Origin of the sequence: Ensifer sp. YR511, assembly GCF_900103045.1 — a bacterium.
GTDB lineage: Bacteria > Pseudomonadota > Alphaproteobacteria > Rhizobiales > Rhizobiaceae > Ensifer > Ensifer adhaerens.
Genome location: NZ_FNGR01000039.1, coordinates 1 through 54,741, shown reverse-complemented (window position 1 = coordinate 54,741; position 54,741 = coordinate 1). Strand labels below are relative to the sequence as shown.

Sequence of the window (54,741 nt, the reverse complement as noted above, 5' to 3'; positions counted from 1 at the left end):
TGATGCGGGCATCGTCCCAAATCTGCCGGATTTCGGCCGTCGCCGTATCGAGCACGTCTGCCAGTTGCTGGTGGACCTTTGCCGGATCATGCCCTTCGACGAAATAGGGTTTGTAGCCCATGCCCTCGAAGAACTTCTTCAGCTCGTCGTGCGGAATGCGGGCGAGGAAGCAGGGATTGGCGATCTTGTAGCCGTTCAGGTGCAGGATCGGCAGAACACAGCCGTCGCGGGCAGGGTTGAGGAACTTGTTGCTCTGCCAGCCGGTCGCAAGCGGCCCGGTCTCGGCCTCGCCATCGCCGACGATGCAGGCAACGACCAGATTGGGATTGTCGAAGGCGGCGCCATAGGCGTGGCTGAGTGCATAGCCGAGTTCGCCGCCTTCATGGATGCTGCCGGGCGTTTCCGGCGCCACATGGCTCGGGATGCCGCCGGGAAAGCTGAACTGCTTGAACAGCCGCTGCATGCCTTCGGCGTCTTCGGCGATGTTCGGATAGAACTCCGTATAGGTCCCTTCCAAATAGGCATGCGCCACCAGAGACGGCCCGCCATGGCCGGGACCGATGATGTAGATCATGTCGAGGTCGTCGCGTTTGATGACGCGATTGAGATGCACGTAGAGCATGTTGAGGCCCGGCGACGTGCCCCAATGGCCGAGCAGGCGCGGCTTGATGTGCTCGCGCTTCAGCGGTTCGCGCAGAAGCGGATTGTCGAGCAGATAGATCTGCCCGACCGACAGATAGTTCGAAGCGCGCCAATAGGCGTCCATCAGGCGGAGTTCGTCGGCCGACAACGGTGCTGCTGATTTTCCGGATGCCGTCTCTTTCATCGATGCTGTTTCAGGCGAAACCATCTGAGCCTCCCGGTCAAAAGGACCTATGCTGAAATTCCCTCCAGCTTGCCGTCGCGCAAGCCATCCCAGTCTCTCGAATTCGCTACGGTCGTTGCTGTTTTTTCTGCGGCGGGCAGGATGGTGGAACGCTTGAAGTACGAACGACAGCAGCAGGAATACGCTTGCAGCGCCGCGGGCACAGGCCGCGGCGGTCTCGACGCATATCTTATTGCGGATAAGGCTCGGCGTAATGCTCGACCACGCCGCGAACGCCGCGCACGTTCTCAGCGAGGATGCGGGCCGCCTTACGGCAATCGGCGGTATCCACGTTGCCCCAGAGGTGCACGATGCCGTCGGTCACGGCGACCTTTATGTCCAGGCCTTCAAGACCGGTATTTTCGCCGATGCGCACCAGGATACTGCGCCGGATGGCTTCGTCGCCGGCCGCCGTCTCGTCCTGCTTTGCAGACAAGATCGCCTGCAGCAGATCGGCGCGACTGACGATACCGACAACAAGGCCGTTTCTAAGCACCGGTACACGCTTGATGTCGCGCTCCCGCATCAGAGACGCGACGCGCGCGACCGAGGCATCCTCATCGATGGTCACGGGATTGGCCGTCATGGCATCACCGACCCTCCAGGAGGATCGGCGCACATAGGCGCTCGCCCGCTCGTCCGCGGCCCCGGTCGGGTCGGCGACCGGAATGCCGCCGCCAAGCTCGCTCCGGCGAATGAGGTCGCCTTCGCTGATGACGCCCACCAGGGTTCCATCACCGTCGACCACGGGAAGGCCACTTACATGATTATCGAGCATGATCCGGGCTGCCTGCCTGACGCTATTGTCAGGGGACAGCTTGACGACCGACGTCGTCATTACATCTTTAACGAGCATGTCGATCCCGCTCCCCAAAGGACTTGGCACCGTCATTTCGCTTCGTAAGGTAGTCCCATCTCGTCGGTTCGACAACTAATGGGTGGAGAAAAGGGAAATGGCGGACAGGGTGTCCGCTGCTCCGCCGTTTTCTTGGAATATTTGGTCCGTATCTCACTGAGGTTTATCATAAATTCCGTATGTTCCGTCTGTTCGTTATGATAACCGTCTTAGAAATCGCGGCTCGACGGAGGCTTTCTTGGCGCGCAACAAGCTGTCTGAAACAAAGATCAAAACGCTATCCACGCCTGGCATCTATGGCGACGGCGACGGCCTCTATCTGCGAGTGCAAAAAGGTGGGAGCAAAAACTGGGTCTTCATCTACCGTCGCGGAGACAGGCGAAACGAGCTTGGACTCGGCGGCTATGGGCAGGGCACCGCACCTGTACCGCTAGCATTGGCGCGAGAGAAAGCCGATGTGATCCGCCAGCAACTGGCGCGAGGTGAGGATCCACGTGGCGATCGCGTCTCCATCAAGCCGAAGACCTTCAAGGACTGCATGGACGATCTACTGAAGGCGAAGGAATCTGAATGGACAAATGACAAGCACGCCGATCAGTGGGTAATGACTTTGCGCGACTATGCGAAGCCTCTTCACGATCTACCAATCGGCGACATTGTGATAGGCGACATCAAAGATTGTCTCATGCCGCATTGGACTGAGCGGCCAGAAACTGCGGAACGGTTGCGCGCCCGGATTCAAGCCGTCATCGATTACGGGATTGCGCATGAATGGCGCACTGCTGGAAATCCCGCGCGATGGAAGGGCTTGCTGGAAAAGGTGATGCCCAAGCGACAGAAGTTGACCCGCGGGCATCATGCGGCCATGGCAGTCAAAGATGCGCCCGAGGCCGTCGCGAAGCTTCGCAAGTCCAAGGGTAAGGCGGCTCGGGCGGTTGAGTTCTTGATCTTGAATGCCAATCGCACCGCCGAGGTGCGCGGCGCGCTTTGGTCAGAGTTCGATTTTGAGGAGAAGCTCTGGGTCATCCCGGCCGCCCGAATGAAGAAGAAGCGGATTCATCGGATACCGCTTTGCCCACGGTCCCTCGGTATCCTCGAAGAAATGAAGCAGAAGGCTACCAGTGATCTGGTGTTCGAGGGCGCCAAAAGCGGATCACCGATCAGTGATTCTATGATGACGAAGGCGCTACGAGCCGCTTCCAAAGATAAGGCTGTCACACTTCACGGGATGCGATCGACGTTCCGTGACTGGGCCGGGGACAGCACCGACCACGCGCGCGAGGTCATCGAAGGCGCGCTCGCACACATCGAAGGGGACGCGACAGAACAGGCTTACCGTCGCTCTGACGCAATCGAGAAGCGGCGAGCGTTGTTGAGTGACTGGGAACTATATCTCACGAAATCCTAGTTGTTTTACAAATGCGTCAAGCAGTTTATTTCTCCGCTAAGCAAATAAATCCGTTGGGAAAAATGTAAAGCGGTACTATATGGTTCATACAGGCGCATTTGTGGTGGATGTGCTTTGCCGCGGGGTGGTGCCCGCGAGACCGGAGTAATCCGGAGTAAATTGCAGCTGAAGCTGCCGGCATTGGGTCCTCCGTGTGGACCGGCGCCTTAGGCGTCAAGAAACGTCAACCCGGCCATGGCGCGCCGGTCACCAAACTTCTCGACAAAACCCTATTAGAAACGACGCAACGATTCCGTCCGCGCGCCGCAGAGGAGCACCATGTCCCCAAGCAATGACAACTTTGCATTGATTTCACTGAAAGACACCTGCGCTCTCACGAGCATGTCCAAGACGATGATCCACCGTCTTAGGTCAGAAGGCAGGTTTCCAGCCGCGGCTGAGCTTGGAGAGAAACGCATAGCGTTCTCTCGCAAAGAAGTTCATGACTGGATTGCACAGAAACTCGCCGCTCGCGCCGCGTAGTCCTTGACGATACTTTAGCGTCAACGGTTAATACTTGGCATCACCGGAGACCGAAGAACGCCAAGACTGCCATGACGATCACAACAAGTCCGACAATGTAAATAATCTGGTTCACGATCGCTCCTCCGTTTTGTTCGGAGAATGAACGGATTCGATCGCAGTAAAGTTCCATTTCACAACCATTAGCCGACCGGCGTCATCGCCGGCGAAGGAGGAATCTGTTTGCGAAAAATAGAGGAGACAAGCGCGGCGTTGCGCGCTTTCGAAGATGAAACACGGAGAGCCCTGGGTGTTCCCGAGGGGGCGGATTGGACTCTGTATCTCCCTGAGAACGGCCGCGGCGATCGAATATTCGCTCGTTGGCAGCAACTAGCGCGCGCTGCTCGCCAAGCGGAGCGGAGAATCGCATGAAGGTTCTCTCTATCAGGCTGCTGCATGCAGGCAACGCGATCGCTCGTTTCGACATCGAGGTCCCTGGCGGGATACGCCTCTTCAATCTGAAGCTCTCTCAAACCCCGCGCGGCCTTCGCGTTCATTCTGCCAGCGCTTTTGGCAATTCAACCGCGACGTTCACGCCGGAAACGGCTGAAGCGATTACGCAAGCAGCTCGTGAAGCTATCGGAGATGTAGACCTTGACCGCCTCAGCGCAGCCTAAACTCCCCGCACAGGACCTAGCCGACCTTCGCCGCGGTCTGCTCGCCAACGGCTATATCCCCGTCCCGGTTGACGGCAAGCGCCCGAAGATCAAAGGATGGTCGAACTTCCGGCCAAAGCCCGAGCAGATCGATGGTCAGATACGACGCTATTCCGACCATACCAACACCGGCATCCTCTGCGGCGACGTGGTGGCCGTCGATATCGACGTCCCGGATATCTACGCAGCGGAACACCTGCGCACAATGGCACTGGCTCTTCCAGGGGCCGATAGCGCTCTACAGCGTATTGGCCGCGCTCCAAAGGTGACCTTCATCTTCCGCGCATCGGACGCTCGACGGAAGAAAATCACCGGCAAGTACATCGTCAACGGCCACGAATGCCAGATTGAAATCTTGGGCCAAGGCCAGCAGTTTGTCGCCTTTGGCATCCATCCGGATACCGACAAGGCTTACGAGTGGACAGGCGCATCTCCGCTCGACGTGCCGTTCGCCGACCTGCCCGAGATCCATGCCGAGGCTATCGACGCATTCGTGGCCGAGGCCGACGCCTACCTCGCGTCCATAGGTACGGCTATCAGCAAGAGAGCCGAGCCGCGTGCTGTTCAGACGACCGGCGGCAGCTTCTGGAAACAGGTGAATTCTGCGGCACTGGCCGACCCTGACCGTTGGGTACGGGACCTTTTCTCCACCGCAACGAAAGAGGCGGGGACCGGCGCATGGCGCATTACCTCAGAGGATCTCGGGCGTTCGCTGGAGGAAGACATTTCCATCCATCAGGATGGCATCCGCGATTTTGGTACTGAAAAGGCGTGCACCGCCATTGAGCTTGTCATCGATTATGCTGGCGCCGCCAATCCCAAAATGGCCGCTTTCTGGCTGTGCGAGCGCCTCGGGCGAGCCCCCATGGACCTTGGCTGGGAGGACCGCGATATCGGCGCTCGTATGACGCTCGGCAGCCTCACCAAGGCTCCTGCGGCTGCGAACGACAATGTGGAAGAAGAAGATGAAGCAGACGAGGCGCCAGTAGTCCTGCCGCAGGCCACTGGTTTGCCCGAGCATCTTTGCTTCCCGCCAGGAGCCGTGGGCGATTTCACGCGCTTCATTGTCGGCTGCGCTCGCTTCCCTTCGCCGCACCTCTCGCTAGTCGCGTCGCTTGCCTTCGTGGCCGGCCTGATCGGTCGGCGGTATCGAGGTCCAACAGGGCTGCGCTCCAATCTGTACATCGTTGGCTTGGCGGAATCAGGCTTCGGCAAGGACGTTACGATTCGCGCCACCTCTGCGCTTGCCGATTCCACCTCGTGGGGCAGCAAGGTCAGCGAGGCACTTTTTGCCGATCAAATTCGAAGCCTTCCCGGCTTGGCAGGCAAACTCAGGAAGTCGCCCTCTGCCATAGCTGTTCAAGACGAGTTCGGACGGTGGCTTGCCGAGCATACTGGGAGAAACACCGCTTCACATCGAGCCGAAATAACTGCCTCCCTCATGGAGCTGACTGGGGCTCCCACTGGTTTCTGGGGAGGCCAGGAAAAGGCAGGCGGCAATATTCCTCGCATCGTTGCGCCATGCCTGAGCGTCCATGGGGTTTCGACTCCCTCAACATTCTGGAATGCGCTCTCGAGCGGAAACATCTCAGAAGGCCTGCTCGGCCGCCTTGTCCTCATTGATGTCGGAAATGGAGAGCCGGTGAAAGTGCGCCGCCCCCCCAATAGTATTGAAGACATTCCGACCGCGTTATCTAAGCAGGTAGCTGAGCTTCTCGGGCTGTCCGCGGGAAAGTTCACGGGGTCGTTTTGCGCACTTTCAGCGAGATCTGACGAAAAGCCGCATCCTATCATGACAGCACAGTGGGGGGACGGCGTCGACGACTTGTTCGAAGACTTCGATGATCGCATCCGCGCGATGAAACGGACGATCGACCCGCAGTATCGCCCGATCCTCAACCGCGTGGGCGAAAATGCCGCCAGGCTGGCGCTGATCGTTGCAGTCGGATGTGACCCGAAGGAACCGATCATAACACGAGAAATTCAAACGTGGGCCAATGCGGTTGCCGAACACAGCCTCAACGTGATCCTGCGAGGCGCAAACGACAATATCGCCGACAACGATCGGGCGGCTGAGTATCTGCGCGTTCGACAGCAGATCACGCGCCGAGGGTCGGACGGAATTACGGCGCGCGCGATCGTAAAAAACCTCCGAGGCGCGATCGACCGCCGGCGACTTGAAGACATCATGGCCATGCTGCGGCAGGCGAGGGAGATACATCTGGCGAAACTCACAATGGAGAGCGGTCAATCACAGGTGCGCTTTTGGGCGGCTGAATCGTTGCCAGACGGTGCAGTCATCGTCCCGATTGAGGCTGGGTGAAAGGTAGGGGATTTGCCTGGGGGATAGGCCGGGGAAAGGGTGGGTGCAAAATCCGTGAACGCCATAACCCGCTGTCTGATTTCCCCCAGTCTTCCGGCAGTCTTTCCCCCACCCTTGCACCCACCCTTCCCCCCAGTCTTTTGCATAAAAAATTCAATAAAAACAATAATATATACAGGAGAGGGTACGTCTAGAATGGGGAGATACCCTCAATGCGGTTTTTGAGGGCTCAAGTCGTTAGCCACACGTACGCGCGAAGGAGGACACACCATGGAAGTTATCGAAACGAAACGCGGTCGGAAAACTATCCACCGCCTGGACACGAGTCAGGTCGATCAACTCGACGAGATATCTGGCGACGAGCAACTCGCGCTGGTCTGGTGCGAAACGCACCGAAAATGGGAATGGCACTGGATCGACCGTGCCGAGCTTAACGACAACTGAGGAGAACAGGATGACCAAGGCAGACGAATTCGCCACTAAACACGATATCGCGGCCACGTCCGCGGATGTCGCGCGCATCAAGACCGCGCTGCAGCGTTTCTACGGCGCCGTGGAAACAATTGATCCTGTTCGCCGAGGTTGGATCCAATTGCATGATGGACCGGCCATCAGGGCAGCGTTTGAAAAGCACAACCCCAGCACTCCGGCCCACGGAGCCGCGATGGCTATGGCAGAGATGCCAGAACATTGGCCGACAACGTATCGTGCCTCGGTTGCCTATCACCTTTGCCCGCTTCTGGAAGAGGTCGTCAATTCGTGACCCGGATCAAAAACTTTGACCGCTCCGCACGTCGCGAAGCAGCACGCGCGCAGGAAGCGCTTCGCACGATCGTGGCCGACAGCACAGCACCAAGAGACCCTCGCACACGAGGCGAGCACTATAGGCGCCACCTCGCGGATGCAAACCGCGTCATCGACACGCTGCAGGTCCGCATCGCCGAGTTGGAGGCTGAGTTGCGGAAAGCCAAGCGTGATGCCGAGTACGACTTATCACTCTGCGTCACGAGGACTGCAGCCGAAGAGGCTAGGCAAGGTGCTTATCGCCTTGCGATAGCCAAGGCGGTGGACATCATTGAAGGCCCCGAGCACGTGCCGTGCGACCTGTCGGAAGAAATCCACAAGTTGCCGAATCCAAAGCCGAAGTGGACCAAATAGCAATGAGCAAACCTCAGAAGAATCGCGATCTCTCGCAACTCTCCGCTCTCCTTGCGGAACACATTAGCGCGCCTTCGCTAAGTCCGGTTCCCAAGCCCAAGAAAGCTCGCGCCCTAGCTCCCGCCAACGATAACAGACCAGCGCGCGAGCAACTGGCCTGGCCGGCACTTGAACGACTTGCCTACCGTGGCGATTACAGGCGGCTTTTCGCCCTGCGTCACTGGAAAAATATGGTGTTTCCAGGGTCTGAAATTGATCCTCCGGAAGAAAACAATCTGGATCCGGAAGTTATCATCGAAGTCCGCCCCTCAGAGGCGGAGCTCCTCGCCGGCGTCGGCTGGAGGATCGTTGGCAGGGAGCGGTGGCACTACACGAACGAAAAGGTGAATGTTTACGAGCCCCGTGAAGCTAACGAAACTCGGCGGCAGAACAAGAACGGCGGCATTGATACTCAGCTCGGCGATTTGCTTTTCCGAGATGGCGCATTGATCGAGTGGGGCAGGACCGGCAAAGGTAGGTCTCTACGCCCTGTCGAGCGCCCTCGTGGCGCCAAGGGGAGCGGCAATCCGGCGAGGTCGAACAGCGCGATCTGGAGCTACCTTAAGCTTCCCGGTGCCGTGGCCTCGCCTTTAACGGCAAAACCGTATTCGAAGCCACTTTCAGGCGAACCAGCGATCGGCGACTACTATTCGCCGCTGCCGCGAGAGGAGCCGAGCGCAAAGGACAAGAACGGACGGTTCGGCGTAGTCGAGGGAAGGGAGCTCCTTCAGGGTCTTGGCGTCGACGGTTCGGTGCCATTCGAGCGCCTGCCGGTTCCAGCAAAGCGCTGCCCAGACGGTCTTGTGTCCGGCCCACAGTGGATAGGCGGCGTCAAGAAGCCGAAGCCGATAGGCGAGATATCAGCCGCTGCTGGTCGCGAACCGGAGTTTGTGAGACCGGTCGAGACGATCAATTATGTCGAACATCTCCGCCGTCACCTCGGCCACCATGCTCTCGTGCTCGACATGGCGATCACTGATGCGACGGCGAAGGAGATCGGCATTGCTGCTGGGCGGGCACCCGCTTATGCGGAGAAGGTCGGTCCATCTCTTATCGATGCCGCGATTGACGCACTGATCGATTTGGACGAGACGGCACGCGGCGATTTTGTGCAGGTGGAAGAGAAAATCGCGGCATGATGTCCGGTCGGGCGCATCTTCGAACCGTATTTAATTGAATGGGTGATTTACCCAAAAGGCCGCCATTGTGCGGCCTTTTCACTTTGAGGCGCTGCCGAGCTGCGGACGTTCGAAACTCGCGATGCTCGCCGGGACTGCCTCTTTCCTACCGACGACACTTAGGCGGACGCTTCGCGTTGTGCAGAAGTTCACGGGCTGTCGCGAAATGACCGAATAACTGCCGCAGCCGCTTCTCTTCATCATCTTTGAGACGATGCCGCCTGCAGAATTCCGCAACGGACCAAACCTTGGTAGCTGCATTGGGGTCGAGTTTCTTGCTTTCCAGACGCTCCATCGTGTACCTCCCTGCGATTCGGAAGATAAACAAAGGCCCGCCATTTTCGTTCCCCTGCGGCGCAGCCACCAACAAGACGAGACACGCTTCCACAAAGCGCACCCGTCTGGTTGCTCATTGCCCATCTACGGCTAGATGCTAGCGGCTTGGACGCGGCATTCCGTCGGCATCTCTATCCCCTGGCGCTCTCCTCCTCTGGCGACGGGTGATCGTGCGGCCCGCTCTCCTGTTCTGCAGGATTGAGCGGGCCGCCTTTGTTTTTTTCGGCTCAGCCTCGGGGGTTAGTCGCTAACGCGAGAAAGCTCTGCAGTGAAGTTGATGCCCGGTGCTTGCGGGGACGTCCCCTTGGCCGAAATGTTATCTCCGGAAACGCGGCCATCGAGGTTGATGGTAGCTTTGTCGACGCCGAAGACCGAAGTGACGCCATTGTGCGCTGTGTGGCGGTCTGTGGTTACGACGGCTGTCAGTCGGTCTCCTACGGTTGTGTATGAGCCGACATAGTATAGGCCAGCGTCACCGCCCCACATCTTACCGTCTATGGCATGAACGACGCCAGCGCCCGAACCCAGAGGTGTTTGGAAATGCACACGATAGAGGCCGTTTCTCATTGTTTGCGATGCTCCAAGAAAGTTGAGACTGCCAATGAATAGCATACAGCCTTGCCGTGTTGTAGAGCCATCCAACCACCTTAAAATAGATCGAGCGACTTACCACCGTTGGTACGGCCTGAAAGCCTGGCAGGACGCACGTCAGGTGCAGCTTGCCCGCCAGCCGCTATGTGAGCGGTGCCTTCAATCCGAGATCGTGACTGAAGCAACGGTCGTAAACCACCGCACTCCTCATCGCGGGGATTGGAAGTTGTTCGTCGATCCGGACAATCATGAGAGCGTGTGCCAGCCGCACCACGACGGCTTGATCCAGCGCGAGGAGAAGCGCGGTCATGTCATCGGGTGCGACATCGAAGGCCGCCCTTTGGACCCCCTGCACCCCTGGAACCGGGCCGGAGGGGGTGGGTGACGAGGTCCGACCGTTCGGACGCCTCACCCGCGCCCCAGGTCCGTTCGCACCGAGAGCAAATCTGAAGAGGGGGGATGATCGCCATCCCCGTAGGGGATGACGTTGACAGAAGCGACTTTGAGCGAGCCGGACTGGTTTGAACTCTATCCAGAGCAGAGTGACGCGTTAGAAGCCGGCCGTCAGTGGGCCGCTGTTATGGCGGATCTTCAAACAGCTGGAACGATCGCCGACGCCAACGGCCATACCGTTCGGCGCCTCATTGAGTTCAGGGTTCAATATTGGAAGGCGGCAAAGCATGTCGCCGAACACGGAACCATCCTCGCGGGCAACAAGCGCGCCAAAATCGGGCAGTGGAACCCTTATTGGTCTGCGATGCAGCACGCCGACGCTCGAATCGTCGTTCTTGAGTCAAAACTAGGCCTCGACCCACTCAGCCGAGGAAAAGCAACGAAGGTGCAGCGTGGAAAGAAAAAGGCCCGCGCGGCAGACACCTACCTCAAGCCTCGGGCCGACTGACCCGACGACGCAGTACGCCCTGGATGTCGTCGCTGGCAAGATCATTGCGGGCGAGCACCAACTGGCCGCCGCCGAACGGCATCTCAAGGATCTTCGCGACGGACAGAAGCGTGGCCTCTATTGGAGCCCAAAGGATGCCGCGCTAGCCGTCGGTTTTGCACCAGCAGTCCTTTCGATCACGGCCGGTGCCGCCGAAGGCAGGCCGTTCAATCTTCTTCCGTGGCAGGTCTTCTGCACAGGCAGCCTCTTTGGCTGGCGTCGCGAAAGCGGTCGGATGCGCTTCCGCTCTGCTTGGGTGGAAACTGGCAAAGGTCAGGCTAAGTCGCCTTGGATGGCCGCAACGGGCCTCTATATGGGCGGCTGGTATGGTGTGAAGCGCGCCGAGGTCTACTCGATCGGTCAGGACCGCGCCACCGCCAACGTTCTCTTCAAGGATGCCGTGGCCATGTGTCGGGCTCCCATCCCCGGGGGCGAAGAGGACGATGAGGATTCACTCGTTTCCCGAGGCGACGTGATCATCCGTGGCGAGGGCGACAACGCTTGGAAGATCGAATTCCCGGAGATCGGGGGCAAGTTTCAGTCCCTCGCAAACGGTCAAGCAATCAGCGGCCCCCGCCCGATCATGGTGGCGGCCGACGAAATTCACGAATTCCGGACCAACGACTCGATCGAGACGTGGAAGCGAGCCATTGCGAAAATGCCCGGTGACGGGCTCATGTTGCTGGGCACGAACACGCCGGCATCAACCCAGATCGTGGGCACCGAATACAGCGAGTTCTACCAGAAGGTCGCCACCGGCGAGATTAACGACGATGAGGCGTTTGCCTTCATCTGTCGTGTCGACAAAGCAGATCGCGATAGCGTCTTCGACAACGAAGCTGTTTGGAAAAAGTCGCTGCCGGCGCTCGGCGTGACCTTCCCGATCGAGAATATCCGCGGCGAGGTCAACACGGCGCGTGTGCTGCTGTCGACGTCATTCTCGGTCAAGCGCCTCTATTTCGGGATTCCGATTGGTGCTGCTGACTTCTGGATCGCGGAAGATGCATGGTCGGCAGTTCAAGGTCGGGTCGATCCGAAGGAGCAGCGCGGCCGCAAGTGCTGGTTGTCTCTGGACCTCAGCGACAAGAATGACCTCACTGCGTTGTCGGCCGTGTGGGCCGACCACAGCGGTCATTTACATGCGAAAACCTGGTACTGGACCACGAAAGAAGGTCTGGAAGCGCGAGCGCTTTCAGACAACGCGAAGTACGTAGAGTGGTCGCAGGACCCGCTGGTCGACCTGACAGCTGTATCCGGCGCCGTCATCGATAAGACCTTCGTGGCGGCCGAGGTCAAGAAGCTCTGTGCTGAGCACGACGTCGAGTTTCTGGCATTTGACCCTGCTGGCATGGCGGACTTCATCGGAGCGTGCGAGCAGATCGGCTTTCCAGTTTGGAAGTACGAAGGACCGGACAAACCTGAAGGGCAGGGGCTCAAGCTGATCGCTCATGGTCAAGGCAAGCGCGTGGTGTTTGAAGACCGGGCACTTTGCATGCCGCGAGCGATTGAACGTCTCGAGGATCGCATCCTCGAACGGTCGATCACCATCGACGCCTCGCCGGTCACGTACATGTGTGCCGGCAACGCGCTCGTCGATGCCGACGGCCAAGGTAATCGTGCATTCGACAAGAAACGCTCTCGCGGCCGGATCGACGGCCTTGTGACGATTGCTATGGCCACGTGTGCGGCTGCCGATGGTCTTCCGGGTGCAGTACCGGTCCCGACCTCGGCCTGGGACGATCCCTCATTTTCACTAGCGGATTTAGGAGCATTTTGATGCGATGGCCGTTTACCCGAAGAAATGCGCCAGAATCGCGCTCAAGTCCTGAAAACGTCACCGTTCCTGTCAGTGAGGAAAGCTTCCTCGCCTATTTTGGCGTGCAATCGGGAAACCTGCCCAACGTCACGATCGATAGTGCCCTGAGCGTGCCGGCCGTTTGGGCTGCTGTCGCATTCCTCTCGCGCACGCTAGCGGCACTGCCGCGGCACGCTTATCGCGACACTAAGGAAGGTGCAAAGCGTGTCGGCGGCAAGCTGGAGACGGTGGTGAATGTCGCTCCAAACGACGAACTCGGCTCCTTTGCGTTCTGGCAATGGTTTTGGCAGCAAGTTTTCACAGGCGGCCGCGGCCTAGCGTATATCGAGCGAACGCCTCAGGGCGTCGACTCGCTTTGGCCGATGGACCCGGCGAAAACCACAATCAAGCGCGTCGGGCTGAAGGTAACGTATGAGCTTGGTGGTAAGACCTACGCTGCAGCTGACGTCATTGATGTGCCGTTCATGCGGCGCAGCGACGGGCTAAGGCACTATGGGCCGATCAGTCAGGCGTCGAAGGCTATCCAGCTTGCGCTGGCGATGAATGAGTACGGTTCGAATTTCTTTGCCGGTGGCGGCGTTCCGCCACTCGCGTTGGTCGGTCCGCTGCCGCAAGGCGCTGATGCCCTGAAGCGAGCGCATGAGGATATCAAGCGGGCGATTGGCGCGGCTAAATCGAGCAGCAGCCAGATTTTCCCCATCCCACCTGGCAACGAGCTAAAGCCAGTCGGAATGGACCCGGCCAAGGGTCAGATGGTCGAGGCCCGACGATTCCAGGTGGAGGAAATTGCAAGGACATACCAGCTGCCGCCTGTGTTTCTCCAGGATCTGACGCATGGCACGATGGCGAACACTGAACAGCAAAATCTCATGCTCGTTCAGCACCTCGTCGGCCAATGGGCGAAGGCACTTGAGGATGAGATGAACCTCAAGTTTTTCGGCCGTGGCGGTGGAAGCCGATACATATCGCATATCCTCGACGGCTTGATGCGAGGCGATTTCCTATCCCGGATGGATGGCTTGGCGAAGGCTGTTCAGAACGCGCTGCTGACGCCGAATGAGGCGAGGGCGCTGGAGAATAGGGAGGCAAAGCCTCACGGTGACGATCTATTCCTACAGGGCGCCACGGCGCCGCTTGGGACGGCCACCTACGGTCAGCAAAACACACCCGGCGCGGATCAGCAGCCTGCCAACGACAATAACCAGAACGAGGCGGAAGCCGCATGAGTGAATTCGAGAAACGCATAGCGCAGCAGGTTGAACTGCGCGCCGATGAGAGCGGAACGAAGACGCTCACCGGCTACGCTGCTGTGTTCAACTCGTCGACGGACATCGGCGGTTATTTCACAGAGCAAATCGCCCCAGGCGCGTTCGCCGAGACTATCAAGGGCGATGTTCGCTGCCTGTTCAACCATCAGAGCGGTAACGTTCTGGGGCGAACTAAGAGCGGCACGCTCAGGCTGTCGGAGGATAGCCACGGTCTTCGTTTTGAAGTCGACCTGCCAGACACCGTTCTCGGCAAGGACGTCGGAACGCTAGTTGCTCGCGGCGATATCAGCGGGTGTTCGTTTGACTTCCGCGCGATGAAGCAGTCGTGGGACGACACGGTAGACCCTCCGAGGCGCACGCTGGAGAAGGTCGAAATCAGCGAAGTCTCGATCGTGACCTTTCCCGCATACGCGGACACCACTGTCGGCGTGCGTTCGCTTGATGAGTGGCGGTCAGGGGCACGCAGCCAGCAGAATGCCGTGGCAGCCGCCCGCCGGGTCGCCGGCAAGAAGGCTGCAATGGAGCAGAAGTTTAGGGGCATCCTCGGCAGGACAGATCCCTAGTCACCCGGCCCAGCCGGAGGGCAGGAACCTCCTGCCATTCCTCACCACCAAACCCACCACATCGGCTCGCTCGCGCGGGCCTTTTTCTTGAGGTAGACACATGTCCCTTACGCAAATGCAGGAACAGCGCGGCCGCCTGATGACGCAGGCTCGCGAAGCGCTGAACGAAATCACCAAAAACACCGACGAGGCACGCTCCGCCGAGCTCGAAGCTCGCCACGACGCGATCATGGCCGAGTTCGACAAGCTCGAGAAGAATATCGAGCGCGAAGAGCGCCAGGAAGCCATAGAGGCTCGTTTTGCCGAGCGTCAGCGCGATCGTCGCCCCAACAACGGTGATTCCGAGACTCGCGGTCAGGAGGACGGCGAGAAGCTCGAATACCGCCAGGTGTTCTACAAGTTCATCGCTGGGGGCGCCGATATCAGCGAACTGTCCTCGGAAGAGCGCTCGGTCCTCAAGGCTGGCGTTCAGTCTGCCAAGGAATTCCGCACGCAGGTGACGACCTCCGGCGGCCCCGGCGGCTATACGGTGCCCGTAGAACTCGCCAACATCATCGTCCGCTCCATGAAAGACTGGGGTCCGATGTACGATGAGGACATCGCGACGGTAATCTCCACCGCGAGCGGCAACCAAATCAACCTTCCCACTGTCGACGACACGGCGAAGTCTGGCGCGAAGCACACCGAAGGCACTGCACTGACCGACGATGGCTCGGAAGATGTTGTCTTTGGCCAGAAGCGGCTCGATGCCTACGTGTACGACACCGAATTCGTGAAGTTCTCGATGGAACTGGCACAGGACTCCATCTTCAATATGGAATCCCTGCTCGGTTCGCTACTCGGCGAACGGCTCGGCCGCATCGCGAACCGCGAACTTACGATCGGCGACGGCACTGGCGACCCGAATGGCGTAGTCACGGCATCTTCGCTCGGCAAGACCGGGGCCGCCGCTGCAGCTATCGCTGCCGACGAGATCATCGACCTTCTGCATTCGGTCAACGCGGCCTACCGCCGTTCGCCGAAGACGCGTTTCATGTTCGCGGACACTACGCTCGCGGCCATCAGAAAATTGAAAGACGGGCAGGGGAATTTTCTGTGGCAAATGGGTGACGTCACGACCGCCCAGCCCGGAACGCTGCTCGGCTACCGCTACAGCATCAACGATGACATGGATGCGCTTGCTGCGGCCAAGAAGGTCATGCTCTTCGGCGACTTCTCGAAGTACTTCGTCCGCAAGGTAGGATCGCCGGTCATCGGCGTTCTGCGCGAGCGCTTCTGGCCTGATCTTGGCATCGCCGGCCTGATCCGCTTTGACGGTGAGCTCGGCGACGCTGCAGCCGTGAAGCACCTGATCACCGCTGCTTCCTAATGCTTGGATGGCGGGCTTCGGCCCGCCTCCTTCCCAGGAGAGATCATGAAAATTCAGATGTTAGTCGGTCTCGCCGGCAACGAATATTCGTTGGCTCCAGGCGACGAGCGAGAATTCCCTCATGCGGAAGCGGTCAGGCTGATTGATGCTGGTTTCGCGGCGCCGGTCGATGTTCAGCCGACCGAGAAGCGCAGCAAGCGAGGCAAGAATGTGGTATCCGACGAAAGTGGCAACGGCGGCGACGACTGAGCCAGTCAGCCTCGAAGAGGTTAAGCGCCGGCTCCACGTCACCTTTGATGACGACGACGAAGACATCAATCTGATGATCTCGTCGATGCGAGATCATGCCGAAAAGTACTGTAATACGCGCTTTGCCAGCCAGACGGTCGAGATGAAGTGCGACGGCTTTTGCGACTTCGCAAGGCTACCAGAGGCGCCCGTCACCTCTGTGACGTCGATCGCTTATGTAGATACCGGCGGCGGCAACCAGACACTTGCTGAGACGGTATACGAGCTCCGGAATGACGGCCTAGAGGTGGCAATTGTCGCCAAATACGGCCAGCAATGGCCGGCCATACAGCCTGGATCGCGGATTGTGGTCACAGCGGTGGTTGGATACGCGGCCGCACCTGCGGCTGTAAAGCACGCCATCCTCCTGAACATCGCCGATGCCTACGAGAACCGCGAAAACGCGGAGCTCGACGATTGGACCGCGTTTGACGCGCTTCTTTGCAACTACAGACGCGGCGCGTAGGCCGCAGGGAGAATTCTATGGCGGACATTTCCGTAACGCCCAGCGCGGTCGTTGCCGCGAACGGCGTGCCGACGAAAACTGGCACTGCCGGCGCAGCGATTGCTGCCGGCGAAGTCGTATTTTTGGATACGGCTACGACCGGCAAGTGGCAACTGGCCGACAGCGACGCAGCCTCGGCTGAAGCGCGTGGCCAGACCGCTAATGTGGGCATTGCGCTGAACAGCGCGGCCGCGAACCAGCCGATTGTCGTCCAGACTGGCGGCCACGTCACGCTGGGCTCGGTGCTGACGGCCGGAACCGCTTATTTTTTGAGCGATACCCCCGGCAAAATCTGCCCTGTCGCTGATATCACCGGCGGCGACTACTACGTGCTGCTCGGCCTCGCCACTTCGGCGACGGTTCTTGCCCTCGATGTCCAGTATTCTGGCGTAGCGAGCGTCTAACGTGGCGAAGGGCGGCGCGGGTAGGCTTTCCGAGCGCGTCTCCTTCTTCCAAAGGGGCGAGTTTCAGGACCAATACGGCAACACGGTATCCGATTGGGTGCTTCAGTTCCAGACCGCGGCCAGCTATCAGCACCTGCGCGGCGGCGAGGCCGTCATGGCGGCACGGCTGACCAACAAGCACCCGCTTGTCGTTCGGATACGGACCAGCACAGCGGCACGCTCAGTGACCGCTGAATGGAAACTCACCGACACGCGAACCGGCGTTGAATACGCGATCAATGACGTCACGCATGACGTCGATCGCACTTGGATCGACCTGCTTTGTGAACGCGGCGTGGTTCCCTGATGGCTAAGGGCGTCAAGGAACTCGAGAAGAAGCTTCTGGCAATGCCGAAGCGGGTGGAAATCGCCGCTCGCAAGGCCATGGAGAAGGGCGCCGACGAACTCGTCGCCATGATGAAGCGACTGGTGCCGGTCGACCAGGGTGACTTGCGCGACAGCATCGGCTGGACTTGGGGCGAGGCGCCAAAGGGCTCAGTTGTTCTCGCCGAGAGCGAGCCAGACGCACGTGGCCTCAAGATTACGGTCTATGCGACCGACTACAAGGCGCGATGGATCGAATTCGGCACGGCCGACAGAAACACATCAGGCACCGGGAGGCCGAATAAGTTCGTGGCCCAGCCGTTCTTCTTCCCCTCATATCGCACGCTCCGGAAGCGCATTCAGTCCCGCATCAAGCGGGAAGTGAAAAAGGCCATCCGCTTCGTCGGACCAGTTACGCAGAGCGAGGCATAGCGATGGGGGTTGATACATGAGCGCATCAGCCGAACTGCAGAAGCTGATCTTCGACACGCTTAAGGCTGACTTGGCCGTGATGGCGATCGCCAACGGCGTCTACGACAACGTGCCGGCATCGCCATACGGCACGAAAAACGCCTATGTCAGCTTCGGCCCGACCGACGTTGTCGATGACAGCGCTGATTGTATCGCGTCTGGCGAGTACACATTCCAGGTCGATTGCTGGTCGAAGGCTGTCGGCCAGGTCGAATGCAAACGGCTGGTCGACGCCGTCAAGGACGCGCTGCACGAGCGCAATCTATCGCTCACCGAAAATGCGCTTGCCGAGATCCGTGTCGATTTTCGCCGCGTGTTCAAGGATCCAGACGGCTTGACGACTCATGGGGTCGTGACCGTCACGGCGTTGATTGAGGAGTTGTGATGGCCTGGATGATCGTTCGCCAGGAGGTGAACTGGAGCAGGCCAAACAGCCGATACTCGTTCAACGCAAAGGCGAAGACCGAGCCGCAGCAGTTCCCGCAAGACTTCGTCGAGTACGCGATTTCGATAGGGCGAGCCGTGAAGGCTAGGCCACCGAAGCGGCCAGCGAAAACGGGCCAGTAGCCCAAACCATCACAGAAAAAGAGAGCTTGGAGACCGCCGCAGTATTGCCGGCGGTTTTTCTTTGCACGAAAGGAAAACCCGAATGGCATACGCGACCACAGCCAACTTCCACCAGATGGTGCTTGAAGTTGAGACTACCGCAGGCAGCGGCGTCTACGCCCGCATTTGCGGCCTGACCTCTCGAGGCATCAACCGTCAGCACAATATGGCCACCTCCGAAGTGCCCTCGTGTGATGATGAGTCGCTTCCTGCCCAGGTAGAGCGCGCAGTCCAGTCTTCTGAGGCGACGATTTCCGCATCCGGCGTCTGGAGTTCGCAGTCACATGAGATGCTCCTTGACTGGTGGGAATCTGGCGCGACGCGCAGCATCCGCATCCAGCATGTCAGGGCCGCCGTCGGCGATACCGAATACGAGACCGGCAACGCCTATCTCGTCTCGATCAACAACCAGGCAGAACGTGGGACGAAGGTCACCGCGGAATTGTCGATCGAATTCGACGGCATCCCCGTCCGTACGCCGAAGGCCTGATAAATGCGCGGCTCAGAGGAGATTGTCTGGGCGGGAGGCGAACACCATTTCCGCCTGGGGATCGGCGAGCTCCGCGCGATCGAAGGCAAGTGTGAGGCGGGCTGCGCCGTGATCCTCATGAGGCTGCTGTCGTCGGCTTGGAAGATCGATGACGTGATCCAGCCGCTGCGGCTCGGTCTGATCGGCGGCGGCATGCACGAGCGCGAAGCCCAGAAGGAGCTTGATCGAGCTCTGACGCTGGCCAGCCCCTACGCGCTGGCGGTCACTGCCGCTGACGTTCTCCGACGCTTCATCATGTGGGAAACTCCAGACCAACCTGGCGGTGACCAACAGGGGGAGGCCGAAGCGGGAACGGCGGAGAGCTGAACCCGCTTCCGAACGGCATGACTCGCTGGTCGACGTACTACGGCGCCGGCATCGTTATGGGCATGACCCCACGTCAGGTCGATGAGTGCACGCTTTGGGAATTTGCCTCGTGCTCCGAAGGCTTCCGGAAGGCCAATCAGACGGAAGAGCAAGCGCCGCCGGCGATGAGCGACGATGCTGCGGCCGATCTGGGGATTGTTGGGTTTTGACGACGATGGCTGACTTCAGTGACACGTTCGATGATCTTGTCATCGCTGAGTGCCAAGCGGAGGGCATAACGCCCGAAATGCTCTCCGCTGGATATGCCGAGGTTTGCAGGGTTGGTCCGGATGGGCCGTCTTATGAGGAAGTAGCCATGAGGGCATATCTTCGTATGCGGGCGCTTACTCCACAATTCCCGGCCGAGCCTGCACGCCGCTATTTATTGCCGGCTTCATTCTCTCAAGGATGTCTTTGAACTTCACTTGTAGGAACATTGGCTTGTCGATGTTTGGTCGATAGTCCTGCCACTTCGAGAATATGCGATCGAGTTTTGGGTGGGCGAACGTAACGATCGCGGCTCCATCGGGATGTGCGAAGACGTTTCGGATCTCTCGCACAACGTGGATGTCCTTGAACACTGATCGATCGATTATCGCCATGGCATAGGCAGTATCAATCTTTGCGCTGAATGTTGCGAAAGGGCCGTAGCCGTCAAAGAGCTTGCCGGCCAATTCGTTGTTGAGATGTGGCATCCTTGCCTTGATGGCCTTCTCTAGGAAGTTTTCCAAGGCCGACGCCGCCACCAATGCTGTGGTCGAGTGTCCACGCTCGTTCATTCGCTGGAGTTCTTCCAGGAACAGGCGCCGCCCCTCTGCCTCCGGGTCATCCTCGATGACTTGCTCACCTTCACTCATATTCATCCCCTTGAGGTGCCTGTGGCTGCAAATGATGACACCGCTCGCCTTCTAGTTTCGATTGAGGCTACGCAGGCGAAGTTCGAAAAGCAATTGGCGTCCATCGCTAAGGCGGCAGAGAAGGCGGCCAGAAACACTGAGAACGCCTTCAAGGGAGCCAACGACAACATTGCAAAGAACGCGGAGAACTCAGGCCGCAAGGTCGAGCGCTCTCTTGGTGCTCAGCGTGCGGCTGTCTCCAACCTCTCGTTCCAGCTAAACGACATTGCTATGGGGCTCGCCTCCGGCACATCTCCGTTCACGATCATGGTGCAACAGGGCAGTCAGGTCTCGCAGGTTCTGCAAGGCAGCGGCGGCATTGTCGGCGCCGTGAAGACCCTTGGAGGCGCTTTCGCATCGATGGTTAGTCCGGTGTCGTTGGCGTCATTTGCGCTGATAGGCCTGACTGGCGCTGCGGTCCAATATCTGACCACGCTGTCTAGCGGCGTTCCCGATTCCGAAATTCTGCTGAAAGAACACGCCAACGTCATCAAGTCATTTGATGAAGCATGGGGCATCGCAGAGAAGGGCGTTAAGGAATACTCCGATGCCACAAAACAAGTCGAACTCCAGAAGCTCAAAGACAAGTTTGGGGATCTGGCAAAGACCGCGGAAAGCACCTTCGAAGACGTTACTCGTGGACTTCGCAACATCCCCGCCTCTGAGTTCGGTGGCGGCGACATAATTGACCAGACCAACAAGGCCATGAGCCTGTTGGAACAGCAAGTGCCGGCGCTCCGCGAATTTGCCGCAGAGATGATCAAGCTTGAAAATGCCAAGGACGCCCCACAGCCAGTTCGAGAGGCTGCCGCAGAGGCAAGAAAGCTGGCTCAAGAACTATTCCCAGTGCAGGATGCACTTGAGGAGACGCAGCGAAGACTGAAAGTAATCAACGTCACCGGTGAGCAGGCAAAGGAAACGTTTGCCGCCATGACCGCTGCGGCGCTCGGAATGGGGACTGCCGGCGGCGACGCGGTCACGACGATCGCGTCGAAGGTCAAGAATGATCTGATTCCGGTGATGACGCAGGCCATCCAGCAGGTGGCCGAGTACGCGAAGAACTTCTCATCGCTGCAGGCGCAGGTGAACAAGACGCCACTTGGCCAGTTGTCGCCGATCTTTTCTGGCGGCGGCCAGTTTCTCAACGAGGACCAGCTCAACACATTTCGCGCTGGTGAAGAGAAATATCGCATCGCCGGTGAGAGCGCCGCGGCGCAGATGGTCAAGGGTTTCGAGGGCTTCATTGCCAAAGCGAAGTGGGACGAAAACGCCTTCCGGGTCGGCTTTGGCAGCGATACCGTCACGCGCACCAACGGCCAGATCGAGAAGGTCACCAAAGACACTGTCGTCACTCTGGCGGATGCGCAGCGAGACCTTGAGCGCCGCCTAGTCGAATTCCAAGACGGCATTCAGAAGGCGATCGGCGTCGACACCTGGAACAGCCTTAATGAGGCTCAGCAGGCGGCACTTACCAGCATCGCCTACAACTACGGCTCGCTACCTAAGCGTATCGTCGCAGCGATAGAGAGCGGTGGCGGAGCTGAAGCCGTAGCAAACGCGATCTCCGCGCTCGGCAGCGACAACGGCGGAATAAACAAGCGCCGCCGCAATGAAGAAGCGCAATCGTTCCTCTCCGGAACCGGCATTTCGATGTCAGAGGCCGGGCTCAGTGGCGGCAAGAAGACGCCGGCGGAGCTCTTCCAGGGCGATGTGCAGCAGATCCAAGCGCGCATCGCCGCGCTAAATGCAGAATACGAGGCGCAGGCTAGGCTAAACCCGCTTGTGAACGATTACGGCTATGCCGTTGAAAAAGCGAGAATTCAGCAGCAATTGCTGTCTGAGGCTCAGCGCGCAGGGCTTGAAATCACCCCGGAACTGCGAACGCAGATCGAGGGCCTAGCCGAAAACTACGCGAAAGCTTCGTCGGCCAGTGACAGGCTGAAGGATTCGCAGCAAAAGGCCGTTGACGCGGCAAAGCAGTTTTCTGGCCTCGGCCAGGAGGTTGTCGGCGGCTTCATCAGCGACATGCGCAATGGTGCATCTGCGGCCGAGGCTCTGAGCAACGCCCTGAACAAGGTTCTCGATAAGATCATCGAGATCGGCCTTAACTCATTGTTCTCTGGCGGCGGCCTTTTTGGCGGAGGCGGCGGTAAGGGCGGCCTGTTGGGTGGCTTCCTTATTCCAGGCATCCTCCATAGCGGAGGTGTCGCCGGCAGCGATGGGTACGGTCATGGTCGTTCGGTCTCGCCGTCAACATTCGCCGGCGCCAAGCGCTACCATACTGGCGGCGTCGCTGGGCTTCAGCCTGGCGAAGTGCCGGCCATCCTGCAGCGCGGCGAGGTTGTTCTGCCTCGCGGGACGAAGATGGGCGGCCAGCAGGCCGTACAGGTGCAGGTGGGCGTTAGCGTCGATAATGACGGGCAACTCCAGGCTTACGTTAAGAGCGTGAGCCAGCAGGAAGTCGCTTCGGCGAGCCCAAAGATCGTCTCGGCCGCCAACCAACAGGCGCCCGCCGCTATGGCGAAATACCAAGCTACCAAGGCCGGAGGGGAGTGGAGATGAGCGAAATCATAACCTGGCCGCTCTGCACACTCACTCCCCAAACCGCGTCAGCGGATTTGGTGCCCTTCACAAGGAGCGGCGGCCGTACGCTCGGCGGCGTCCAGCCCACAACTCGGACGGATTTGGGTTTTTGGGAGATATCTTACTCCGGAATCGTTCTCCAGAACCGCAATCGCGACGCATGGCGCACTTGGCAAGCAATCCGGCAAAAACTGGGCGGCCGCTCCGGTCTGATCGCCGTCCGCGTCCGCTCTTCGCTATCGGCACCTTACGTTTCCGGCAAGTTCGAGCCGGTGATCGACACCGAGCACAGCGACGACGCGCCTTTTGACGACGATACACCATACGTGCAGGGCGCCATTTCGGTCGTGACCGATGGCGTCACGCCGGTTGGCGCAACGTCGATCCGGCTGCGGATCATCAACGCCGACGACAACCTCGTGGGCGTGCGCTTCAGCTACAATCACGCCCTCTACGAGACCGGGCCGGTTACCAGCGTAGACGGCGACATCTGGACATTGCCGATTTCGCCGTCGGTACGCGAGCTCATTCCCGCCGGCGCCGATCTTGAGTTCGACCAGCCGACGTGCCTTTGCCACCTAGCGGAGGACCGCGGCATGGACATCGACCAGAACGCGGTCGGCAAGTTCTCCTCACCATCGGTCAGCTTCGTGGAAGCGGTGGATTATTGGAACGCGACATAGTCGCCGGAGGGTGAATGGCAATCAAATCGCTACGCATCCTCTGCGACGTCATGTTGCCGGGGGAAGACCCCATTCGCGTCTGGGATGGCTCAGGCGGCACGTTTGTTGACGGCGACGGCAACTTCTATCGGCCGGCGCAGTTCACTGAGGACGCGCTGCAGTCGATCGAGGCAGCCATCAACGGTGAGGCGTTCACGCTCGCGCTGTCGCTTATCTCGATCAGCCAGTCGGTCGCCGACAGCATATGGGACTATGACGAGACGACGAGCGTCCAAGGCTCGCCGTTCGTGGTCAAGCTGCAGATCCTCGACGAGTTTGAGCAGCCTGACGGCGAGCCGATTGTCGTCTTCACCGGCGAGATCGACAACCTCGACGTTGCCGACGAATCCACCGAGGACGGCATTAAATCGATCGTCAATCTTGAGGTGACGAACCGCTTCACGCTGCGAACCGTCACCAATGGCGCCGTCCTTTCCGACGTCGACCAGCGGGCTCGCTCTTCTTTGCTGAACCCCTCTGCGGCCGACGATGAGTTTTGCAAGCGCGTGCCGCTGATGCGCGACCAGACGATCAAATGGCCGAACTGGTAACGGACCGCCATAAACCGCTGCAATCTTTCATCACCCACAACAACGCCCGCCCTTGGCAACCAGGCCAGGTGGACTGCTGCATGGTGCTGGCAGACTGGGCGGTGTGGCTAGGCCATCCGGACCCGGCAGAGCACCTCCGCGGCACTTACGACAGCGACGAAGGCTTTCGGCTGATAATTGCGGCCCACGGCGGCGTAGTGCCGCTCGTGTCGTCCTGCATCCCCAAGCCCGCCAAGCGCATTCAGCATCCGTCAGCGGGCGATATCGCCGTGATCGGCAGCCCAGCGAACATCAAGCGGCAATTCGGCGCCATCCACGATGGCAGCGGGTGGCTCGTGCGTATGCACGGCAGTTTCGGCCGCATGACGGCACAAACGCTAGCCGTCTGGACAATCTAAATCGGAGGGCGACTTGCCCGGCATCATCGACACCATCGCGCTGATCGTATCGTCGATCGCGACGAGCGTGGGCGCGGCCAACGCTCTCTATCTCGGCACGTCGGCCCTGCTTTATGGCGGCTTGGCGTTTGGCGCCGCGGCCCTTCAGAGTTTTCTCGTCGAGAAGCCGAAGGTGCCGAAGCCTGACGACGGAAGCTACAATCTCAAGCAGAGCGTGCCGTCTCTTGCGTATGTTCTTGGCAGCGCCAAAAAGGGCGGTGACTACGTCTTTCTTGAGGAAACCGGCGGCAAGGCCTACCACATCATCGTCTGGGCCGGTCACCGCATTCAAGGCCTTACCCAGCATTACTTGCATGACGAAAAAGTCACGATCAACGGCAGCGGCACGGTCACGTCGCCTGCGCATTTCGGCACTGCGGTCAAGATATTGGCCCACAACGGCGCGAACGCCGAGACGGCCTATTCTGATGTTGTAACGGCCTTCCCAACGATCTGGGACAATAACTGCCGCGGAGACGGGCTTGCGTCTGTCTACATGCGCGTCAGCACTGTCGACCAGAAGAAGCATCTCGACGTCTTCCCGAACCAGATGCCAGAGCACTCGGCCGTCGGTGATGGCGCGCTGCTTTATGATCCACGCAAGGATAGCACGCAAGGCGGCTCAGGGTCGCACCGGTGGTACGATCAGAATACGTGGGAGTTCTCGCGGAATTTGGCGCTGATGCGCCTTTGGCACCTCTGCCACCCAGTCGGCGGCAAGATGGCCTACAGCGCGATGTATCTGCCTGACTGGATCAATGCGGCCAACGTCTGCGACCAGAACGTCACGAACCGGACTGGCGGGACTGAAAAGCGCTATCACGGCGGCTTCTGGTTCCGGGCCAGTAACGATCCGATCGAAGTGGGACGCATCATGGACGAGGCCGCAGAGATGGTCGTCTATGAACGCGCGGATGGCACGATCGGCGTCCATGCCGGTGAATACGTAGCACCTGACGTCAGGCTCACCGCCGACAGCGTCTTCAGCATTCGGGTAGACAAGAACAAGCGGCGCGCGAACACCGTACTCGGCGTCCGCGGTCGGTTCGTCAACACCGCCAAGGACTATGTCACGGAGGATGCGGCGATCTATGGAGATCCGTACGCTGTCGTCGACGACAACACGGAGCGCACGCGCACATTCGACAATGCCGCGATCCAGAGCCACAACCACTGCCAGCGCAAGCAAAAGCTGACATTCATCCGAGCTAATGCGCGCAAGGTCTCGATCGTTGCAGATTACACCGCCGAGGGCATCCGCAATTTGCCGTACCGGCGGTTCGTGAGGGTTCACTACCCGTCTCGAGGGCTGGCGGAGGCGGTGGTCGAGATCACTTCGAGCGTGACGATCGACCTGCGCAACATGCGGATTTCATTCTCCGGCATCCTGGTATCGCCGTCTCTGTATGCTTTCAATGCGGCTACAGAAGAGGGCCAGCCAGGCGAAGCTGTCGAACCCTTGCCGCCCGGTGGCGTTCCTGCGCCGGCAAACTTCGCGGCGACCATTCAGACTGAGGTCGTGACGGGCGGCTCCACGGCGGCTTTCATTCTCGGAACGTGGGACTTCGTGTCCGACGTGCTGACCTATGAAATGGAATATGACCGCGTGTCGGGGTCTACTGGCGTGCAGTCGGTATTCTCTCAGGCCGGCGCCGTTCAGGTCCGATCTGCCTATCTGGTCGACGGTGAGCAGTACCGCGTCAGGCTGAGAGCCTGGGGCGGCGGCACATCATCCGCTTGGACGTCGTATATTACCCTTACCGCTACCGCCGACCCGGTCGCGCCTGGCGTGGTTACCGGGGTTTCGGCTGTGCCGGCTGCCGGCCAAGCGACTTTCCAATGGACCGCGCCGAACAGCGCGAACTACTTCGCCTGTCGGATCTACATCAACACGACGAACAATCTCGGCACAGCGACTCTGGCAGCAACCGAATACGGCCCGCCGAGCGCAGTCGACCTGCGCGTCGTGACGTCCTTGGCCCCTGGCACCTACTACGCGTGGCTGAGGGCAATCAACCCATCGGGAGTTGCAGCGGCAGCGGTCGCCACTGGCTCGTTCGTCGTCACCTGACGCCACCAGACAATCACACATTTTGTTAGCCCGCCATCGCGCGGGCCTTTTCTTTACATGGAGCAAGCATGGCCTTGACTATGGCTGAAGTCGCTCGCGACTACGAGACCGATGGCGTGCCTTCGTCAGGGCCGCACAAGATCAAGAAGAACAACCTGCGAGGCTGGGGCGCTTGGGTGGAGGGGCTGATCAATGCCTTTGTCTCGGCCGGCGGGTTGATCTATTCCTCCAGAGACGGCCTCTACGCTGACCTGAACAAGTCGGCACACGCGATGGCGTGGGTTATGGGCGATGCCATCGCGGACAGGAACGGAATTTACGAGAAGATCGGCGCGAGCGGCACAGGTAGCTGGTTCCGCTTGGGGGATCTTCCCTATTCGTTCATCGTCGCGAGCGATGCTGGCGCCGGAACGGCGAACGCCATTCAGGCAACCACGAGCATTCCGGTGTCTGGCTCGGCGCTGATCTGGACGAGCATTTTCGAAGCCAACACGACTTCGCCGGTGACGATATCGTTCAATGGTGGCTCGGCGCTCACGATCAAGACGAACACGGGCAACAATGTTGCCGCCGGCGGTCTTGTAGCCGGCATGATTGTGCTTGGCATTGTATCAGGATCGACGTTCCGGCTGATCAGTGATCAGGCGTCTAGCGCCATTGTTGCTGCTGCCGAGGCAGCACAGGCGGCGGCGGAGGCTGCCAAACTGGCTGCAGAAACCGCGGCCGCGACCGCCGTTGGTGCGACGGCGAACAAAGCCGATCGCCGTGTCACGCTTGCCGACATGCAGTCTGTGTCAACGTCGGCCTTCACCAGCATGATCTATAGCAACGGCGACTGGTCGCTCAAGAACGCCTCTGACTACACGGCTGCTATTGCTGCCGATACCCAGAACGGCATGTTCATTCAGTCCTCCTTCGATGCGACGAAGGTGTGGGTTCGCGAACATACCGGGCTCATCTATGTCGGGTGGTTTGGCGCGGCCCCAGGCGTTACGGCCGGCACTAATTTGCTGCGTATTCAGGCTGCGATCAATGTCGCGAAAGCGCTGAAAACCACGCTTTTGTTTGGCTACGGCACCTACTCGATTTCCAGTGCGGCATTCGTTACGGACTGCTCGGACATCCAGATCGTCGGAATGGGTTCTGGAACTGTCATCAGCGTGGCCCATGCAAGCGCGCACATTTTTGTGGCAACCGGCACCAACGTCATCACCGGACTAACCATTCGCGATTTGCGCCTGACGTCGTCGGTGACGCGAACCGGGACGAACGCGTTCATCAGCATAGATCCGATGATCCAGTATTCGTATTTTACGAACTTGGTCGCCGACAACTTCAATTCGTTCATGTGGTTGAAGCAGTACATTCAGGTGCAAATCTCTGGCTGTAAAGCGTACCAGATGGCAGCTCCACCTGTCGCGACTTACGGGATCAAGGCAGGGACTAAGGCTGCAACCAATCAGGGGGCGAACCTCTACATTCGTGACATTATCCTGCGCGGCAACGGCTCCGGATCGGCGACGGCTACGGACTGGACCACGGGCCTTGTGATGCACGACGTGGAAGGCATCTTTACCCACGGCCTCGATATCGCAGACTGGGACATGAACGCTCTTGGCGATCCCCAGACGAGGCTGGCCAATTGCTTCTTCGACAGTAGCTTCTTCGATGTGACGCAGCGCGGTCCAGCTTTCAGGTTCCAAGGAACCGGATACAAAGCCGAGATCGAATTCTGCGCATCGTGGTTCGCTTCCGCTGGTCTGTCGACAGGCTCCCCGGTTCTGACCGGTGGCGCTTATGGCTTCAGCGCGATAGGGACTGGCGATTATGGGCGCATCATGTTCACGGGCTGCCGATTCCTGCAGAATGCAAGCAACGGCGTAAACATTGCGACGTCGAACTTCGACGGTGAGTTTGTCGGCTGCAACTTCTACTACAACAGCGTGCCAGATGGCGGCCCCGCATTTATCAGCAACACCACCGGCGTCGCACCGAACTTGAGAGATTCTCGGTTTGTGGCGAACGGTGGCGGAACGTCTCCGGTGTCGTACTCTGCCAGCTCGGCCGGTTACGTGGTCAGCGACATTACTGCAGACGGCCCGCTCGGGCTGCTCGGAACTCCAAAACGATGCGACAACATCGTCGCGTCGAATTCTAAGGTGATCGCGTCGGCCGCAACTATTACGCTTTTGCCTTGGGGTGATTTCCTGACAATCAGTGGAACCACGACTATCTCCGCTCTTAGCGCGTCCACAGAAGACCGAGTCGTCAGCCTGCTTTTCCAGAGCGCGTTGACGCTGACCCACGGTGCTAACCTCGTCCTGAAGGGGGCCGTGAACGCCACAGTCGCCAGCGGCGGGATCATGACGTTCCTCTACAATGGGTCTGGGAACTGGCGTGAAGTTTCAAGGAACTTCTAGCGCTCAGCCCGCCAAGGGAGTTTGTGCAGCGGTTTTCGCCGCTGCACTCAATTCTGGACTTGTTTTCTTCCGAACGCGCACAACATTAGCAATATCGCATGTAAGGAACTCGCAGCAACTGGCCGAGTTTCCCTAGGTATGCAATCGATTGGAGCGACCCGTGACCGACAAAGAAAAAACCGCTCTCGCTATGCTGTCTTCTGGCTCGTCCTTCAAGGAGGCTTCCGTCCTCACTGGGATCAGCGTTGCACGCTTGATGGAACTTTGGAACGAGACCCATAAGACGGCAGCTTAGTGATGATGCTGTCAAACTCGCCGTTTCAGCGGCCGTAACCTTTCGGCCGCGATCCCTTAACGACGCGACGACCGTGGATTAGGTCCTCCCTCATTTCCAAGGGCTCCGCGGGGACGAACTGGAACTTTACAGCATCCGGCATGGCTTTCGCGGCGAAGTCTGCGGCCGATTCGATGCGCTCGATAATCTTGATGGCGCCGGCTTCGAAGTCTTCGTACTTCGAAACAAGGTCATAACCTTGGTTCAACACCACGAGCACGGCGGCCGTCGTGACGAGCTTGCTTCGGATGACTACCGACCCGTCTGAGAGATAGATATCATCAATCCAAACAGGGCCGCCGAGTTTAAATTCGATGCGTTTATCGAAAGCGCGTAACCTGATGTCCACGTAATGGAAAAGATCGGGAGAAAGATTGTCCTTGTTAAAGGGGACATCTTCGCCCAGGCGCCATTCGCCCGGCAATTCAAAGGACACGCTGCCCAGCGTAACCTCATTTTGGATATATGTCTCTTCGCTCATATATATAGGCCCCAAAGATAATCAGAGCGCTTTTAGGTTGAAGAAGTTAACCTTTTGCTCAACTACAGCGTAGAGACATCTCCCCTGTCGGTGTTGCCGCCGACCTAGCCGCCATAGCGGGGCCCACACCACCACCACCACAGGAGACCACAATGGACCGCGCGAAATTCTTCGCGGCGGTGCGCTCGCCCTTGTCTGTCAACATGAAAGCACAAGTGCAGGGCATCGACGCGATTCTCGACGAAGCCGAGCGCCGCGGCACGCCGATGGCTCATCTGGCTGCAATCCTGGCCGAAGCGCACCACGAGACCGGCGGCACCATGCAGCCGGTCAGCGAAAACCTCAATTACTCAGCAAAACGGCTGACGGAAGTCTGGCCCAGCCGTTTCCCGACGCTTGCCGCCGCCGCGCCGTATGCCGGCAACCAGCGCAAGCTGGCCAACAAGGTCTACGGCGGCAGGCTCGGCAACACCGGCGATGATGACGGCTGGCTTTTCCGGGGAAGGGGTCTCGCACAGATCACCGGCCGCGACAACTATGCCAGATTTGGCATAGCGGGTGTGCCTGACGACGCGGGTAAAATGCCTGTGGCTGTCCGCATCCTCTTTGACGGCATGACGGGCGGCATCTTCACCGGCCGCAAGCTGAAAGACTACGACGCCGCCGACGGTTACCGCTACGCCGCCTCGCGCGCGATCATCAATGACGACGTGAAGGCGAACGGCGCGCGCATTGAAAAATACGGCCGCGCCTTCGAGGCCGCGCTACGCACCGCTGGCTATGACGCCGCCGCGCCTGCAGCACCCGCCGTTTCTGGTGGCTTCTGGGCCGCGCTCGGTCGCTTCCTGCTGGCGCTTCTCAAGGGGGGCAAGAAATGACGGTCTGGATTCGCATCGCCCTCTACATGATTGCCGGTTGGCTCTACGGCTCTGGCTACATCGGCGAGGAAGTCAGGTCGATGATCACCGACGACCCGGCTGTCGCGGCAAGCATCGAGGCCGGAATTGCTGCCGCGATCGGTGCTATTCCGGTGGCTTGGTGGCAGTGGGCGCGCAAGGTGGGGCATCCGACGTGATTGGCGCGCTGACAGCGGTAATCTGGTCCCGCATCACCGGCTGGATGGCTCCTGTCGGTATGGCACTCGCGATCGTCGCGGGTGCTTTTTTCTATGGACGCTCCAGCGGCAAGGCTGACGCCAAGGCGGAGCAGGCTAAGGCAAACGCGAAAGCCATAAAACAGGCGAGGGCCGTCGAAGATGGGGTTCAGAACATGGGGGGCAGCGATGTTGATCGCGCTCTCGGCAAGTGGCTGCGTGACGGCCGGTAGCTACTGCGACGTCGCGCGCCCCGTTAGGCCGTCCGTCGAAGACAAGATGACGGAAGGCACCAAGCGCCAGATCCTAGCGGAGAATGAGAAGCTGGCGAAGCTCTGCGGGGTGAAGCCGTGACCGGCGCTGAAATTATGGGCGTGGTAGGCTTCATGCTGATGCTGGCCGGTGCTGGCTGGCGCGTGTGGGCGCGTGTTGAGGCTAAGGTGAAGGTGGCCGAGGATAAGGCTGATAAGGTTCAGGATCGGTCAGATAAAGTTGCTGCAGACCTAGCCGCCTTTCGCATTCACTCCGCCGAGACCTTCGCCACGAAGGCAGGACTTCAGGAGCAGACCGCACAATTGCTCCGAGCCATTGAGGGCATCGGCAACCGCATTGACGGCGTACATGAGCGGCTTGACCGCGCTTTTGAGCAGCGCTCAGCCAGAACATCCAGCTAGTCAAGGCCCGTTACCCTAATAGGTGGCGGGCCTTTCTTTGTTTTGTAGACTTCTTTCGAAACCAGTTTTCGAGCTGCTCTGTATTGGTTACAACTGAGTCATCGCAACTCAAAGGCGTCGCTCTCAACCATGCATCTCAGGTTTGTACGTCCGCACCTTTCCATATCTACATTCCCTGCGATGGAGCTTCCTGATTTCACACTCATTACTGGTGCCAATGGGGCTGGCAAAACGCACCTCCTTCAGGCGTTGGAAAATGGTTGTGTAGGAGTTGAAGGGATAGACAATCTGAACGGCGCCATACGTCTGTTCGACTGGAATACAATCGTCCCGCAGGAGATGCAGCGAACAGCCATCAACGCCATCGAGACGATGCATTGGGGATACCGCAGTGCGATTAAGGACGCCTCGACCACGGCTATGAGAGCTTATGCCCTTTTGCAGGATGTGTACGCCAAGTACCCGGCGCTAGGGGCTCGATTCGAGAATGATCCAGTTCGCGGCATTTGCACTGCGTCCACTGAGGATCTGATTGATTGTTTGGGGGAGGCTGACGCGGTTGAAGACGTCAGACGGCGGGTCGATGCCCAGATTCCAGAGATAGAACGCCGTGTACAAGAGGTTCTATCTCCCAACATGCGGCCTGCGTTAGAAGTGATCGCTCGTCGCGCGGGAAAGCCGTTGTTCCTGTTGAACGACACAGAACTCCAGCGTGGGGTTTTAGGGGCCCTGCCGGGGCAGCGGGCCTTTCAACAATCGTTTTCGCAATTGTTTGCCGGGTACAGAGACGCGGCGTTGGAAAACGAGCTAGCTGAGAACGCCGCTCGAAAAGGTCAAAAGCAGAGCTTTCTAAGCGCAGCGGAATTCATCGATGCTTACGGACCTCCGCCATGGGATCTTGTGAATCGATTGCTGGAGACCGCGGGGCTCCCGTTCAAAATCAACATTCCCAATCCATTGAGATACGGTGAGTACCAGCCGTTGTTGATGCGTTGCGATACCGGGGAAACGTGCAATTTTTCCAGCTTGAGCTCGGGTGAAAAGGTTCTCCTCTCATTCGTCTTTTGCATGTATTTCGTGGAAGATCGACGACAATTGACGACGTTCCCGAAAGTCCTCTTGCTAGATGAGGTGGACGCAACGCTACATCCGTCGATGTCAAAGGCGTTAATTGACATCATTATTAAGACATTGATTGCTGAGTGTAATGTGAAAGTCATCGCGACCACTCACTCTCCTTCGACCGTCGCGTTAGCTCCAGAAGAGTCGATCCATGTGATGCGAAAAGCGCACCCTGGATTAGCAAAATGCTCGAAGGCCGAGGCCCTCAATCTGTTGACCGAAGGCGTGCCGCGTCTTGCTCTGTCGTATGAAGGGCGTCGACAAGTTTTCGTAGAGAGTGACGTTGATGCTGAAGTCTACAGCACCCTTTACGACGCGCTGCATGACAACCAGGAAATAGATCGATCGCTAACATTTATTGCGGTGGGCAGCGACGTAAATGGTGGCTGCGACAGAGTGATAGCGACCGTCGACGCCCTCTCGGGAGCCGGCAATAAGAGCGTGTTCGGTCTCCTCGACTGGGATGGCACGCGACGTGATAGCGACCGGATTCTCGTTATGGCACCAGCGTGCAGACATTCGATAGAGAACATCATTCTCGATCCCGTCCTGGTAGCCGCGGCTATCTGCCGTGAGTTTCCCGACCGATACGAAGAGATCGGACTGCCCAGTAAGACGATGTGGCGCCGGTTCGTGGAACTAACAGATAGTCAGCTTTCGGCGGTGGCTGCCGCAGTCACGTCCCGAATCCTCGGCCCGCCGAAAGAACTGGCTTCAAGCAGCTACATCGGAGGGCGCTCCGCGAACTACGACAAAGCGGCGATGACGATGAGGGGGCACGACTGGGCAGAAGCAGTCTTCAAGGCCTATCCGTACCTACGGAGGATCGGGCAATCAAGCCAGGACCTTAAGGATGACGTCGTTCTGAAGAGAATCACGAAGTTGGTCTTGGCGGATTGTCCGGAACTGATCCCGATTGAAGTGAAGATCGCGTTTGACCGCCTTTTGCACCTGCCGCCGCATTGAGGCACCGTCTCGCGCGCTCACTCCTTGCCATCCAAAATAATCCGCAAAATCCGGATCATGTCGGCCGCGTCGAGAAGCGCCGCCTTGACGTGTTCGTGTGTCCGCCTCTCGATTCCGTCGGCGACCGTTTGCAGATTAATCACCGCATCCGCCGCAGTCTTGCTCTCAGGGATGCCAACTTGGTCCCGCATCTCTCGGATCGTGACGACGGCACGCTCAAGCAGCCGGCGTTTTTCGAAGTCGGTCAGGTGTTCGGCATGGTTTGCGGCTCTGATGAGCTCGGCGACGAATGCGGTGGTGAGGGACATGAAGGGTAGGGTACAGCGACGCGGCTGGGCGTCAATGTCGGAGCTAGTGCCGCGTGCTTTCCGACGGGAGCTCTACGTATCGGCCGATCGACCAGAGGTAATCGACAATCTCCTGGCGGACCGGGTCGGTGTCGCCAAACTTCTCACCGATACGCTTGACTTCCTTCATTGCCGCCTCGCTCGGGTCCATGTCGCCGGCGACAAAGAGATAATGGCCGACAGCGCAGATGTCGCAACCGGCGGCGATCATCTCGGCTACGAAATCCGGGACCTCACTTGCTTTCATCAGGCGCCTCTTTTGCAACATTCCTGCGTCCCTCCGTGGTGAGATCCAGTAGGTGTAACCAATCGAGTGAGGAAGGCGCTACTGTAGGATTCACCAAGCTAGATTTCGGGACATTAGTGGGCAGTTCGCGAGGCGGAGGGCATTACTTTCACATGAGCAATTTCTGATATACAGTTGGCGTGGGCCCCACACGCAGGCTGTGATTGTATCTCACATCGGGCCTTCGTTGCTGGAAGGCGATGCGCGTTTATCAGCGCCGCAATCGGGGAGGCTCAGGATGGCAGCGTATATGGATGACGTTGAGGTGGCACTCCGTATAGACGTTGAAGAAAGTATCTTCGCCTTCACGCCAAAGAATCAAACCGAGGCTGATTATCTTGCAATCTGTAAGCTGATGGCGAGGGCACAGCTTTGCGCCGTCGTTTATCAAATCCTTTCGGAAGTCGACCGAGGCATTGAACCGTTGACGTTGTCCCACCTAGTCGGCGGTGACTGGCGCAAGCCCGAGTGGAGTGCTCAGGCGGCTTTAGGAGAGCAATTCGAAATTCTGAGAGGTTCCGGCGCACACTTCTCTGATCGGGGCGATTTTGAGCTCAGGCTGACGCGAGACTACGCCATTAGCGGCTTCCTCGAGATTGAAATCGTAGAAAGCGGAAGTGCGCGGGCTAAGGTTACATTCAAACTGCGGATCCCCGACAAGGTCATCAGCCGCGCAATTTTAGCTTTGCTGATCGCAGGGGGGCTTTTGGCGCCGTCTCAGGCGCCCCCACGCGAGCGACTTTCAGAATCTCCGTTCATTGTCTGCTCCATTGGTCAAGCCTTGCAAGGGGATCGTGACCAAATCGTCAACGATGCCGTTGAGGATATCGTTGACCAACCGGGCGAAAAAGACGTGAAGGCGAGTGCAAAGTGGATGGCAAGGCAGGCCTGCCTATACCATGCCGGCGCGAATCCAGGTGAGTTTGATGGAGTTCGCGGAACACACACCCGTATAGGCGAGCGGCAATTTGAGGACTTGTACGGGGTTCAGGTTGATTGGGGGAGCCGCATATTTGTTCGATTTTTGCTTGAAAAGGCCAACGAGCGTATGCAATTCAACCCCAGATATCGAACACTCCCTCCGCAGTAGTCGTCATTTGCAGCCACGGTTGCATCGTCGCAAATGTGCAGATCGCGCACAATCATGCAAATGGTCTAGTGGGTAGTTAACCTGGGTTAGGCGACTACTTGCACCGCTGCTTAGGCTGGAAAAATGAAGGCCTCGTCGTGCTGAGACGGCGAGGCCATGGCGCTTATCGAAGAGGCTTCACTTGGGGACATTTGCGAAGCCGTACCTGGTCTCGATCGGGGAAACGGGATCAGGACTAGTAAGAAACGCGGGCCTTCTGAATATGTTCCTGGTCGCTAAAAAGAAACGGCCCCGAAAGGCGATAACGGGGTCGAGGACAGAGTGTGCGGAGGCACTCGTACGGGAAGGGTCTTAACGGTCATAGGGCGCGACCGGGCCGAGCCCTTTGGAGAATCCTACAAATTGCGTATCGAGTGAAAGCCTGATCTGATGCGGGCATGACCATGAAGCTTTCACACTTGGGGCTGAGAAACCCAAAGCTTCTCGCTGAGCTCAAGCGGCGAGGGTACGAGTCCGCAGACGACATGAAGCACGTTCCCACGACAGACGCGTTGCGGATGAAGGGAATGGGCTCAAAATCGTGGCAGAAAATCTGTGATGTACTGGGCAGAGACCCAGCCCAGACGTGAGCTCGAAAGCCATGACCGAGCCCTACCAGCCCCGCTACCAGTGGCGCCGCAGCGAACTGGACGCCAACGACCCGCCGAGCGATTTCGATTGGCTCGGGTTTGATGGCATCGGCTACATCGGCCGCATCCGGAAAGAGACCGGCGGGCCGACGGCAGGCCGCTGGCAATGGGCCGGGTCTGTCCCTCGGACCTTCAAAGGGTCTCCGCCGATGCCGAACCAAGGTTATTGCGACACCGCACGCGAGGCGACGGAAATGGTCGAGACCTATTGGGATTGGTGCCTGCGACGGATGCAGGGCGAATAGGTCAATGAAGCAGGGGTGCCTTGGGCTTTCGAAGGATCACGCCGACGGCATCTTCGAACATCGTATCTTTGGGGTCGAGCGCGAGCCAGTGGTTATGCGCTAGTTCGATTAGGGCGTCGCAGACTTCTCGCTCAGACCAGCCGGCGTCCTCAGCTTCCTCGACCACCGCCTGCAAGATTTCCTCAAGTGCCAACTGGCAATCCAAATCCCGATCGGGGTATGAGCCTTCCCGCTTCGGCGACGCGAAAATCGATGACTTCGGCATTTATCTTCCTCCGGTGCTCCAGCTTAGACGTTTTCGCTGTTTCATGCGTTAATTCGTCATGGCTAAAACGCTCAGAAAGAAATCTGTTCCCGCGACGTTGCCCGAACCGATGCCGCGGCGCGTCGAGCCGTGCGTCGCTACCCTCGTCGATCAGCCGCCGAAAGGTCCGGAGTGGGCCTTCGAAGTGAAGTGGGACGGTTACCGACTGGCGGTGTATGTCGAGCCAGGCGAGGTGAGGGCGATCACCCGCGGCGGCTACGACTGGTCCAAGAAGTTTGGCTCGATCGTCGCCGAGGCGCGCGAGCTCGGACATGCGACAATGATCATAGACGGCGAGGCGGTTGTTCTCGACGACCACGGTCGCTCTGATTTCGGTCTGCTGCAGCGCGCGGTCGGCAGGCGTCCGAGCTCGCACGATGCCGCCGAGATCATCTTCTTCGCCTTCGATCTTCTCTATCTCGACGGGCAAGACCTCCGGATGATGCCGCTTGCCGAACGCCGGCAACTGCTCGAACTGATCGTCTCTGGCAAGACTGGCGCGATTCGCTTCTCTGAGGAGGTGCACGCCGAAGGCGCCGAGTTCTTCCGGGTCGCGTGTGAACATGGGCTTGAAGGCATCATCGCCAAGAAGCGTGACGCGCCATATCGATCGGGACGCCGGCCGGAATGGCTCAAGATCAAATGCGCGCGTCGTGACACCTTTGTGATCGTGGGCTACGAGCCGTCGACCGTGCCGGGCGCAATCGGCAGGTTGCTGTTGGCAGCGAAGAAAGGGACGGGGCTCGTGTACGTCGGTGGGGTGGGAACAGGCTGGAACGCGGCAATATCGCGCGAAATGCGGAAGGTGCTAGAAACGCTGGTCACCGCTACACCGGCAGTTAAGCTCACGAGAAAGAGAGCCGTGTTCACAGACCCGGTATTAGTTGCCGATGTTGAATACCGCGCCTGGACGGAAGAGAGGAAGCTGCGGCATCCCTCGTTCAAGGGCGTGGCAAAGCGAGGACAGAAAACGAAGGTTTATGAGCTCGGGTAAGGGCGGCTATCGATGGCTGCGGTTCAATACCGGGCGGTACTTCGCGATCAGAGCTCGCTCGATATCGAGGTATGGCCGAACTGGCCCCGCGACGGTTTCAACCATATCGGGCAGATGCACGAAGGCCGCAAGGTGGCCGCACTCTTTCAGCTTTTCAAGCCACGCTTCCGCTTCCCAGAGCGGCGTAGCCCCCTTATCCATCTGGAGCCGCTTGTTGATATCCTTGGCATAGGCCGCCAGACGGTTGCCGATCGGCTGTTTGCTTGTCCCGATCCGAACAATGTCAACGGCCGGCGACAACCATGCGTAATTGACCTCGGTCCACCTGAGGGCAGGGGATTCGAGCAGATGCACGGCAACGGAACGCCCGTCGCCGCCTAGGACCATTGTCGCGATACGTTCGGAAGCGGCACCGAAAATCATCAGACTATTTACACCCCTTCGCCTTCAGCGAAGATTCGATAGCCGTCACCTTACCCTTCGACACGGCAACCTGGCCCTCTTTGTCGCCGCCGAACGTGCTCGACATCGGCACGCCGATCAGGAAGACGCCCATGGCGTCACCGGTGGCGGCGTCGTGTTGCTGCTTGGAAAGGCTCGCCAGCGTGGCCTGCTCCTTCATAAGCTCCTGAGCGAGCCCCTGGCAGCTTTGATTGGAGTACGCGGCCATCGGAATGTCGACAGGCACGATGGCATCCGGACGCTTGGCGCACGAAGAAGCAGCCAGCGCAGCGGCCAGCACGGCATAACGAACTTTCATAATTCCCCTCAGTCTTAACTAAAACAGCCCGAGCGCAGGTAAACACGCAGCCGCGGCCGAGGGAAGGGCGCTCTATGCAGGGTTGATTTTATGACTGCGCAATCCACGGTTATTTAACGCCGGAGCCGTCTTCAGAAGTCAGATAGTCTGTTGAGCTCCTCGAGCGATTTTCTTCTGCGCTCAACCGCATTTTTCAGGAGCCCTGGTAGCTGCGCGTCATGCGCGTCAACGTTCGACTTGCTCCACTCGGCGTATTGCTTCAGTTGCTTCTCTTGGTCCGCGATCGACCTCTTGATGCTATCTGGATCGTTGCGACCTTCGTATCCCAAGATGACCCGCCCAGACTGAACGGTTCCATGGGGCGGGCTTGTATCGAATGTGCTGGGACGAAGATTGAAGAGGCCGCTGTCACCAGTGAATGTAAACGACTTCGTCACGCGTACGCCATCAATGGTCACATTGCCGCTGAAGTGATCGCGAACAGTTACGCGACTCTCTTTCACGTCTCGATGAGGATTATCGAAATCGATGGAAAGGGAGCCGACTATAGCGTCCTGCAACATTCGAGATACGATTTCATCGTCACTCTGATCCAAACTCGCCGCTGTCATGTACTTGCGTACGTGGTCCTCAACTGCATTTACCTGCGCACGAAGGTAGCTGCTTAGATCGTGTTTCCAGAAAAGAATGTCTCCAGTTATCATCATTGCTGCTCCTGGCTTTCTGGCGTGTAAGCCAGCTTTATTGGGATGTCTGTCATAGCGTAGTGGACAAATTGGTCGCCGAGCGCAGTGAGCTCGTAGCTCTCGTTGTCGTCAAACGCGGACTTGTGTGTGTTACTGCTGGACGCCGACCGAGTTCTCGGACGCTGGTTTTTGAGAAAGTTCCCGTGGTAATCTGTTTCACGATGCTGCCTGATGATCCCACCGGTAGACAGATCTCTGATAAGGAGGCGAAACAAGTCAGCCTCTGGAGAGTCTTCTCGGACAGGTTCGCGACCGAGACTTTCCCATATACGGCCGCGAGTAATTCCGCTGTGATTGTAGATTTTCCCAATTACTGCGAGGTGTACTTCCGAAAGGTTCTTGATCCAGCTGAGAAAGAGCCGTACCACGTCGTCGCTGCATACAGTAGATGAAGCAGCATTCGCGAGAAGGTTTCTTACAAACAAGCGCTTTTCATCGCTTTCGGCGCCAGCCCAATCTCGAAACGATTTTCTCAGAAGCGATTGAAACTCGGGAGATTGAATTCTGTCCGCGATCTGTTCGTCGCGAAGATCAAGGCGCTGCATGATTTCGACGATTGTCTTTTGCTTCTCTTCCATCTCGGCACGAAGCATTTCGACCCAATGCCGGAAGAAGTCATTCATCCGGTCTTGCTCACTCTCTCCCCAAGCCCCTGCCGCGGCGGAAATCAGCCCACCAGCGAAGGGAATGAGTCCGCCCGCTGCATTGAGAGCGCCACGAATGTACTTGCCGCCTTTGGCGCCTTCAGGATATTCACCAGGACTGGTTATCTCGCCCATCGCGTTTCCCTCGGTGGTGGCCGTCGTGGACACGAGCTAGTTAGTCCACATCCAATATTCCGCTCATACCATTCTGGCATTGAACAATGCGGGTAGTTGATGCACGGTAAGGCTACCGAACCGGAGGAGAGCAGTTGCAACCTGCTCCCCTCCTTCGCGGGCGTAGCGCCAATAGCTGAGGAGCGACATTTAAGAGCGGTGTCACGCTGTCGTTTCCTCGGCTATGCGTGCATGATACGCAGGATTGATCTCCCAAAACTGCCCGTCACGCACATAATCCACAACAGTTTTAGCCGTTTTATGTGCGGTTTGTTCCCGAAGTGTTCTAGTTTATAGCGGCATCCCCTGCAGGGCGTTGAATTGACCTTCACGACCGCAGAGTTTTCCGTCCGGCGCTTGGGACGTGCGCCCCGCAATCCTCTCCTCAATCCAAGCCAGCACTTCTGACCGCACGAACGCCACGCGGTGCTCGCCAAGTTCGACGGCGTCAGGAAATCGGCCGGCGACGCGCAAGCGGTTAATCATTGTGCGCGAGAGACTGGTGAGGGCACAGACCTCTTTCATGGGAATCAGGATGGGGGTTGGTTTCCGGCTCATCTTCACGCCGCCATCCAGACTTCGTTCAAAATCCGCGCTGCCAACGCCGCCTTATCCTCCGGCAGGAATCGACCATAGTGGCTCCGGATCATCTCGGGCGTATCCTGAATGGCGTAACTCGCCTGCTCATAAGAACCGGTCTTCTTCAAGATGTGGGTAGCCAGGACGTCGCGTACGTTGTGTGGCCCATGGGGCAGGAGGCCCTTGATTGCTCCGCGGCCGGTGTATGGGTTGTAGATGCCGTAGCGCTGAATCGTGAGCCGCCAGACTTCGTAGAAAGACGAAATGTCGTATGACGCATCCTTGGTGTTCGATTTCGTCGTCTTGACGAAGAATGTGCATGGATCGGCGACTTCGCCCAAGAGCGCGGCTCTATGCCGGCTCACGTAGGCGTCGATGTAATCATACAGGTCCAAGAGGTCTGGCAGGATCAGGCGGAATGGCTTTTGGCCGAAAAAAGATGAGCTTGCGTTTTTGAATGCGTTGGCAGGTATCAATACCTCCCAGCCGTTCTCTCGATCGCTCCAACGCAGCTCACCGCATTTCAGATCCTCGAGCCGACGCTCCGATGTGGGGATACGACCTCGAGGACATACGAGCAGTTGCCGCAGATTTTTTTGCCTGAGGCCGAGGTGCAGACCAAGCCGCAGCAGCAGGAACGACCGCACAGCTTCGGCCGCTGCCCGCGGATGCCTCTTCTCATCGGGCATCCGAGCGAGGATCTCGTCGGTGATTTTTCGGTATTCTGAGAGTGGGCTATCGGTCTCAAGCACGCACATGATTGGTTCGAACGGATCGCGGTGGACCCGCGCGACACGTTCGATTTCCTTCAACCGATTGGTGAGGTGGCGATAGAAATTGTCGCAATAGCCATGCCAGTCACAGGACGCAGCCGTGATTTCGGCTTCCGAGACAAGCCCTGGGATCGATCGTACGCGCATAAGCAACTCCGGGTGCTGCCGAAGCCAGCCTGTCTCCTTGCGCGTCAGGGCAAGCGCGATGGACAGCATGTTCACTTCCCAGGTCGTATAGAACCCGCGGCGGCGCTCGCGCCAGCGCAGGTACCAATCCCACACGCCAGGAAACGCCAGTAGGCCAAACGTGAGGCGCTCAAAGGGGAGGCCGTAGCCCCGCACTCCTTCGTCCGGAGATGCAGACAATGCGCCGAACATCAATCCGAGATGTTCGATCTTCTGTGCGGCAGTTTCCTCGCCCCAAACGCCATTTCGCTGAAAACCTAGATCTGTGAGCGTGGTTGTCTTGAATCTGACAAGACCTTCCATCTCGGCCGCCAGGCTCGCGGGTGCATCGAGGCTGCCGGGTAAGAGGTCAGGGTCGACGATGTTCGGATCCTCGTCTTCGATCTCCCAGACCGGCGAAACTGAACGGCCAGTCAGGGCAGGGAACCGAATTGCATATCGCTGCTTAATCGCCGCCGCTTGGAATCGGCGGTATTCTGTCGTCCCGCTGATAATAACCCGGCGCACCCATTCGATGATTTCCTCCCGTTTCTCAAACGGAAGAGAATTGAAGTCGTCAGGTAGATGCCAGGCGAGCCGCCGGCGTTCGGCATCCCCTATACCAGCCCCCACATTGTGCCCCTTTGTCGCTCGCATAGGATTCGGCAGTTTGCTTTTGAAGTAGCCGGGAGGCAGACGATAGCGGCGCTCTATCCGCCCAAGCATCTCCAGGCTTTGTACGCTCCGCGGCGGCTTGTCGCCATTGAACCAGACGACGATCGTCTTTCGATTGAATGCTTCGCCAGGTCGCGTAATTGCCCGATGAAGATACCAGCATGTGTCACCGAAGCGTCTCATGTGAAGTTGCAAAGCTTCCACGAACGTCGGCGGATCTTCCCATTCTTCGAAGAGAGGTACGGGGAACTCGACGATCGGCTTTGGGGGAACGCCCCGGGGGCGGCGTTTTTGGGAGGGTGCGTTGGATGTCTTGCTTATCGGCATATTGAGGGTTTCGACGTTGTTGTTCAGGATGCGCCGGAACATACACAATCGAAGGTGCTCAGCAAGAGGTTGATTTTAACTAACTTATTGTAATCGCAATGGTTTTACAAATTTGTCAAAGGACAGGGCGTGCGGAGGAGTCAGTCGATCTTTGATGCTTTCTTAGTCGTCAGCTTCAGTTGCCTGCGGGCTTCGCGGGCGTGTTCCTCAATCAACTTCAATTCGATTTCCGTGGCCCAGTCGCTGTCGAGTGCCCACGTCACCGCAACGTTCGTGTAGATCGCTTCTGTCACCTCGCTGCACATCAATGCCCAGCCGCGGTCCCGCTCTTTTGAGGGAAGGAACTGGCGGCGCTCGACACGAAAGTGCCGTGCATCCCGAAAGAAGCTGAATACGTCACCCTCACTGGGAATGCTGCCGCCAAAATAGTCGGTGTCAGCCTCAAGCAATAATTGGAGTTCGCTGTCTGGCTGGACGATGTAGACGCGTACTGTGACCGAACTCATTGCTGGCTATCACGAAGGCGAACACCAGGTCCACCAACAGAGGAATCGCCGTCTGCGAGGAAGACGACGCCGGCCTTCTCCAACGCAGCACGCACCGCGCGGGCGTTATTGGACATTGCGACAGTCTCGCCCTTGGCTCCCTCCATCCTTTTCAGCGTTGGAACGGAGATGTTTGCCAAGTCCGCGAGGTCTTTTTGCGTCATGTCGGCCAAGGTGCGGGCGGCCGCGATCTGGTGTCCCGTCAGAGATTTTTGATCCATTGGTATCATTTTGATCTAAAGGTGTTGACATAAGGGTCGAATTGATCCAAAAGTATCACATCGACACTTTCGAAGCAACGAGGAGCCCAGCATGACCAACGTTCGCAGATTAAGACCGCAGCCAGCCATCGCAGTCGAACACGATGAAGGCCTTAGATTAAGACGCTCGGCCGGTGAGGCGGGGTTATCGAACAACGTGCAGGGCGCCGATGACGGCCGCCCGCACCACCCCTGGCGGAGCGAAGTTTACGACGTCCAGATGATGGCGAAGATCGCAGTGACGCTCGTCGACGAAGTGTTCCGGAACATCCACGCGATGGAGGATTTGCACGAGATCCACCTCCGCGACCAGCTTGGGTTCGATGAGCTCTGCGCCCAAGTCCATTTCCTGAAGAATGCGGCCGAGGCCCTACAGGCCTCCTGAGTTTACTGCCCGCTGCCGGGCAACTTGCCCCAGGCGCCTCGTTGGCGACGGGGCCTTTTATCCCTCACCGCCGAAAGGCGGCAGCGAGCGGTGCGCCGTGACGCCGCTGGCTGGGGCCGCTCCCCGCAAGGTGGGCGGCCTTTTGTTCCAAACCCCGCGGGGGCGACTGTCGCGTGAACCGGCAGTCGGGCGGGCTGCTGGCATCACAGCGCTGGCAGCCCGCCACCAAGTCACCAATGGCCGGCGCGGTCACCACCTGCGCCTACATCAGCAGCGCGCCGGCCGGCATCTTGACTGCACGGAAACGTTGCGCTACGAAATCATCACGGACCTATGTGCCGTTCGCCTTCGGGCCATGTCTCGTCGTAACCCATTTACGAGACTTCTCAACGCAACGAACAAACCCGCTTCTGCGGGCATCGGAAAACCGTGCGCTCATGCCGAGCCCGCGGATCATCAACTACGCGCGCCTTGTGCCGCGTTGCTAGAGGAGAATGACATGAACAGCACTCTTTACTTCGAACTGAAGAAAACTGCCGAATGGCGCGCTGAAAAGGCGAAGCGGCACCCGGAAGATGCTCGCAACCAAACTGCGAAGATCTTGCTCGCTCGCCTCGCTGAACAGGAGCCCGACGCGGAACTTTCGCAACGCTATGACTTTCTGCACGAAGATGAAAATATCGATGCGGAGCGCCTAAGCCAGGCGCATTCCGAGATCTTGGGCGAGGTGGGTTTTCGCTGGGAACCGAAGCACGTCGATGAAGTGTTGGATCGCATCATCAACCGCGCAACCGGCAAAGCCCCGACACTCGCTGACTTGATGGACGTCCATCGCGCGCATGCAGAGGATGATGCCGCAAAGACTGCCGCAGGCAAGCCTGTCAATCAGTAAAAAAAATCTGCCACCACAGCACGCCGCCGGCCTCCCCAGCCGGCGGTTTTCTTTTACCACCAATGGCGCCGCCTCGTGTCGACCGAATTGCGCCCCAGCACGTAGCCAATTGTAAAGGCGAGAGCGCCCCAAAGGACACCTAAGCTCGTGACGGTGTGAGGATGTTCTGCTGCCGCCGCAGCCACGGCACGAGTTTCCCTCTTTACGGCTTCTGTGGCGGTTTTTGCGGCTTCGCGCATGCCGTTGGGTTCCTCGGCTGGGGTGTAAGTCTGGTCAACGGACGGATCATTTTCTTTGGCCATGGTGGTTTCCTCCTTGAGACAGCCGAAGACAAACTGTTGAAGGGGGGCGCAGGTTCCGGGATGATAAAAGGGCACGAGCCCAGAACCGCGGGCGGTTATGATAACCGGCTAAATCTCGGCCAAAAAATCAAGAAAATCCAACAAAATCAGAGAGAAATGGCGGACAGGGTGGGATTCGAACCCACGGTACGGTTTCCCGTACGCTGGTTTTCAAGACCAGAGCCTTAAACCACTCGGCCACCTGTCCTTGCCTGAAGCACCGCGCGACTGCGTGCCGGGCACGGCGTTATTGCGCGAAGCCTTGGCGCTTTGCAAGAATTAACATGCGTCGCTGCAAGATTTTCTCGACCGCTTTGAAGAGCAGGCACCGGGCCTGATCGCGTTAACCAGCCGTAAACCATAACTCACGAAATGCGGAGCCGGCCTGTGGATGAGTTCGCATTTTTGCCTTGATGATGTCATGAATACACACCTGTTCCGTTTCGGGACGTCGAGATATCCGCTGGGGGTAGGCGGCAGGTTTCGAGTACGGCTTTATCGATCGATGTTGTGGGACAGATGACCTCAATTAAAAATGCGGCATATCTGGTCAAGGGACTGCGCCTTGCGGCGATCCCGGCACTGTGCGTAACGCTTGCCGCCTGCGGCTCCACGTCGAATGTCAAGAAAACTGCGCGGAGCAAGGAGTACTTTCCTGAATCCGTCTATGGCGTAAAGGCGAGCCCGCGCGTTGCCACCGGCAACAACATCCCGAAGGGCGGCGGACGCTTTCAGGTCGGCAAGGCCTATCAGGTCAAGGGCAAGTGGTACCAGCCCAAGGAAGACTTCGGCTATAACAAGACGGGTATGGCATCCTGGTACGGCTCCGCCTTCCACGGACGCCTGACCGCCAACGGCGAAGTCTACGACAAGGCGCATCTGTCGGCCGCCCATCCGACGTTTCCGCTGCCGAGCTACGCCCGCGTCACCAACATGGAAAACGGCACCTCGGTCATCGTGCGCGTCAACGATCGCGGCCCCTACGAATACGGCCGCATCATCGACGTTTCCTCTAAAACGGCAGACCTGCTCGACATCAAGCGCAAGGGCAGCGCACAGGTGAAGGTGCAATATGTCGGCCGCGCACCGCTCGAAGGTAACGACATGCCTTACCTCATGGCGTCCTATGTCGAGAAGGGCCAGCGCGGCCCGAGCATCATGCCCGAAGGGCAGATTGCAACCGGCGTGATGGTTGCCTCGAACGAACCGTTCCGCAAGCAAAGCCTCGGCACCATCACCGTGCCGGCCAAGGCGTCGCTCGACGTCAGCGAACCGGTCACCGCGATGGCCGCGCCCGTGCCGCAGTTTGCCCAGCAGCCGGCGTCGTTCAACGAATTCGTCATGCTGCCGGAAATCGGCCCGATCCCGCGCGAGCGGCCGGAGTACATTCCGATGCCCGACGGCAACATGGCCTATGCGGCTGCCTATTACGAAGTTCGCGTCAGCGACGCCGAATCGCCCTTCGAAGCGATCATGGTCGACAAGAAGCAGCTAACGCCGCAAGTCATCGTCGACTACGCCAAGCGCCAGAAAACAAACGGTTCGGCCCGTTAACAGTTCTCGGCGTTGTGCCAAAATGACCACGCTGCTATGCCCAAAGGGAAACCGGAGTTTCCCATGCGCATGAAGATGCTTTCGGCCGCGTTCCTGGGCCTTGTGTTGTTTGCCGGCGCCGCATTCGCGCAAACGCCGGCACCCGCCTTCGACACCAAGGCAAAACAGATCCTGCTGGTCGATGCTGAAACCGGCACGGTGCTTTTCTCGCGTGCCGAAAACGACCCGATCCCGCCAGCCTCGCTTGCCAAACTGATGACCATGGAGGTGGTTGGCGAAGCGCTTGGCAGGGGCGAAATCTCGCCCGAAACCCTCTACGACGTATCGGAGCATGCGTGGCGGACCGGCGGCGCGCCGGCCGGCACCTCGACGATGTTTGCCGCTCTGAAGTCGCGCATCCGGGTCGCCGATCTCCTGCAGGGCGTAGCCGTTCAGCTGGCCAACGACGCCTGCATCATTCTCGCCGAGGGCATGACCGGCAGCGAAGGTGCATTTGCCGAGCGCATGACGGCGCGCGCGCGCGAACTCGGCATGCCGGTCGCGACCTTCCGCAACGCCACCGGGCTGCCCGATCCCGGCAACAAGATCACAATGAGCGAACTGGTGACGCTCGTCCGCCACCTGCACGAAGCGCATCCCGATCTCTACCGGCTCTATTCGCAGCCGGAATTCGAATGGAACAAGATCCTCCAACGCAACAAGAACCCGCTGATCTCCGCCAATATCGGCGTGGACGGCCTGGCAACGGGCTTTGCCGAAGGTTTCGGCTTTTCGCTCGCCGCGTCGCTGCAACGCGGCGAGCGCCGCGTTTATCTCGCGATGGGCGGCCTTGAAACTGACAAGGAACGTATCGAAGAAAGCCGCAAGGTTCTCGACTGGGCGATGACCGCCTTCGAGAAGAAGCGGATCTTCGCCGATGGAGAAGCGATCGGCGAGGCAGCCGTCTATGGCGGCGATGCATCTCACGTCGCGTTGGTGGCCGGCGGACCGGTCGACCTGCTACTGCCGGTCAACAATCCCGAGCGGCTGACGGCGCGCATCGTCTACAAGTGGCCCTTGCGGGCGCCGGTGACGGCCGGCACGGAAGTCGGCGTCGTCAAGCTGTGGAACGGCGAGAAACTGTTGCGCGAGGTCCCGGTCAAGACGGCCGGTGCGGTGGGGCAGGGAACCCTGACGAGCCGCGCGGTCGACGCCCTGCAGGAACTGCTTTTCTTCTGGCTCTGAGCCGCGCTCACTGGAATGCCTCTCCAAATCGTCACCTGACGGTTTCGCCCGGAGGACCAATCGGCTAAACAGGGCCAAATCGCATGCCGATACGGGAAAGCATGGTGTCGCTGAAAAAAGGTCTATTCGTAACATTCGAAGGCGGGGAAGGTGCCGGCAAGTCGACGCAGCTCCGCCTGCTAGCCGATTCCCTGCGCGCCCGCGGCTACGAGGTACTGACGACGCGCGAGCCGGGTGGTTCTCCCGGCGCCGAGGCGGTGCGTCACGTGCTGCTTTCGGGGGCTGCGGAATCCTTCGGAGTGCGGATGGAGGCGATTCTCTTTGCCGCAGCCCGCAGCGACCATGTCGAGGAGGTCATCCGGCCATCGCTCGACAAGGGCATTATCGTGCTTTGCGACCGCTTCATGGATTCTTCGCGCGTCTACCAGGGCATCACCGGCAATCTCGAACAAAGCTTCGTCGAAAGCCTGGAGCGGGTAGCAATCAACGGTGTCGTGCCGGACCGCACCGTGATCTTCGACCTGCCCGCCAGCGTCGGCCTCGAGCGGGCGCAACGCCGCGCCGGCGACGACAATCCCGATCGTTTCGAAAAGGAACAGCTAGAGACCCACGAGAAGCGGCGCGACGCCTTTCTCGACATTGCCAGACGCGATTCCGAGCGGTGCCGGGTGGTGGATGCGACGCAGCCGGTTGAGGCCATCGCCGCCGAGGTGCTTTCGCTTGTCGAAGCACTTCTGCCGCATGGCGACGGCACGGACACGTCCGCCGAGGAAGCCGTGTCATGAGCGAAAGAGCCGGGGTCCTTGATGGCGCCATTGCGCCCGCTGAGAACAATCGCCTGTTCGGCCATGAGCAGGCGGAAGCCTTCCTGGCGCAGAGCTATCGCTCCGGCAAGGGGCACCACGCGATCCTGATCGAAGGGCCGGAAGGGATCGGCAAGGCGACGCTTGCCTTCCGCTTTGCCCATCACATCCTAAAAAATCCTGAACCGGCCGATGCGCCTGAAACGCTTGCCGACCCGGACCCGACCTCTGCGATCGGCAGGCAGCTTGCCTCCGGCGCCTCACACAATCTCCTGCACCTGGCCCGCCCGATCGATGAAAAGACGGGAAGGGCGAAGGGGGCGATCACCGTCGACGAGGTCCGGCGCGCGGGCAAGTTCTTCAGCCAGACCTCCGGCACGGGCAATTGGCGCATCGTCATCATCGATCCGGCCGACGATCTCAATCGCAATGCGGCCAACGCCATCCTGAAGATCCTCGAGGAACCGCCGCGCCGCTCGCTGTTCCTGGTGCTGACGCATGCACCCGGAAAACTGCTGCCGACGATCCGCTCGCGCTGCCTGCCGCTGCGACTGAAGCCGCTCGACGCAGCACCGCTCGGCCAGGCATTGGCCCATCTCGGTTTCGATCTCGAGGGCGAGAATGCCGGGCGCATCATCGCAGCCGCCAGCGGCAGCGTCGCCGAGGCGCTGAAGCTGATCAACTATGGCGGACTGGAAATCGCGGCAACCTTCGAGGGCATCCTCGCAGGGCAGGGACCGTCTGTCCGGAAAAACATGCACAAGCTCGCCGATGCCCTCGCCGGCAAGGACAGCGAAACGATCTTCGATTTCTTCCAGGCCCTTGCCAGCGATCGCATCATGCGCGAGGCGCGGGAGGCGGCCGTTTCGGGCGATATCATGCGCGCCGAACGCTTCGCCCGACTGTCAGCCTCCGTGACCGAGCGACTGACGGTCAGCGATGCCTATAATCTCGACCGAAAGCAGACCATTCTGTCGCTGCTCGACGATATGAAAGCGGCGCTATAGCGCCGGCTGAAAACGCCATTTTCGCTCGATCGCCGCCTGGAGGTCCAGCTTGTGGTGTTGCGCGAAGAGCAGGACGTGCCCAAGAAGGTCTGCGGTCTCGTCGGCCATCTGTGCCCGGAGGTCGTCCGGCGATTTCCCCTGGGACCGCCCGCGACCGCTCAGCTTGTTCCAGGCCTAGGTCAGTTCCCCCATTTCCTCCTGCATCTTCAAAATGAACCAGTCGGGGTCGCGCTCGATCCCGTGCGCGGCGGCATAGCCGGCCGACGCGGTTTCAAATTGGCTGCCAAGTTGATCCAGCACGACTCACCCCTTCATTTGTTTCCTGTTTGTTCTAAATCTTGCACGCGGGGCGCGCAAGGAGGAGGGCGGTGGCGGCGGCCGCTTCGGGCGGGCTTTTCATGGATCGCATGTTTCTTCCTAACAGCGTATGCGCTAAGAGCGTGCGTAGCTTAATCCGAGATAGATCGAATCCGCCTATGAGAGACACGTCCCCCTTCTACATCACGACAGCGATTTCCTACCCGAACGGCAAGCCGCACATCGGCCATGCCTATGAACTGATCGCGACGGATGCCATGGCGCGCTACCAGCGCCTCGACGGACGTGAGGTTTTCTTCCTGACCGGCACGGACGAGCACGGGCAGAAGATGCAGCAGACGGCGCGCAAGGAAGGCGTGACGCCGCAGGAACTTGCCGACCGCAATTCGGCCGAATTCCAGAAGATGGCCGTGGCCCTGAACGCGTCCAACGACGATTTCATCCGCACGACCGAGCAGCGCCACCATCAGGCGTCGCAGGACATCTGGATCCGCATGGGCGAGGCGGGCGACCTCTACAAGGACTCCTACGCCGGCTGGTATTCGGTGCGCGACGAAGCCTATTATCAGGAGAACGAGACCGAGCTGCGCGCCGACGGCGTGCGCTACGGCCCGCAGGGGACGCCGGTCGAGTGGGTCGAGGAGCAGAGCTACTTCTTCAAGCTGTCCGAATACCAGGACAAGCTGCTGAAGCACTACGAAGAGAATCCGGATTTCATCGGCCCGGCCGAGCGCCGCAACGAAGTGATCTCCTTCGTGAAGTCCGGCCTCAAGGACCTCTCGGTTTCGCGCACCACCTTCGACTGGGGCATCAAGGTGCCGAACGATCCGGCGCATGTCATGTATGTCTGGGTCGACGCGCTGACGAACTACATCACCGCGACCGGTTATCTCGACGATCCCAAGGGCCCGCGCGCCAAGTTCTGGCCAGCGAACATCCATGTGATCGGCAAGGACATTATCCGCTTCCACGCGGTCTATTGGCCGGCGTTCTTGATGTCGGCCGGCCTGCCGCTGCCCAAGCGCGTCTTCGCGCACGGCTTCCTGCTCAACAAGGGCGAGAAGATGTCGAAGTCGCTCGGCAACGTCGTCGACCCGTTCAACCTCGTCGAACATTTCGGTCTCGACCAGATCCGCTATTTCTTCCTGCGCGAGGTGTCGTTCGGCCAGGACGGCAGCTATAGCGAGGAAGGGATCGCGACCCGCATCAATTCCGACCTTGCCAACGGCATCGGCAACCTGGCGAGCCGCTCGCTGTCGATGATCGTCAAGAACTGCGACGGCCAGGTGCCCGTGTGCGGCCCCCTGACCGACGAAGACAAAGCGATGCTGGCCGCCGCCGACGCGCTGCACGAGATCACGCGCGACGAGATGGGTAAGCAGATGATCCACCGGGCGCTGGCGGCGATCATCGCCGTCGTCTCCGAGACCGACCGCTACTTCGCCGGCCAGGAGCCCTGGGCGCTGAAAAAGACCGATCCAGCGCGCATGGGCACAGTGCTTTACGTGACGGCCGAAGTCGTGCGCCAGATCGCAATCCTGCTTCAGCCGTTCATGCCGGAATCCTCGGCGAAGCTGCTCGACCTGGTGGCTGCACCCGCCGACAAGCGTGACTTCGCAGCGCTCGGCGAGGCCGGACGTCTCGCCTCGGGCACGCCGCTCGAGGCGCCGAAGCCGGTCTTCCCGCGCTATGTGGCACCCGAAGCGCAGTAAGGCATCTTGAGCATGCTGATCGATACCCATTGCCATCTGGACTTCCCCGATTTCGAAGCGGAGCGCGACGCAATCGTCGCGCGGGCGCGCGAGGCCGGTGTCGAGCAGATGATCACGATCTCGACCCGCGTGAAGCGGTTCGAGACGATCCTTGCGATCGCCGAGGCCTATCCGAACGTCTTCTGTTCCGTCGGCACTCATCCGCACAATGCGGACGAGGAGCTTGATATCACCACCGAGGATCTCGTGCGGCTTTCGGCCCATCCGAAGGTGGTGGCGATCGGCGAGGCAGGTCTTGATTACTTCTATGACAATGCGCCGCGCGAGGCCCAGGTCGAGGGCCTCCGTCGTCACATTGCGGCTGCCCGCGAGACCGGCCTGCCGCTCGTCATTCACAGCCGCTCGGCCGATGAGGACATGGCGGCGATCCTGACCGAGGAAACCGGGAAGGAGGCCTTCCCTTTCCTTCTGCACTGCTTCTCTTCCGGTCCGGAGCTCGCCCGTGTCGGCGTGGAGCTCGGCGGCTACGTGTCCTTTTCGGGCATCCTGACTTTCCCGAAATCCGAAGAGCTGCGTGAAATCGCCAAGACCGTGCCGCATGACCGGATGATCGTCGAAACCGACGCGCCGTACCTCGCGCCGAAGCCGTTCCGCGGCAAGCGCAACGAGCCGGCTTACGTTGCCCATACGGCAGCCGTGCTTGCCGAGACGATCGGCGTGACCACTGAGGAGATTGCAAGGATCACCACGGAGAATGCCTTCCGCGTCTTCTCCAAGATGCCGAGGCTCTGACGTGGCGTTCCGGCGCACTTTTACCATTCTCGGCTGCGGCTCGTCACCAGGCGTGCCGCGCATTACCGGGGACTGGGGCGCCTGCAATCCTGACAATCCGAAAAACCGGCGCATGCGCGCGGCCTTGCTCGTCGAGCAAATCGCGCCCGACGGCGGCAAGACGACCGTCGTCATCGACACCGGGCCGGATTTTCGTGCGCAGATGGTCGCAACGAACGTGCGCCACATCGATGCGGTGATCTATACCCATTCCCATGCCGACCATCTGCACGGGATCGACGACTTGCGCGGTTACGTCATCGAAAACCGCAGGCGGGTGCCGATCTGGGCCGATGCCTATACGATGGGCCGTATTCGCGAGGGGTTTGGCTATTGCCTGGAATCACCGCCAGGCAGCGGCTATCCACCGATCGTCGAGCCGCACATCATTGCCGATGATCTGTCGCCGGTGGTGATATCAGGCGCCGGCGGGCCGATCGCGTTCCGGCCGCTGATGCAGTTTCACGGCAATATTCATTCTCTGGGCTTCCGCATCGGCGACTTTGCCTATTGCAGCGATGTCAGCGATTTTCCGGCCGAGACCATTGCCAAGCTCGGCGACCTCGATCTGCTGGTGATCGATACGCTGCAGTACAAGTTCCACCCGAGCCATCTGTCACTGGTGCAATCGCTCGGCTGGATCGAGCGCCTCAAGCCGAAGCGGGCGGTGCTAACACACATGCATGTGCCGCTGGATTACGACACGGTGCAAGGCGAGACGCCTGATCATATCGAGCCGGCATACGACCTGATGCGGCTCGAATTCGATGTCGATGATCCTACGCCCGGCGCCTAAATCAGATTAGAATAAATCTATAATATACTGATTTATTTCGAGAAATATGGCGTCAGGTTGGCGCGAATGCGATCCAGAACCGTCGCACCCGACAGGTCCGGAACGAAGCGCTGGCCGGTGATCTTTTCGAAGGCTTCGATATAGACCGCCGAGGTCTGCTCGATGAGATCAAGTGGAATTTCCGGGATCGGATCCTTGTAGGGATCGCAGCGCGCAGTGACCCAGGCACGGACGAAATCCTTGTCGAAACTCCTGGGACGTTCGCCGCGCTCGAAGCTTTCCTGGTAGCTGTCGGCGATCCAGTAGCGGCTGCTGTCGGGTGTGTGGATCTCGTCGGCGAGAATGATCGTGCCGTTTTCGTCGGTTCCAAACTCGTATTTGGTGTCGACGAGGATCAGGCCGCGCTCGGCGGCGCGCTCTTGACCGCGGGCAAACAGCGCAAGCGCATATTGCCAGACGGTATCGAGCTGTTCCTTCGTCAGCAGTCCTTGCTCGATGATCGCTTCGACCGAAAGCGGCTCGTCATGGCCGCCGTCGAAAGCCTTGCTGGTGGGCGTGATAATTGCCTGGGGAAGCTTCTCATTGTCGCGCATTCCGTCCGGCAGGGTGATGCCGTACATCTCGCGCTCGCCGTTGCGGTATTTCGTCAGGATCGAGGTACTGGTCGTTCCGGCGAGATAACCGCGCACGACGACCTCGACCGGCAGGATGTCGAGCCGCTTGCCGATGACGACATTGGGGTCCGGATAGCTGACCACATGGTTCGGGCAGATGTCGGCGGTTTCCTCGAACCAGTAGCGCGCCGTCTGCGTCAGCACGTGACCCTTGTTCGGGATCGACGTCAGGATGACGTCGAAGGCGCTGAGGCGGTCCGTCGCGATGATGATGCGGTTGCCATCGGGCAAGTCGTAGTTTTCGCGAACTTTGCCTTTGTAGCGGTTTGGCAGTTCCGGAATGAAAGCATCTGAAAGAACGCGCAATTCGCTCATCACATCTGGCCTTGAAAATGAGGTGTTCGGTTCGGGAACGCTAAGCAGGCTGGAAAGGCCCGGTCAAGCTCGCCAAGGCAACGTTCAGCCGCAATCCATGCTTTCCGGCATATACGTTAGTTCCATAATATATCTTATGTGATCTTTGCATGTAGTGGCTATTTAGTAATGCGACAGTTGGGCCAGTTAGAGATGCGACAGTCTCGCCTCTCGACGCACTGGTCAAAGCCAACGTTGGGAGCAAGGATGACGACCTTCAGCCTGGTCGAGACCATGAGCGGTCGGAGTCGTCATGTCCTGTTTGATCACCATGTCGCAGAAAGAGTTGCATCGCCTCGAAGTCATCCAGAAGATCCGTGACGAGCGCCTGAGCGTTGTCCAGGCTGCCGAACTGCTCAACCTCAGTCGAAGTCAGATCCACAGACTGCTGCAGGCTTATGATCAAGATGGTCCGGCCGGTCTTGTTTCGAAGAAGCG

General features: G+C 59.1%; 62 protein-coding genes, 1 tRNA gene and 2 pseudogenes. 46 read left to right on the top strand and 19 right to left on the bottom strand.

Annotated features, from left to right (window positions below; all coding sequences use genetic code 11):
- Positions 1-850, bottom strand: a pseudogene (locus tag BLU15_RS34115) (phosphoketolase); the annotation flags it as partial.
- Between the two features lie 205 nt (positions 851-1,055).
- Entirely contained in the window at positions 1,056-1,721 is a 666-nt protein-coding gene (locus BLU15_RS34110; protein WP_090301556.1) for a CBS domain-containing protein, read from the bottom strand.
- Positions 1,722-1,959: 238 nt separating this feature from the next.
- Between BLU15_RS34110 and BLU15_RS34105 the strand changes: the two genes are divergently transcribed.
- The 22 genes from BLU15_RS34105 (at position 1,960) to BLU15_RS33975 (ending at position 19,629) form a co-directional block, all read left to right on the top strand.
- The gene (locus BLU15_RS34105; RefSeq protein ID WP_090301554.1) at positions 1,960-3,129 is read left to right on the top strand and encodes a tyrosine-type recombinase/integrase; all 1,170 of its coding nucleotides are present in this window, start codon (positions 1,960-1,962) and stop codon (positions 3,127-3,129) included.
- Positions 3,130-3,447: 318 nt separating this feature from the next.
- Complete coding sequence (locus tag BLU15_RS40730) at positions 3,448-3,651, top strand: helix-turn-helix transcriptional regulator (protein ID WP_090301553.1); 204 nt, start codon at positions 3,448-3,450, stop codon at positions 3,649-3,651.
- A 407-nt stretch (positions 3,652-4,058) separates the two neighbouring features.
- A complete protein-coding gene (locus BLU15_RS34090; protein WP_090301549.1) occupies positions 4,059-4,307 on the top strand; it encodes a hypothetical protein in 249 nt (82 codons plus the stop codon).
- On the top strand, positions 4,285-6,669 hold the full coding sequence (locus BLU15_RS34085; protein ID WP_090301547.1) for a bifunctional DNA primase/polymerase: 2,385 nt from the start codon (positions 4,285-4,287) through the stop codon (positions 6,667-6,669). The genes BLU15_RS34090 and BLU15_RS34085 overlap by 23 nt, the downstream gene beginning before the upstream one ends.
- 270 nt (positions 6,670-6,939) lie before the next feature.
- On the top strand, positions 6,940-7,113 hold the full coding sequence (locus tag BLU15_RS39735; protein WP_090301546.1) for a hypothetical protein: 174 nt from the start codon (positions 6,940-6,942) through the stop codon (positions 7,111-7,113).
- Positions 7,114-7,123: 10 nt separating this feature from the next.
- Positions 7,124-7,432: a hypothetical protein gene (locus tag BLU15_RS34075; RefSeq protein WP_090301545.1), complete on the top strand. Its 309-nt coding sequence runs from the start codon at positions 7,124-7,126 to the stop codon at positions 7,430-7,432.
- A complete protein-coding gene (locus tag BLU15_RS34070; protein WP_090301543.1) occupies positions 7,429-7,827 on the top strand; it encodes a hypothetical protein in 399 nt (132 codons plus the stop codon). The genes BLU15_RS34075 and BLU15_RS34070 overlap by 4 nt, the downstream gene beginning before the upstream one ends.
- A gap of 2 nt (positions 7,828-7,829) precedes the next feature.
- Positions 7,830-9,005, top strand: a complete 1,176-nt coding sequence (locus BLU15_RS34065) for a hypothetical protein (RefSeq protein WP_090301541.1) — start codon at positions 7,830-7,832, stop codon at positions 9,003-9,005.
- 1,453 nt (positions 9,006-10,458) lie between these two features.
- Entirely contained in the window at positions 10,459-10,872 is a 414-nt protein-coding gene (locus BLU15_RS34045; protein WP_244546900.1) for a P27 family phage terminase small subunit, read from the top strand.
- Positions 10,817-12,688 (top strand): terminase large subunit, encoded by a 1,872-nt coding sequence (locus BLU15_RS34040; RefSeq protein WP_176960445.1) that lies wholly within the window; start codon positions 10,817-10,819, stop codon positions 12,686-12,688. The genes BLU15_RS34045 and BLU15_RS34040 overlap by 56 nt, the downstream gene beginning before the upstream one ends.
- Positions 12,688-13,953, top strand: a complete 1,266-nt coding sequence (locus BLU15_RS34035) for a phage portal protein (RefSeq protein ID WP_090301535.1) — start codon at positions 12,688-12,690, stop codon at positions 13,951-13,953. The genes BLU15_RS34040 and BLU15_RS34035 overlap by 1 nt, the downstream gene beginning before the upstream one ends.
- Complete coding sequence (locus tag BLU15_RS34030; RefSeq protein WP_090301532.1) at positions 13,950-14,558, top strand: HK97 family phage prohead protease; 609 nt, start codon at positions 13,950-13,952, stop codon at positions 14,556-14,558. The genes BLU15_RS34035 and BLU15_RS34030 overlap by 4 nt, the downstream gene beginning before the upstream one ends.
- Positions 14,559-14,658: 100 nt before the next feature.
- Positions 14,659-15,927, top strand: coding sequence for a phage major capsid protein (locus BLU15_RS34025; RefSeq protein WP_090301530.1), 1,269 nt, complete (start codon positions 14,659-14,661; stop codon positions 15,925-15,927).
- A 45-nt stretch (positions 15,928-15,972) separates the two neighbouring features.
- Positions 15,973-16,176, top strand: coding sequence for a hypothetical protein (locus BLU15_RS34020; protein WP_090301528.1), 204 nt, complete (start codon positions 15,973-15,975; stop codon positions 16,174-16,176).
- Entirely contained in the window at positions 16,136-16,681 is a 546-nt protein-coding gene (locus BLU15_RS34015) for a head-tail connector protein (RefSeq protein ID WP_090301526.1), read from the top strand. Before BLU15_RS34020 ends, BLU15_RS34015 begins: the two co-directional genes overlap by 41 nt.
- Before the next feature lie 17 nt (positions 16,682-16,698).
- The gene (locus tag BLU15_RS34010; protein WP_090301524.1) at positions 16,699-17,124 is read left to right on the top strand and encodes a hypothetical protein; all 426 of its coding nucleotides are present in this window, start codon (positions 16,699-16,701) and stop codon (positions 17,122-17,124) included.
- A 1-nt stretch (position 17,125) separates the two neighbouring features.
- The gene (locus BLU15_RS34005) at positions 17,126-17,470 is read left to right on the top strand and encodes a phage head closure protein (protein ID WP_090301521.1); all 345 of its coding nucleotides are present in this window, start codon (positions 17,126-17,128) and stop codon (positions 17,468-17,470) included.
- Positions 17,470-17,919 carry an HK97-gp10 family putative phage morphogenesis protein gene (locus BLU15_RS34000; protein WP_090301519.1) on the top strand — a complete coding sequence of 150 codons (450 nt, stop codon included), beginning with the start codon at positions 17,470-17,472 and terminating at the stop codon, positions 17,917-17,919. The genes BLU15_RS34005 and BLU15_RS34000 overlap by 1 nt, the downstream gene beginning before the upstream one ends.
- 16 nt (positions 17,920-17,935) lie before the next feature.
- Positions 17,936-18,343, top strand: a complete 408-nt coding sequence (locus BLU15_RS33995; protein ID WP_090301518.1) for a DUF3168 domain-containing protein — start codon at positions 17,936-17,938, stop codon at positions 18,341-18,343.
- 264 nt (positions 18,344-18,607) lie between these two features.
- Positions 18,608-19,054, top strand: coding sequence for a phage tail tube protein (locus tag BLU15_RS33985; protein ID WP_060600592.1), 447 nt, complete (start codon positions 18,608-18,610; stop codon positions 19,052-19,054).
- Between the two features lie 3 nt (positions 19,055-19,057).
- On the top strand, positions 19,058-19,420 hold the full coding sequence (locus BLU15_RS33980) for a gene transfer agent family protein (RefSeq protein WP_090301515.1): 363 nt from the start codon (positions 19,058-19,060) through the stop codon (positions 19,418-19,420).
- Between the two features lie 17 nt (positions 19,421-19,437).
- Positions 19,438-19,629 carry a hypothetical protein gene (locus tag BLU15_RS33975; protein WP_090301513.1) on the top strand — a complete coding sequence of 64 codons (192 nt, stop codon included), beginning with the start codon at positions 19,438-19,440 and terminating at the stop codon, positions 19,627-19,629.
- A gap of 174 nt (positions 19,630-19,803) precedes the next feature.
- Here the strand turns inward: BLU15_RS33975 and BLU15_RS33970 are convergent, their stop codons facing one another.
- Entirely contained in the window at positions 19,804-20,316 is a 513-nt protein-coding gene (locus BLU15_RS33970) for a hypothetical protein (protein WP_090301512.1), read from the bottom strand.
- Positions 20,317-20,337: 21 nt separating this feature from the next.
- Here BLU15_RS33970 and BLU15_RS33965 point away from each other — a divergent pair, with 21 nt between their 5' ends.
- The 6 genes from BLU15_RS33965 to BLU15_RS33940 all read left to right on the top strand — a co-directional run bounded on the left by BLU15_RS33965 (position 20,338) and on the right by BLU15_RS33940 (position 29,139).
- A complete protein-coding gene (locus tag BLU15_RS33965) occupies positions 20,338-22,917 on the top strand; it encodes a phage tail length tape measure family protein (RefSeq protein ID WP_090301510.1) in 2,580 nt (859 codons plus the stop codon).
- On the top strand, positions 22,914-23,621 hold the full coding sequence (locus BLU15_RS33960) for a hypothetical protein (protein WP_090301508.1): 708 nt from the start codon (positions 22,914-22,916) through the stop codon (positions 23,619-23,621). Before BLU15_RS33965 ends, BLU15_RS33960 begins: the two co-directional genes overlap by 4 nt.
- A 14-nt stretch (positions 23,622-23,635) precedes the next feature.
- The gene (locus BLU15_RS33955) at positions 23,636-24,211 is read left to right on the top strand and encodes a hypothetical protein (protein WP_090301506.1); all 576 of its coding nucleotides are present in this window, start codon (positions 23,636-23,638) and stop codon (positions 24,209-24,211) included.
- The gene (locus tag BLU15_RS33950) at positions 24,196-24,609 is read left to right on the top strand and encodes a DUF6950 family protein (RefSeq protein WP_176960444.1); all 414 of its coding nucleotides are present in this window, start codon (positions 24,196-24,198) and stop codon (positions 24,607-24,609) included. The genes BLU15_RS33955 and BLU15_RS33950 overlap by 16 nt, the downstream gene beginning before the upstream one ends.
- Before the next feature lie 13 nt (positions 24,610-24,622).
- Positions 24,623-26,719, top strand: coding sequence for a phage tail protein (locus tag BLU15_RS33945; protein ID WP_090301502.1), 2,097 nt, complete (start codon positions 24,623-24,625; stop codon positions 26,717-26,719).
- Positions 26,720-26,787: 68 nt separating this feature from the next.
- Positions 26,788-29,139, top strand: a complete 2,352-nt coding sequence (locus tag BLU15_RS33940; protein WP_143034319.1) for a hypothetical protein — start codon at positions 26,788-26,790, stop codon at positions 29,137-29,139.
- Positions 29,140-29,459: 320 nt separating this feature from the next.
- On the opposite strand, the gene BLU15_RS33935 is transcribed toward BLU15_RS33940, so the two are convergent.
- On the bottom strand, positions 29,460-29,954 hold the full coding sequence (locus tag BLU15_RS33935) for a hypothetical protein (RefSeq protein ID WP_090301498.1): 495 nt from the start codon (positions 29,952-29,954) through the stop codon (positions 29,460-29,462).
- Positions 29,955-30,106: 152 nt separating this feature from the next.
- Here BLU15_RS33935 and BLU15_RS33930 point away from each other — a divergent pair, with 152 nt between their 5' ends.
- The 5 genes from BLU15_RS33930 to BLU15_RS33910 all read left to right on the top strand — a co-directional run bounded on the left by BLU15_RS33930 (position 30,107) and on the right by BLU15_RS33910 (position 33,809).
- The gene (locus tag BLU15_RS33930) at positions 30,107-30,832 is read left to right on the top strand and encodes a hypothetical protein (protein ID WP_090301495.1); all 726 of its coding nucleotides are present in this window, start codon (positions 30,107-30,109) and stop codon (positions 30,830-30,832) included.
- On the top strand, positions 30,829-31,029 hold the full coding sequence (locus tag BLU15_RS33925; protein ID WP_060600557.1) for a Pam3-gp28 family putative phage holin: 201 nt from the start codon (positions 30,829-30,831) through the stop codon (positions 31,027-31,029). The genes BLU15_RS33930 and BLU15_RS33925 overlap by 4 nt, the downstream gene beginning before the upstream one ends.
- Positions 31,030-31,236: 207 nt before the next feature.
- Positions 31,237-31,401, top strand: a complete 165-nt coding sequence (locus tag BLU15_RS39730) for a hypothetical protein (protein WP_176960443.1) — start codon at positions 31,237-31,239, stop codon at positions 31,399-31,401.
- Positions 31,398-31,721 (top strand): hypothetical protein, encoded by a 324-nt coding sequence (locus BLU15_RS33915; RefSeq protein WP_090301494.1) that lies wholly within the window; start codon positions 31,398-31,400, stop codon positions 31,719-31,721. The genes BLU15_RS39730 and BLU15_RS33915 overlap by 4 nt, the downstream gene beginning before the upstream one ends.
- Positions 31,722-31,850: 129 nt before the next feature.
- A complete protein-coding gene (locus tag BLU15_RS33910; RefSeq protein ID WP_090301492.1) occupies positions 31,851-33,809 on the top strand; it encodes an AAA family ATPase in 1,959 nt (652 codons plus the stop codon).
- 17 nt (positions 33,810-33,826) lie between these two features.
- Here the strand turns inward: BLU15_RS33910 and BLU15_RS33905 are convergent, their stop codons facing one another.
- Together BLU15_RS33905 and BLU15_RS33900 are read right to left on the bottom strand one after the other, a co-directional pair.
- Entirely contained in the window at positions 33,827-34,117 is a 291-nt protein-coding gene (locus BLU15_RS33905) for a hypothetical protein (RefSeq protein WP_090301490.1), read from the bottom strand.
- 43 nt (positions 34,118-34,160) lie between these two features.
- A complete protein-coding gene (locus tag BLU15_RS33900; protein ID WP_090301562.1) occupies positions 34,161-34,403 on the bottom strand; it encodes a hypothetical protein in 243 nt (80 codons plus the stop codon).
- A 277-nt stretch (positions 34,404-34,680) separates the two neighbouring features.
- On the opposite strand from BLU15_RS33900, the gene BLU15_RS33895 reads away from it, so the two are divergent.
- Positions 34,681-35,532: a hypothetical protein gene (locus BLU15_RS33895; protein ID WP_090301488.1), complete on the top strand. Its 852-nt coding sequence runs from the start codon at positions 34,681-34,683 to the stop codon at positions 35,530-35,532.
- Between the two features lie 640 nt (positions 35,533-36,172).
- Positions 36,173-36,466, top strand: a complete 294-nt coding sequence (locus BLU15_RS33885) for a hypothetical protein (protein ID WP_090301485.1) — start codon at positions 36,173-36,175, stop codon at positions 36,464-36,466.
- A gap of 1 nt (position 36,467) precedes the next feature.
- Here the strand turns inward: BLU15_RS33885 and BLU15_RS33880 are convergent, their stop codons facing one another.
- Positions 36,468-36,731, bottom strand: a complete 264-nt coding sequence (locus tag BLU15_RS33880) for a hypothetical protein (RefSeq protein ID WP_090301483.1) — start codon at positions 36,729-36,731, stop codon at positions 36,468-36,470.
- Between the two features lie 58 nt (positions 36,732-36,789).
- Between BLU15_RS33880 and ligD the strand changes: the two genes are divergently transcribed.
- Positions 36,790-37,764 (top strand): non-homologous end-joining DNA ligase, encoded by a 975-nt coding sequence (gene ligD / locus BLU15_RS33875; protein ID WP_244546899.1) that lies wholly within the window; start codon positions 36,790-36,792, stop codon positions 37,762-37,764.
- Between the two features lie 6 nt (positions 37,765-37,770).
- Here ligD and BLU15_RS33870 read toward each other — a convergent pair whose 3' ends face one another.
- The 8 genes from BLU15_RS33870 to BLU15_RS33835 all read right to left on the bottom strand — a co-directional run bounded on the left by BLU15_RS33870 (position 37,771) and on the right by BLU15_RS33835 (position 43,373).
- Complete coding sequence (locus BLU15_RS33870; protein ID WP_090301479.1) at positions 37,771-38,187, bottom strand: hypothetical protein; 417 nt, start codon at positions 38,185-38,187, stop codon at positions 37,771-37,773.
- Between the two features lie 4 nt (positions 38,188-38,191).
- Positions 38,192-38,524, bottom strand: coding sequence for a hypothetical protein (locus BLU15_RS33865; RefSeq protein ID WP_090301476.1), 333 nt, complete (start codon positions 38,522-38,524; stop codon positions 38,192-38,194).
- A gap of 131 nt (positions 38,525-38,655) precedes the next feature.
- Positions 38,656-39,231: a hypothetical protein gene (locus BLU15_RS33860; protein WP_090301474.1), complete on the bottom strand. Its 576-nt coding sequence runs from the start codon at positions 39,229-39,231 to the stop codon at positions 38,656-38,658.
- On the bottom strand, positions 39,228-40,049 hold the full coding sequence (locus BLU15_RS33855) for a hypothetical protein (RefSeq protein ID WP_090301472.1): 822 nt from the start codon (positions 40,047-40,049) through the stop codon (positions 39,228-39,230). Before BLU15_RS33855 ends, BLU15_RS33860 begins: the two co-directional genes overlap by 4 nt.
- 330 nt (positions 40,050-40,379) lie before the next feature.
- A complete protein-coding gene (locus BLU15_RS33850; protein WP_090301470.1) occupies positions 40,380-40,646 on the bottom strand; it encodes a helix-turn-helix transcriptional regulator in 267 nt (88 codons plus the stop codon).
- A gap of 2 nt (positions 40,647-40,648) precedes the next feature.
- Positions 40,649-42,607, bottom strand: coding sequence for a hypothetical protein (locus BLU15_RS33845; RefSeq protein ID WP_244546901.1), 1,959 nt, complete (start codon positions 42,605-42,607; stop codon positions 40,649-40,651).
- Between the two features lie 140 nt (positions 42,608-42,747).
- A complete protein-coding gene (locus BLU15_RS33840) occupies positions 42,748-43,113 on the bottom strand; it encodes a hypothetical protein (protein WP_090301468.1) in 366 nt (121 codons plus the stop codon).
- The gene (locus BLU15_RS33835) at positions 43,110-43,373 is read right to left on the bottom strand and encodes a helix-turn-helix domain-containing protein (RefSeq protein WP_371590288.1); all 264 of its coding nucleotides are present in this window, start codon (positions 43,371-43,373) and stop codon (positions 43,110-43,112) included. Before BLU15_RS33835 ends, BLU15_RS33840 begins: the two co-directional genes overlap by 4 nt.
- Positions 43,374-43,464: 91 nt before the next feature.
- Here BLU15_RS33835 and BLU15_RS33830 point away from each other — a divergent pair, with 91 nt between their 5' ends.
- Both BLU15_RS33830 and BLU15_RS33825 read left to right on the top strand, forming a co-directional pair.
- Positions 43,465-43,797 (top strand): hypothetical protein, encoded by a 333-nt coding sequence (locus BLU15_RS33830; RefSeq protein WP_090301464.1) that lies wholly within the window; start codon positions 43,465-43,467, stop codon positions 43,795-43,797.
- Between the two features lie 499 nt (positions 43,798-44,296).
- Entirely contained in the window at positions 44,297-44,689 is a 393-nt protein-coding gene (locus BLU15_RS33825; protein ID WP_090301462.1) for a hypothetical protein, read from the top strand.
- 53 nt (positions 44,690-44,742) lie between these two features.
- Here BLU15_RS33825 and BLU15_RS33820 read toward each other — a convergent pair whose 3' ends face one another.
- The gene (locus tag BLU15_RS33820) at positions 44,743-44,991 is read right to left on the bottom strand and encodes a hypothetical protein (protein WP_090301460.1); all 249 of its coding nucleotides are present in this window, start codon (positions 44,989-44,991) and stop codon (positions 44,743-44,745) included.
- A 157-nt stretch (positions 44,992-45,148) separates the two neighbouring features.
- Positions 45,149-45,238 (bottom strand) — tRNA-Ser (locus tag BLU15_RS33815).
- A gap of 311 nt (positions 45,239-45,549) precedes the next feature.
- Here BLU15_RS33815 and BLU15_RS33810 point away from each other — a divergent pair.
- The 4 genes from BLU15_RS33810 to BLU15_RS33795 all read left to right on the top strand — a co-directional run bounded on the left by BLU15_RS33810 (position 45,550) and on the right by BLU15_RS33795 (position 49,618).
- Positions 45,550-46,584 (top strand): septal ring lytic transglycosylase RlpA family protein, encoded by a 1,035-nt coding sequence (locus BLU15_RS33810; protein WP_090301458.1) that lies wholly within the window; start codon positions 45,550-45,552, stop codon positions 46,582-46,584.
- A 63-nt stretch (positions 46,585-46,647) separates the two neighbouring features.
- Complete coding sequence (locus BLU15_RS33805; protein WP_090301456.1) at positions 46,648-47,808, top strand: D-alanyl-D-alanine carboxypeptidase family protein; 1,161 nt, start codon at positions 46,648-46,650, stop codon at positions 47,806-47,808.
- A gap of 101 nt (positions 47,809-47,909) precedes the next feature.
- Positions 47,910-48,593 (top strand): dTMP kinase, encoded by a 684-nt coding sequence (tmk, locus tag BLU15_RS33800; protein ID WP_244497364.1) that lies wholly within the window; start codon positions 47,910-47,912, stop codon positions 48,591-48,593.
- Positions 48,590-49,618 (top strand): DNA polymerase III subunit delta', encoded by a 1,029-nt coding sequence (locus BLU15_RS33795; protein ID WP_034803488.1) that lies wholly within the window; start codon positions 48,590-48,592, stop codon positions 49,616-49,618. The genes tmk and BLU15_RS33795 overlap by 4 nt, the downstream gene beginning before the upstream one ends.
- Here the strand turns inward: BLU15_RS33795 and BLU15_RS33790 are convergent.
- Positions 49,613-49,918, bottom strand: a pseudogene (locus tag BLU15_RS33790) (pyrophosphatase). The gene BLU15_RS33795 and the pseudogene BLU15_RS33790 sit on opposite strands and share 6 nt — an antisense overlap.
- 176 nt (positions 49,919-50,094) lie before the next feature.
- On the opposite strand from BLU15_RS33790, the gene metG reads away from it, so the two are divergent.
- From metG to BLU15_RS33775, 3 genes are read left to right on the top strand one after another with little or no spacing between them, the layout of a single operon-like run.
- Positions 50,095-51,648 (top strand): methionine--tRNA ligase, encoded by a 1,554-nt coding sequence (metG, locus tag BLU15_RS33785; protein WP_034803485.1) that lies wholly within the window; start codon positions 50,095-50,097, stop codon positions 51,646-51,648.
- Positions 51,649-51,660: 12 nt separating this feature from the next.
- Positions 51,661-52,440 (top strand): TatD family hydrolase, encoded by a 780-nt coding sequence (locus tag BLU15_RS33780; RefSeq protein ID WP_090301454.1) that lies wholly within the window; start codon positions 51,661-51,663, stop codon positions 52,438-52,440.
- A gap of 1 nt (position 52,441) precedes the next feature.
- The gene (locus BLU15_RS33775; protein ID WP_060517160.1) at positions 52,442-53,275 is read left to right on the top strand and encodes an MBL fold metallo-hydrolase; all 834 of its coding nucleotides are present in this window, start codon (positions 52,442-52,444) and stop codon (positions 53,273-53,275) included.
- A 32-nt stretch (positions 53,276-53,307) separates the two neighbouring features.
- Here BLU15_RS33775 and BLU15_RS33770 read toward each other — a convergent pair whose 3' ends face one another.
- Positions 53,308-54,255, bottom strand: a complete 948-nt coding sequence (locus BLU15_RS33770) for a phosphoribosylaminoimidazolesuccinocarboxamide synthase (RefSeq protein ID WP_090301558.1) — start codon at positions 54,253-54,255, stop codon at positions 53,308-53,310.
- Positions 54,256-54,556: 301 nt separating this feature from the next.
- Between BLU15_RS33770 and BLU15_RS33765 the strand changes: the two genes are divergently transcribed.
- On the top strand, positions 54,557-54,741 hold a 185-nt coding region (locus BLU15_RS33765; protein ID WP_143034233.1), incomplete at its 3' end, for a helix-turn-helix domain-containing protein.

Coding starts and splice junctions, on each gene's coding strand:
- tmk (WP_244497364.1), top strand. CDS start 47,910: ATGGTGTCGCTGAAAAAAGGTCTATTCGTAACATTCGAAGGCGGGGAA.
- BLU15_RS33975 (WP_090301513.1), top strand. CDS start 19,438: ATGACTCGCTGGTCGACGTACTACGGCGCCGGCATCGTTATGGGCATG.
- BLU15_RS34090 (WP_090301549.1), top strand. CDS start 4,059: ATGAAGGTTCTCTCTATCAGGCTGCTGCATGCAGGCAACGCGATCGCT.
- BLU15_RS33840 (WP_090301468.1), bottom strand. CDS start 43,113: ATGAGTTCGGTCACAGTACGCGTCTACATCGTCCAGCCAGACAGCGAA.
- BLU15_RS34035 (WP_090301535.1), top strand. CDS start 12,688: ATGCGATGGCCGTTTACCCGAAGAAATGCGCCAGAATCGCGCTCAAGT.
- BLU15_RS33900 (WP_090301562.1), bottom strand. CDS start 34,403: ATGAAAGCAAGTGAGGTCCCGGATTTCGTAGCCGAGATGATCGCCGCC.
- BLU15_RS33980 (WP_090301515.1), top strand. CDS start 19,058: ATGCGCGGCTCAGAGGAGATTGTCTGGGCGGGAGGCGAACACCATTTC.
- BLU15_RS33935 (WP_090301498.1), bottom strand. CDS start 29,954: ATGAGCGAAGAGACATATATCCAAAATGAGGTTACGCTGGGCAGCGTG.
- BLU15_RS34110 (WP_090301556.1), bottom strand. CDS start 1,721: ATGCTCGTTAAAGATGTAATGACGACGTCGGTCGTCAAGCTGTCCCCT.
- BLU15_RS33855 (WP_090301472.1), bottom strand. CDS start 40,049: ATGGGCGAGATAACCAGTCCTGGTGAATATCCTGAAGGCGCCAAAGGC.
- BLU15_RS33820 (WP_090301460.1), bottom strand. CDS start 44,991: ATGGCCAAAGAAAATGATCCGTCCGTTGACCAGACTTACACCCCAGCC.
- BLU15_RS34010 (WP_090301524.1), top strand. CDS start 16,699: ATGGCGGACATTTCCGTAACGCCCAGCGCGGTCGTTGCCGCGAACGGC.
- BLU15_RS34000 (WP_090301519.1), top strand. CDS start 17,470: ATGGCTAAGGGCGTCAAGGAACTCGAGAAGAAGCTTCTGGCAATGCCG.
- BLU15_RS33885 (WP_090301485.1), top strand. CDS start 36,173: ATGACCGAGCCCTACCAGCCCCGCTACCAGTGGCGCCGCAGCGAACTG.
- BLU15_RS34015 (WP_090301526.1), top strand. CDS start 16,136: ATGTGGTATCCGACGAAAGTGGCAACGGCGGCGACGACTGAGCCAGTC.
- BLU15_RS33870 (WP_090301479.1), bottom strand. CDS start 38,187: ATGATTTTCGGTGCCGCTTCCGAACGTATCGCGACAATGGTCCTAGGC.
- BLU15_RS33835 (WP_371590288.1), bottom strand. CDS start 43,373: ATGGATCAAAAATCTCTGACGGGACACCAGATCGCGGCCGCCCGCACC.
- BLU15_RS33905 (WP_090301490.1), bottom strand. CDS start 34,117: ATGTCCCTCACCACCGCATTCGTCGCCGAGCTCATCAGAGCCGCAAAC.
- BLU15_RS33830 (WP_090301464.1), top strand. CDS start 43,465: ATGACCAACGTTCGCAGATTAAGACCGCAGCCAGCCATCGCAGTCGAA.
- BLU15_RS33970 (WP_090301512.1), bottom strand. CDS start 20,316: ATGAGTGAAGGTGAGCAAGTCATCGAGGATGACCCGGAGGCAGAGGGG.
- BLU15_RS33795 (WP_034803488.1), top strand. CDS start 48,590: ATGAGCGAAAGAGCCGGGGTCCTTGATGGCGCCATTGCGCCCGCTGAG.
- ligD (WP_244546899.1), top strand. CDS start 36,790: ATGGCTAAAACGCTCAGAAAGAAATCTGTTCCCGCGACGTTGCCCGAA.
- BLU15_RS33960 (WP_090301508.1), top strand. CDS start 22,914: ATGAGCGAAATCATAACCTGGCCGCTCTGCACACTCACTCCCCAAACC.
- BLU15_RS33955 (WP_090301506.1), top strand. CDS start 23,636: ATGGCAATCAAATCGCTACGCATCCTCTGCGACGTCATGTTGCCGGGG.
- BLU15_RS33850 (WP_090301470.1), bottom strand. CDS start 40,646: ATGAGCCGGAAACCAACCCCCATCCTGATTCCCATGAAAGAGGTCTGT.
- BLU15_RS33805 (WP_090301456.1), top strand. CDS start 46,648: ATGCGCATGAAGATGCTTTCGGCCGCGTTCCTGGGCCTTGTGTTGTTT.
- metG (WP_034803485.1), top strand. CDS start 50,095: ATGAGAGACACGTCCCCCTTCTACATCACGACAGCGATTTCCTACCCG.
- BLU15_RS33895 (WP_090301488.1), top strand. CDS start 34,681: ATGGCAGCGTATATGGATGACGTTGAGGTGGCACTCCGTATAGACGTT.
- BLU15_RS33925 (WP_060600557.1), top strand. CDS start 30,829: ATGACGGTCTGGATTCGCATCGCCCTCTACATGATTGCCGGTTGGCTC.
- BLU15_RS39730 (WP_176960443.1), top strand. CDS start 31,237: ATGTTGATCGCGCTCTCGGCAAGTGGCTGCGTGACGGCCGGTAGCTAC.
- BLU15_RS34025 (WP_090301530.1), top strand. CDS start 14,659: ATGTCCCTTACGCAAATGCAGGAACAGCGCGGCCGCCTGATGACGCAG.
- BLU15_RS33780 (WP_090301454.1), top strand. CDS start 51,661: ATGCTGATCGATACCCATTGCCATCTGGACTTCCCCGATTTCGAAGCG.
- BLU15_RS33860 (WP_090301474.1), bottom strand. CDS start 39,231: ATGATGATAACTGGAGACATTCTTTTCTGGAAACACGATCTAAGCAGC.
- BLU15_RS34030 (WP_090301532.1), top strand. CDS start 13,950: ATGAGTGAATTCGAGAAACGCATAGCGCAGCAGGTTGAACTGCGCGCC.
- BLU15_RS39735 (WP_090301546.1), top strand. CDS start 6,940: ATGGAAGTTATCGAAACGAAACGCGGTCGGAAAACTATCCACCGCCTG.
- BLU15_RS33810 (WP_090301458.1), top strand. CDS start 45,550: ATGACCTCAATTAAAAATGCGGCATATCTGGTCAAGGGACTGCGCCTT.
- BLU15_RS34065 (WP_090301541.1), top strand. CDS start 7,830: ATGAGCAAACCTCAGAAGAATCGCGATCTCTCGCAACTCTCCGCTCTC.
- BLU15_RS34075 (WP_090301545.1), top strand. CDS start 7,124: ATGACCAAGGCAGACGAATTCGCCACTAAACACGATATCGCGGCCACG.
- BLU15_RS33930 (WP_090301495.1), top strand. CDS start 30,107: ATGGACCGCGCGAAATTCTTCGCGGCGGTGCGCTCGCCCTTGTCTGTC.
- BLU15_RS33940 (WP_143034319.1), top strand. CDS start 26,788: ATGGCCTTGACTATGGCTGAAGTCGCTCGCGACTACGAGACCGATGGC.
- BLU15_RS40730 (WP_090301553.1), top strand. CDS start 3,448: ATGTCCCCAAGCAATGACAACTTTGCATTGATTTCACTGAAAGACACC.
- BLU15_RS33950 (WP_176960444.1), top strand. CDS start 24,196: ATGGCCGAACTGGTAACGGACCGCCATAAACCGCTGCAATCTTTCATC.
- BLU15_RS34020 (WP_090301528.1), top strand. CDS start 15,973: ATGAAAATTCAGATGTTAGTCGGTCTCGCCGGCAACGAATATTCGTTG.
- BLU15_RS33910 (WP_090301492.1), top strand. CDS start 31,851: ATGCATCTCAGGTTTGTACGTCCGCACCTTTCCATATCTACATTCCCT.
- BLU15_RS33995 (WP_090301518.1), top strand. CDS start 17,936: ATGAGCGCATCAGCCGAACTGCAGAAGCTGATCTTCGACACGCTTAAG.
- BLU15_RS33880 (WP_090301483.1), bottom strand. CDS start 36,731: ATGCCGAAGTCATCGATTTTCGCGTCGCCGAAGCGGGAAGGCTCATAC.
- BLU15_RS33985 (WP_060600592.1), top strand. CDS start 18,608: ATGGCATACGCGACCACAGCCAACTTCCACCAGATGGTGCTTGAAGTT.
- BLU15_RS33825 (WP_090301462.1), top strand. CDS start 44,297: ATGAACAGCACTCTTTACTTCGAACTGAAGAAAACTGCCGAATGGCGC.
- BLU15_RS33865 (WP_090301476.1), bottom strand. CDS start 38,524: ATGAAAGTTCGTTATGCCGTGCTGGCCGCTGCGCTGGCTGCTTCTTCG.
- BLU15_RS33845 (WP_244546901.1), bottom strand. CDS start 42,607: ATGCCGATAAGCAAGACATCCAACGCACCCTCCCAAAAACGCCGCCCC.